Origin of the sequence: Xanthomonas fragariae (assembly GCF_900183975.1) — a bacterium.
In the GTDB taxonomy this organism is placed as follows: Bacteria; Pseudomonadota; Gammaproteobacteria; order Xanthomonadales; family Xanthomonadaceae; genus Xanthomonas; species Xanthomonas fragariae.
Window position 1 is genome coordinate 1,083,143 of the sequence record NZ_LT853882.1, and the last position, 57,671, is coordinate 1,140,813.

The following is a 57,671-nucleotide window of genomic DNA, read 5'->3' on the forward strand; positions in this document are numbered from 1 at the left end:
CTGGCATCAAGCTGGCCGAGCAGGTGCGCTGGCTGGCACCGCTTCCACCCAGCCGATCCGCGCAGGTTGCCGGGATCGGCTGTTTTGTCGTGGCGATGCCGCAAAGCCGCTGTCAATCAAGTGCGTGCGGTTCCGGCTTTCGGCTACGTGCCGCCAGCGCACCGCCGGTGCCAGATCCGATCGACTTCAACTTTGCCGCTGCGGCGGGGCGCAGCGGTTGTGCCAGGCTCGCGCGGACCTGGAAGATCGAAACGGCGCTGGTCAGCTGTCCGGCCTGCTCCTCCATCGAGCGCGCCGCTGCGGTGGCTTCTTCGACCAGGGCCGCGTTCTGCTGTGTCGCTTCGTCCATCTGGATCACGGTCTGGTTGACCTGCTCGATGCCGGTCGACTGCTCTTGCGACGCAGCGGAAATCTCGCCCATGATGTCGGTCACGCGCTGCACCGACGACACGATTTCCTGCATGGTCTGCCCGGCTTGGCGGACCAGGCCGGAGCCCTTGCTAACCTGGGTGACCGAATCGTCGATCAAACTCTTGATCTCCTTGGCCGCGCCGGCCGAGCGCTGGGCGAGAGTGCGCACCTCGCTGGCGACCACGGCAAAACCGCGGCCCTGTTCGCCGGCGCGCGCTGCTTCCACCGCGGCATTCAATGCAAGGATATTGGTCTGGAAAGCGATGCCGTCGATCACCGAAATGATGTCGGCAATCTTCTTCGAGGAAGTCTCGATGCCGCTCATGGTGGTGACCACCTGACCGACCACGTCGCCGCCCTGCGAGGCCACCGTCGCCGCGCCGACGGCCAATTGGTTGGCCTGGCGTGCGTGCTCGGCATTCTGCTTGACTGTCGAAGTCAGCTCTTCCATCGAAGCGGCGGCTTCCTCCAGGCTGGCGGCCTGCTGCTCGGTGCGCCGCGACAGATCGTCGTTGCCGTTGGCGATCTCGCTTGAGGCGCTATTGATGTTGCCTGCTGCCAGCTGGATGCGGCCGACGATATCGGCCAGCTGCTCGGTGGTGGCATTGGCGTGGTCGCGCATCCGCGCGAACACGCCCTGGAAATCGCCCTGCATGCGAACGGTCAGGTCGCCAGCGGCAATGGCCTGCAGCAGCTTGGACAGCGCCTCCAGGTTGCCGTCGGCGGTGGACATCAAGGTGTTGAGGCTTTCGACCATCGTGCGGAAGTCGTACTGGAAGCGCTCGGTGTCGCCGCGCACGCTGAAGTCGCCAGCGGCCGCGGCCGCGGACAGCTGGCCGATCTCGCGATTCATCGCGACCAAATTCTGCTTGACTGTATCCATCGTCGCAGTGAGCACGGCTTTGTCGCCCGGCAGCCGCTCCATGTCTTCGGAAAGATCGCCGATCGCATAGCGGCCCATGATCTGCGCCAGGCGCATCGTTACCGCGATGTGCGAGCCCGCCAGTGCATTGACGCCGCGCACCATGTTCCCGTATTCGCCGGGAAACGCGCTCTCGTCCATGCGGTAACTGCTCTCGCCCGCGTCGTGTCGACGCGCCATGTCCAACTGCGCGTCGATCACTTCTTGTAGACGGTCGCGGATCAGGTACACGGCGCTGGCCAGCTGCATGGTTTCGTCCTTGCCGGTCACCTTGACTTTGACGTCGAGCACCCCGCGCGACAGCTGCTGGACCGCCGCAACCGCTTGTTGAATCGAGCGGGCGATGGCGTTGCCTAGCAATAGTGCAATGCCGATGCCGGCCAGTGCGATCAGCACCAGCGCGATTACCGACATCGTCATGGCCCGCGCGTCGGAAGCCTGCTGCTGCAGATAGCGTGTCTTGGCGGAGTTGCTCAGGTCCTCGCGCAACGCGGCAAGTCCGGCAAACGTGGCGTTGGCGTTGTCCTTGACCTGGGTGCGGTTCACTTCCGCGCCGCCCGCGATATCGCCGGCTTCGATCAACGCAACCTGGCGCTGCATGCCCAGGCGCATCCGACCGTAGCTGGTGGCGATTTTCTGAAGTTGCGTTTTGTGCTCCGGCTCGCTCGTGAGCAAGCGGTTGAGTTGTGCAATGCTGGCTTCGACTTGAATGAATCGCTTGTCGTTCTCCTGCTTCCACTGCGTAATCAGATCAGGCGTGCCGATGGCGATCATGCGCAGGATGTTGATATCGACCCGCGTCAAGTAGCCGTCGACATCGCTGGCCAGCACGGAGCCGGTGAAGTCCCGCTGGTAGAGGGTGCCCACGTTCTCCTTTGAGTTATCCAGGCTGTTCAGCAAGAACAGGCAGAGCAGGATGCAGGGGACCAAGGTGCCCAGCAATGCCAGCAGAAACTTGTTTTTGATGGTGGATAACATTAGGGGACCTTGGTGAGAAAAAGTAGGTGGCGCGAGAAAAGACCCGACCGGACCAGCGAAGCCCGCTGACTGAGCTAGCCGGCGCTTCTCTGGATAACGGCCGTCATCACGCAAGCTTTACGCGCTTAAATGTGATTGGATTCATAAATAGTCGTCCCTGAAAAATCCCCTTCAAGCGCCAAGTGCCGTCGGTGACAGCGGCACGGTACTCAAGGATGACCATCTCATCGCCCGCATCCAGGCACGCAAAAACGCGATCCAGCGCAGCAGCCAGCGCAGGTTGTAGCCAGCGGCGCAGCCGAGCACGTGCAGCGCATCGCCTTGGGCACCTTTCAGCCTGCAGCGACGCAACCGGCAGTCGTCTTTCAGATGTCCGATCACCGGCTCCACCGCCTGCCGTCGCTTGATCCAGCGCCATTGCCGTCGCGTCAGCGTCTTGGCCTTGCCGCGATGCAGGACCTGCACGCCATCGACTTCGCGCCCGCGATAGCCCAGGTCCACGATCGCCACCGTCGGTTCTACGCTCACATCCTGCAGCAACCCGCGTGTCTGCTCCAGCTGCTCGGCCAAGGTATCGCCGTCGTACGGGTTGCCCGGGAAGCTGCGCGCACCCACGACCAATCCCTTGCAGGCGGTGACCGCAATGCCGACCTTGACGCCGAATTCGTACGCTTGACGCGCCTTGCCCTTGCCGATGCATTCCACTTCCGGGGCATGCAATGCGTACAGTTTTTGTTTGTCCTTCGGACGCTGCGTGTACAGCCGTTGCGCACGTTCCAGCCAGACAGCGATGCGCTCGCGCACGCCGGTGTTTACCTGATCGAGTTTGCGTTGGATGTCGCGCACGAGCCGTCCCAGCACTGTGCGTTGACGTCGCAGGACGCGCCGCATCCGCTTGAACTGGCGCGCATGCGCATACCGACCTGCCTTGCGGCTCAGGGCCGGGCCTTGCCGCGCGTAGCTCTGCCGCAATCCGATGCCGTGCCGCTTGGCCAGTAACACCAGCTTCTTGCGTGCCACCTCCAGCAAACGGCTGTCGGTCGGATAGGCAATCGCCTTTTCCTGCACCGTGGTGTCCACGATCACCCGCGACAACTCGCGTGCGTCCACCGCCTGCATGGCATGTGCGGCGTTGATGGTGTGCGCCAACACCTCTTCCATCCCGGCCTCACCCAGGCGCTGCCGCCAGCGCGTCAGCGAGCTGGCATCGCACGGCAAACGCGTCTGGAACACGACCTCACCGGTGAAGAACTGCCAGTACGGATTCTCCAGCCAGCGCTCGCACACCGCTTCATCGGACAGGTCGTAGGCGTGTTTGAGGTAGAGCAAACCGGCAATCAGCCACACCGGCAATGCCGGCCGACCGCCACCGGCCTGGGTGGCCGGCAAGCGCGATGAAAGTGCTTGCTCCAACGCCGTCCACGGCATCCGTTGGCTCAGCCGCGCCAGCGGATGACGCAGATCGATCTGGTTCTCCAGCCGCGAACGAAACAACTCATCGGCAGGCATCTCTTCGGCAGCAGGACGGCGTGTACGCATGGGCGGAAATTGCAAGAAACCAGCCTTCAGCGTAGCGAACACCGGTAGTTCTGGCACGCCGGTGCAGACATCAAGGCCTTGCGGTCGTTGGGTGGTTGGGGTTTTTCAGGGGCGACTGATTATTCCGACCGAGAGGGGCAATCTGCTGGTAATCAGTAATGCCGACGGCGAGCGGATCGTCGCGCAGATCCAACAGCGTCGCGCCAGCTACCTGCGGCGCGAATACGGCGTCATGCTTGCCGAAGAGCATCCCCAACAGCGCCGCAACCGCTTCAAATGGCTGCATCGCGAGGGCGTATCGAGCGACGAGCAACTGGAGCCGCGCCTGCAGCAGGTGGATGCCCGCGATCCGGCGCTGCTGTCGTGCGGACGGTGCCTTGGTGCGCGCAATCACGGGGGGGTGATCATGGTGTCTCACCTCGATATGCAGGGTGTGTATCTCCATACATCCGGCGTCGCCGACGCCCAGGCAAGGCGCGCCTTGCTTGCGCTTACGCAGGGCTGCGAAGCGAAGGACGGGCGCGATGCAGCGGACAGGCGTCCACGTCCACGCTCGAGCGACGACGTGGCCTTCGACGGCTCGCGGTGGGAGAGGGCCGCCGGCTGCCAACTGCAGGGTCGGGTGCTTGGCCATGCGCTCGGTGCTGCTGAACAGATACGGCGGTCGTCCATCGGCAGCAGCACCGGCCAGTGGTCGAAACGACCCGGCACGACCCGCCACGAAGCGTGCGTCGTGCCCAGGCCATTACTGCGCCATCGCTACGCGGTATCGTGTCGCGATTCCTGCCAATCGACCAACCCAATGCCGCACCCGTCCCTGCCTCCCTGTCCCGCCGCTCCGTCCGCCACCCCTGCATTGCGCCACGCGCTGAAACCGCGGCAATTGATGATGATGGGCCTGGGCACGGCAATCGGCGCCGGGCTGTTTCTCGGCTCCGGCGTGGGCATCCACGCGGCCGGGCCGGCGGTGCTGGTGTCGTATCTGATCGCCGGCGCGTTGGTGATCATCGTGATGAACGCGCTGGGCGAGATGGCGGCTGCCAAGCCGGCCAGCGGTGCGTTTTCGGTATACGCGGCCGATGCGATGGGGCCGACCGCCGGTGCGACGGTCGGCTGGTTGTGGTGGCTGCAGATCGTGGTGGTGATCGCGGCCGAAGCGGTCGGCGCGGCAGGCTTGCTCGCCTCGGTCTGGCCGGTGTTGCCGGTGCCGTTGCTGGCGCTGGTGTTCATGGCCATCTTCACTGCGATCAATCTGCTGGGAGTGCGCAACTTCGGCGAGTTCGAATTCTGGTTCGCCATCCTCAAGGTCGTGGCGATCATCGTGTTCCTGCTGATCGGTATGGTCTTGCTGGCCGGCTGGTTGCCCGGCGTGACATCGCCCGGGCTGTCCAACGTCACCCAGAACGGCGGCTTCGCGCCCAACGGCCTGGCCGGCGTCGGCGCGGCCTTACTGGTGGTGGTGTTCGCCTTCGGCGGCACCGAGATCGTGGCGGTGGCCGCGGCGGAAACCGCCGACCCCGGCCGCAGCCTGGCACGTACCATTCGCACCGTGGCCTGGCGCATCCTGGTGTTCTACATCGGCTCGATCAGCGTGATCGTGGCGGTGGTGCCGTGGACCAGCAAAGCGCTCAGCTCGCCGTTCGCCGCCGTGCTGGACGTGGCGCGCATTCCCGGTGCGGCCACCGCCATCACGCTGGTCGCGGTGGTGGCATTGCTGTCTGCGCTCAATGCAAATCTGTATGGCGCGTCGCGGATGATCTTCTCGCTGGCACAGCGTGGCGAAGCGCCGCGGTTGCTGGGCAAGACCAGCGGCGAGCAGGTGCCGCTGGCGGCGGTGATCGCCAGCGTGTTGTTCGGCTTCGCAGCAGCAGCGCTGGAGTTGCTGTATCCCAACAAGGTGCTGCCGATGCTGCTCAACATCGTCGGCGCCACCTGCCTACTGGTATGGACGATCTCGCTGCTGTCGCAGCTGATCCTGCGCGCACGCGCGGACCGCGCCGGCATCACGCTGCCGTTCCGCATGCGTGGTTACCCGTTCCTGACGGTGCTGGCTCTGGTCATCCTGGCAGTGATTTTCGTATTGCTGGCGTCCTCGGCTGATACGCGCGCGCAGTTCCTGTCGATGGTCGGTTTGGCCGCTGCTATTGCCGTGATCAGCGAAGTGGCGCGACGCGTACGTGGCCGAACTTGAATGTGTGGGTCCAAGTGGGGAAGCGGGCGCGTCGGTTGTGGTCACAGACCCGTAAGGCGCTACATGAGCGCGTGCAGCGCCTACAGCGGGTGTGTCGTCGATCGCGCTGCGCGCCGTCGAGGCACGCAGCGCCGTGGCGATCGAGGCGGACGCGTTGTGCAATCTACCGGCACGAGAGCAGCTGCGAACGAACATTCGGGCATCGGCGGGCGAACACCAGGTGGATTGGATCAATCCCATCGCGGCTTGCGGCATCGCGACGGCGTGGGTCGACCGCGTCATCGCCTGAGAGCCGTCAGAGCATGTTGACTGGAGCTAAATGGCAAATGGTCATACAGCAGCGGAAACAGGCTGCAGTGAGCTTCTGCACACCGTCGAAGCGAGAACACGCAAGCAGTCTTGCGGTTTCCTTCCCGTCAGACGGGCGAGCCTCTGGATCTGCTGATTCTGTTCATTTACTATCATTTTGGTAGATTCTGCTCGCCCCATCAGGTAGCTCAGAGATTATCGGCTTAATATCAAATAACGACAAAAGCGCATCGTTTAATTCTATAATTTTTTCAGAATTCATTGCCGGGGTTCGTCCATGAGTGCCGTTTCGCCTGAGAGTTCTGCTGTCTTGCCTGCCGCCCACACGCTGGATGCATTGCATGCGCTGGCTTATCCTATCGACACGCATCTGGACTCCCTTTATCTGTCGCGGTTGGTCGGTTGCGACTTCTGGAAGGGCGATTGGAAGGCGAATCGACGCTCTCTGATAATCTGGCTGATCAACAAGACCTCGCCGAGAGGTCGCAATCAACCGCTGATGTACCATGTGAGCGGTCCAGACTTTCTCGCGGGCGGTTACGGCGGCGCCTGTTTCAGCGCCCACGCGCTATGGGAGAACCTCATTGCCGTGCCTTTTCTCGACCCTTGGAAAAACTGGGTGGATCATCAGCGCTATGTCGAGGCGGTGGTGGCGGCAAGCGAGGGTCGGATGCGGCTGGCACGCAGCGCCGCTGAGGTGCGCGCGATTCGAGCCGAAGGTCTCTGCTGCGCCATTCTGTCGTTGGAAGGCGCGCATATGCTTGGTCCGCGCGGTATCAGCAGCCAGGCGCTGCGGCTGAAACGCCTGGAAATCGCTGCGAAGGCCGGCGCCGCTTATTTGACGCTCAACCATTTCAGCCATACCGACATATCCCAGGCCGGCTATGCGCCGCTCAATCCGTGGCGCAGTATCGAGGGCGGGGGGCTCTCGGAGTTCGGCAAGGAGGTCGTGGAGCGCTGCATCGATGTTGGGCTTCTGTTGGATCTCTCCCATACGTCGGGGCAAGGGATTATCGACGCCTGCGGCATCTGCACGCGGCGCAATGTGCCGGCCTTCGCCTCGCATGGCGCATCGCGCAGCGTCACCCGTGGCGCCGAGACGCGGCCGTCGCGTCATCTCGACCGGGGGCTCGACGACCAGGCGATCCGTGCCATCGTTCAGACCGGTGGCTGCATCAGCGTCATTTTGGCGCCGTACTTTCTGCAACACTCCTATCTAGCTGACGGCAAGCCGAATATGGATGCCGATCTGGCTTTTGTCATTCGCTATTATGAAGCCTTCGCTCGACAGATCACCGACATGGGTATCGTCGCAGATCCGTGGAAATACTTGAGTTTCGGCAGCGATTTCGATGGCGGCATTTCCAGCTTGCCGATGGATATGCGCAGCGGCGCGGATTTGCCCAAGCTCACGCAGGCGATGATTGATGCCGGCTGGCCTGCTCAACGCATTGTCGATGTTTATAGCGGCAATTTCCTGCGGGTCTGGGAGCGGGTGCGGCCGTAGCGTTGTCCAGCAAACCTGCGTCCGAATTGGAGATTGGCGCGTTGGGCCGTCAATCGCGCGCCAGTACGTTCTTGCCAGAGCCGGGCACGTCACTGCTGCAGCCTTGTTCCGACCTCGTTCGCCTCCAAGAAATGCGTGCTGCATTGCACGCTGGGCGTAGCGTCGCGTTGCAGCGCAAGCGCGGCAGTTAGCCGCAGATGCGACGCCATGCCGCATCGGGAACGAGCACGACCGTCCTCAGTCGCCCCTGAAAAACCCCAACCACCCAACGACCGCAAGGCCTTGATGTCTGCACCGGCGTGCCAAAACTACCAGTGTTCGCTACGCTGAAGGCTGGTTTCTTGCAATTTCCGCCCATGCGTACACGCCGTCCTGCTGCCGAAGAGATGCCTGCCGATGAGTTGTTTCGTTCGCGGCTGGAGAACCAGATCGATCTGCGTCATCCGCTGGCGCGGCTGAGCCAACGGATGCCGTGGGCGGCGTTGGAGCAAGCACTTTCATCGCGCTTGCCGGCCACCCAGGCCGGTGGCGGTCGGCCGGCATTGCCGGTGCGGCTGATTGCCGGTTTGCTCTACCTCAAACACGCCTACGACCTGTCCGATGAAACGGTGTGCGAGCGTTGGCTGGAGAATCCGTACTGGCAGTTCTTCACCGGTGAGGTCGTGTTCCAGACGCGCTTGCCGTGCGATGCCAGCTCGCTGACGCGCTGGCGGCAGCGCCTGGGTGAGGCCGGGATGGAAGAGCTGTTGGCGCACACCATCAACGCCGCGCATGCGATGCAGGCGGTGGACGCACGCGGTTGTCGCGGGTGATCGTGGACACCACGGTGCAGGAAAAGGCGATCGCCTATCCGACCGACAGCCGTTTGCTGGAGGTGGCACGCAAGAAGCTGGTGTTACTGGCCAAGCGGCACGGCATCGGATTGCGGCAGAGCTACGCGCGGCAAGGCCCGGCCCTGAGCCGCAAGGCAGGTCGGTATGCGCATGCGCGCCAGTTCAAGCGGATGCGGCGCGTCCTGCGACGTCAACGCACAGTGCTGGGACGGCTCATGCGCGACATCCAACGCAAACTCGATCAGGTAAACACCGGCGTGCGCGAGCGCATCGTTGTCTGGCTGGAACGTGCGCAACGGCTGTACACGCAGCGTCCGAAGGACAAACAAAAACTCTACGCATTGCATGCCCCGGAAGTGGAATGCATCGGCAAGGGCAAGGCGCGTCAAGCGTACGAATTCGGCGTCAAGGTCGGCATTGCGGTCACCGCCTGCAAGGGATTGGTCGTGGGTGCGCGCAGCTTCCCGGGCAACCCGTACGACGGCGATACCTTGGCCGAGCAGTTGGAGCAGACACGCGGGTTGCTGCAGGATGTGAGCGTAGAACCGACGGTGGCGATCGTGGACCTGGGCGATCGCGGGCGCGAAGTCGATGGCGTGCAGGTCCTGCATCGCGGCAAGGCCAAGACGCTGACGCGACGGCAATGGCGCTGGATCAAGCGACGGCAGGCGGTGGAGCCGGTGATCGGACATCTGAAAGACGACTGCCGGTTGCGTCGCTGCAGGCTGAAAGGTGCCCAAGGCGATGCGCTGCACGTGCTCGGCTGCGCCGCCGGCTACAACCTGCGCTGGCTGCTGCGCTGGATCGCGTTTTTGCGTACCTGGATGCGGGCGATGGGATGGTCATCCTTGAGTACCGCGCCGCTGTCACCGACGGCACTTGGCGCTTGAAGGGGATTTTTCAGGGACGACTAAGCAAAGCTGCCACGCTCATGGAGCAGTTCGAGCGCCGATGTACTGAATTGGGACAACAACAGCAGCGTCTTGCGCAGCAGCTGGAGCAGGTAGCGCAGTCGTTGCCTGCGGTGGTGACCCGTTCGGTGGAACAGATACTGCAGCGCGTCCCTGAGACATTCATTCGCAGTATCCAGCAGGGCATTGACCAACCGGTTGCCGATTTCGAGAAGCGTTTGCAGCAGGCTGGTCGCTTGATCGGTGACGGCGCGCAGTCCTTGTCCGATCAGCTCGGACGCATCGAACGCGGGCAGCGCCTGCTGTTGTGGAAAGGTGCGGCGGTCATCTTGGGCAGTCTGCTGCTGTTGCTGGGCGGCGGAGGATGGTTGCTGACCCAGTATCGCCAGGAGATCCGCGACAACCAGCTGCGTGCCGAGCTGTTGCGCGCCTACAACGCTGCCGACGTGACACTGTGCGGCGGTCGGCTGTGCGCCAATGTCGAGATCAAGAGCGCTGGCTTCGGCGATCGCCGGCAGTATCGGTTGGTCAAGCCGCGCAAATGTCGGGCAGCGCCTGGGTATTGCGTGCTGCCTATCCTGGCTTGGCGAACGCGGTGAGCGCGCGGCGGTGACACGCTCCATTGCTGGCGCATGGCGCATGGCGCATGGCGCATGGCGCATGCGCATCAGCTGGCCCGGCGATGGACTGGACGCCGTTGGAATATGCGGCAGGCATCACGACGGTGGCACCTTCAACGCCCGATACGGCGGGGTGGACATCACCATCTCGGCCAGCGAATAGGCCAGTTCGCGTTCGGCCAGCACCGCGCCATCGGCGCCGTGTTCGAGCAGATGCTTGACCTCGGTATCGCTATGCGCGCGCGCCAGCAGCGTCAGCGACGGGTTGATCGCGCGCAGCTTGGTCAACGCTTCACCGGCTTCCAACGGTTGCGGAATGGCCAAAATCGCGATCTTTGCGTGCTCTGGGCGCGCTTCGGCCAACACGCGATCGGCGGCCGCGCTACCACGGATGCCGGGGATGCCGGCGGCATGCGCCTTGGCCACGTGGTCGCCGTTGTCGTCGATCACCAGCACCGGCACGCCACGGCTGCGTAGCAGCTGCGCCAGTGCGCTGCCGACGCGGCCGTAGCCGATTACGATGGCGTGGCCGTCCAGCGGCAGCGCCGGGCCGGGTGGAAGCTCCGGCTGCGCCGCCGTGGGTGCGTGCTGCGCCTGTTTAGCCTGCCAACGGTCCAGCAAGGAGAACAGGAACGGGTTGGCGATGATCGACAACAGCGCGCCGGCCAGGATCAGATCGCGCCCGGTTTCGGGCAGGATCGCCAACTGCACACCCAGCCCGGCCAAAATGAAGGAGAACTCGCCGATCTGCGCCAGGCTGGTGGAAATGGTCAGCGCCGTGCCGGTGGGGTGGTCAAACGCGCGCACGATCACGAACGCAGCCAGCGACTTGCCGAGGGTGACGGTCAGGAACGTGGCCAGCACCTGCCACGGATGTTCGACCAGGATCATCGGGTCGAACAACATGCCCACAGACACGAAGAACAGCACCGCGAACGCATCGCGCAACGGCAGCGAATCGCTGGCGGCCTTGTGGCTGAGTTCGGATTCCTTGAGCAACATGCCGGCGAAGAACGCACCCAGCGCGAACGACACGCCGAACAGCTTCGCCGACACGAACGCCACGCCCAGCGCGATGCCGAGCACGGCCAGGGTGAACAGTTCGCGCGAGCCGGTGGCGGCGACTTTTTCCAGCGACCACGGAATCACCCGGCGCCCGATCACCAACATCACCCCCACGAATGCGACCATCTTCAGCACGGTCAAGCCGAGCGCGGCCAGTAGCGAGGTGGGCCCGCCAGTGTGCGCGGCAGCCGATGCGCCGGTGCCCAGCACCTCGGCCAACGCCGGCAACATCACTAAGGCGATCACCATCGCCAGGTCTTCGACGATCAACCAGCCCACTGCGATGCGGCCACGCTGAGTTTCCAGCAAGCGGCGTTCTTCCAATGCCCGCAGCAAGACCACGGTACTTGCCACCGACAGCGCCAGACCGAACACCAGGCCATGCATCAACGGCCAGCCCATGCTCCAGGCCAGCGCCCAACCGAGCAGCGTGGCCACCACGATCTGCGCCAGCGCACCGGGAACCGCGATCCACTTCACTTCCATCAAATCGTCGAGCGAGAAGTGCAGGCCCACGCCGAACATCAGCAACATCACACCCAGCTCGGACAACTGGGTTGCCATGGTCTGGTCGGCCACGAAGCCGGGCGTGAACGGACCAACGCAGACACCAGCAAGCAGATAGCCAACCAGCGGCGAGAGTTTCACTTTCTGTGCGAGCGTGCCCAGCACAAAAGCGACCGCGAGGCCGACGGCGATAATGTCGATGAGGCTGGTGTCGTGATGCATTCCAATCCGTTGTGGGACTGTCCGAAAGAACGTCGAGGTCGACCCGGCCAACGGCGCTGCGCCGGGCGTGGCCTGCCGGCATTGCGTGGTGATGGCTGGCGTCCTGCGCCGGGAACAGGACCGCACAGCAGGTCCTGTTAGTCTGGATGTCTATAGCACACAGCACATGATTAACGCGATGCGACACGCACCGCTCGTGCGCATGAGAAATGGCGGCGTTGGGCCGCGTTTGGATCGCCCGGTAATGCCGATGTCTTTGCAACATCGATACCGATATCGACACCGTTGCGGCCGCGGCCGCAGTCGTCCAGCATCGCACCGATGCAGCGTGGCTGTCTGTCAAGAAGTGACCGATTTCCCGGTGCGTTGCATGTGCAGGTCGTCCCCACGTCCAGCGCTGCTGCTGCGCCAAATCAATCGCCGCCGTCGGCCGCGATCAACGCAGGTGCAGTGGCGCGTGCGCGATCATCTATCGCGTGGCGCCATTGGCCGGACCGACATGGTGAATTCTCGCCCTCTCCGCACGTAATGCAGATGCATATGGCATCCAATCGAATTTGGCGACAATGCGAGGCGCGCAACGACAAACACCGCCGAGCGATCGGCGGTGTCTGCAATGCGAATGAGCCGATCGGAGGCTCCGATCAGCTCTTTACTGATCAGAACCGGTAGGTGACACGGCCGTACCAGTAACGTCCGTTGAAGCCGAACGGCGATAGCGACGAATATTGCAGACCGCCGGCGCGGTCGTCGTAGGCAGTGTTCAGCTGCACCTTGGTCGGATACTGATTGGTGATGTTGTCGACACCTACGGTGACGGTGAATGCGTTCCAGGTCTGGCTGGCGGCCAGATTCAGCAGCCAACGCGCGTCGTAGGTCTGGTCTTGGCTACGATCGGCCAAGTCGCCGATGCGCTTGATCGAACCGTAGCGGGTGGCGTTGAAGTTCAGCGCGAACTCGCCCAACGTCCAATCCGCCGATGCCATGTACTTGGTCCGTGGAGTGGCATCGGTGAGCAGGCCCTGACTGGAGCGTCCGAAGTTGGGGCTGGACAACTCCAGGATGGCGGTCTTGTTGTAGTTGGCGCTCGCGCTCAGGTTGAGCTTGCCGTACTCGCCCAGATCGGCGAGGTAGCTGTTGATCCAGTCCACGCCACGGGTGCGGCTGGTAGCGCCATTGACGAAGAACTGCACCGCGGCGACCTGGCCGATCGGCTGCGCCAGCTGCAGCTGGTCCGAATACAGAATCTGATCCCAGATGCGGATCTGATAAACGTCCAGGCTGGAGGTGAAATTGGACGTCGGCTGCCATACACCGCCGATACCGTAATTGGTGGATTTTTCCGGGCTCAGCGGACCGGCGCCCAGGGCAACCGCGACCGGGTCGGAGGTGCGATAAGTGCCGACCTGCACCAGCCCGCCGTTCCCGGTCAGGGTCACCACCGACGCATAGTTCTGCTGTGCCAGCGACGGCGCGCGGAAGCCGTTGGAAATGGTGCCGCGCAGCGAGAACGTATCGCTGAATGCGTACCGCGCCGACACCTTGCCCGAGCGCGTTGAGCCGGCATCGCTGTAGTTTTCATAGCGCCCGGCGATGCCGCCGGATAGCTTGTCGGTGATGTCCGCTTCCAGGTTGGCGTAGACCGCGTTGCTGTGGCGCCCGAACTTGCCGGCGACCGACGGCTCCAGGCCCGAGAACACCTGTGCACCGCCCGGGTAGGGCTCGCTGGTGTCGGGATTGATGGTGTTCGGGTCGAAAAAGTACGAGTCCGGCGAGCCGGCGGTGATCTGGTAGCGGTCCTGGCGATGCTCGGCACCGAAGGCGACATTAATCGGATACGCCAAGCCCCAATCGAAGGACCTGTTGACGTCCAGGTTGATCGTGCCTTGCTCGGTTTCGAAGCCACCGGAATTGAAGTTGGTCGGCGAACTGCCGGTGGTCCAATACAGATTGGTGTTGATGGTGTTGAGGATGTTGAAGGTCATGTCGTTCTTGCCGTAAGTGGCCGACAAATCCCAATTCCATTCGCTTGCGGTGCTGCCTTTCAGGCCCAACACGGCCGAGCGGTCGTTGGTGGGGTTATAGATCTGCGGCAGGAACCCGTTCGGATAAATCGCCTGCACGTTGCGGCTGGTGTTGTCAGCGGCGCGGTAGTAACCGTTGGAGGTCACTTCGCGACGACTCATGCTGAGGTGGCCATACAACTCCAGAGTCGGCGAAAACGTGTAACCGAAGGCGGTCAGGCCCTGATAGAAGTTGGACGCCGGGTCGCCATGGCGCTGATACGGAACACCGCCGGGATTGGGCGTGCCCGGAACCGTGGTGGCGCGGTTGGTGTTCTCGCCACGGTTGGTGCTCATGGTGTTTTGGTAGTTCCAGGACAGCCGCACCCAGCCCGGTGCCTTGTCGCCGCCAGTGCCGCCGAATGCCTGGCCGACCGAGCCGTCGATGCCGTTCTGCTCGCCATCGCCCTTGTCCATGATGCCGCCGTTGACCGAGATGCTGTTGCTGCCGACATCGGCGCCATGCTTGAGCACGATGTTGACCACGCCTGCAATCGCATCGGAGCCGTATTGCGCCGAGGCGCCATCACGCAGCACTTCGATGCGCGCGATTGCAGACATCGGCAGCGAGTTCAAATCTGCCGGCGCAGAACCGCGGCCGACATATGGGTTGTAATTGATCAGCGACGAGGTGTGATAGCGCTTTCCGTCGACCAGCACCAGCACCGCATCCGGCGACAGGCCGCGCAATGTTGCCGGGCGCGAGGCGTCGTTACCGTCGGAAATCGCCGGGCGTGGGAAATTCAGCGACGGCAGCAATTTGCCGAGCGCGGTGGCGATGTCGGTCGCACCGGTAGCCTGCAGCGATTGCTCGCTGATGATGTCGATCGGCGATTCGGATTCGGCCACCGTGCGATCGCTCACGCGCGTACCGGTGACGATCAACGTGTCCAGGGTTTTCTGCGGCTGGGTCGGCTGCGACTGCGCATTGGCAGCGAACGAACAGACGGTGAGTGCGACCGAAATCGCAAGCGAGAGTGCGTTGGAGGTGTGCATGGGAATCAAGGCTCAAAGTGGATAATGGACGCAGCGATGAAGCGCGCGTAATGCCGGGGGAGTGCGATTGCGTACGGGTGATCGGTTGTGCCTGCGCGCCGGGTGTTGCCGCAATGCGGCGCGGCTTGCGCAGGAAGGACATCGATCTGCACGCGGTGTCTCGCGGTGCGCATCTTTGCTGAAAGACGCGTTGTTGGATCTCCTGCTCTCTCATCGGCGAGAGAGCAGAAGCATTACCGTGTTGCCTGTGTTGTTTGCAACGCCTCAGCATGGCGTTGCAGTGCGATGCAAGCGCTGGCCACTGCCGACCAGCGCGCGGCGGTTTACCACTTGTAGCTCACGTTGGCGTACACGAGCGCACCGTTGAAACCAAACGGTGAGGCGCTGCTGTAAGGCAGGTAGGTGCGTGTGCCCAGCCCGGCTTCTTGGCGGTCCGGATATTCGTTGAGCACGTTGTCGCCACCGATGGTGAAGTTCCAATTGTTCAACTTGTAGGACGCCGCCAGATCCAGCGTCCACTTGGCCGCGTAGGTCTGGTCGCTGCCAGCGTTGGTGCCGAAGGTGCTGAACTCGCCCCAACGCGTGGCGGTGCCGGTAAACGACCAGTGGCCAGGCGACCAGGTGCCGCCCAGGAAGAACTTGTCGCGCGGCGTGCCTTCGGTGATGCGACCGAGTTCGGCACGGCCGATGCGCACCGCGCCCGGATCGATCGCTTCCAGCGCTGCCGGGTTGTCGGCAATCCGTTTCACTTCGGTCTTGTTGTAGTTGTAACCGGAGGTCAGCTCCACGCTGCCGCTGTCCAGATTCCAGCGATACGTACCGACTGCATCCACGCCCTGGGTCTTGGTGTCCACCGCATTGGTGAAGTAACGCCCGCCACCGATGCCTGGGAAGCCATGGGCCTGCAGATAGTTGCGCGCTGCCGTGGAGGTGAGGTTCTCCGACAGCACGATGCGGTCATCGATATCGATGCGATACGCATCGACGGTGATGTAGAGGTTTTCGACCGGCTGCAGCACTACGCCCAAGCCGTAGTTCTTGGATTCTTCGGCCTTCAACGGCTCGGCGCCGAGTGCGATCGCGGCCGGGTTGTCGGTGCGGAAGGTGCCGATCTCGAACGGGGTCGCGGTGACCGTGCCGTTGGGTTGCGCCACGTTGAGGAACTGGGTGGCGATCGACTGGAAGTTCTGCTGCTGCAATGAGGGCGCGCGGAAACCGGTGGACGCGGTTGCACGCAACGCGACCTTGTCGGTGAACGCGTAGCGCAGCGACAGCTTGCCGGTGGCGGTATCGCCGAAGTCGCTGTACTTCTCGTAACGCCCGGCCAGGCCGGACGACAATTTGTCGGTCAGATCCGCTTCCAGATCCACATATGCCGAGTGGCTGTTGCGGTTGTAGTAACCGGCATCGGACAACTTGAAGCCCGGGAACACCTGTGCGCCGGGAAGCAATGCACCGTTCGCGGACGCAATGCTGCCGTTGGCCGAGGAGGCTGCATCGCCGGGCGACTGATTGAACTTCTCGCCGCGCCATTCCGCACCGAAAGCCAGTGTGACCGGATAGGCCATGCCCCAATCGAGCGTCTTGGTGAAGTCGGCATTGAGCACGTTCTGGGTGACTTCCAGCGTGCCGGCGTGGAAATTGGTGGGGCTGGTCACGCCAAGGCTGTTGTTCAAGCTGTTGCGCACATCGAAGGTGAGATTGTTCTGGCCGTAGTTGTAGCTCAGATCGATGTTCAAGCCCCCTTCGGTGGAGGTCTTCAACCCGCCTACCCACGACACGTCCTTGCTGACGTTGTAGATCTGCGGTAGGAAGCCGTCCGGATAGATTTCCGGGCGATTGCGGTTGTCGCCGGCGAAGCGGAAATAGCCGTTGGACAGCACTTCGCGACGGCTGACCATGCCGAACGAGTAGAAGGTCAGATAATCGGTGGGGCTGTATTGGCCATTGAAGGACATCGCACCCTGGTCGATCTCGGGGTCACCGTAACGCTGCTCCACGCGGCCCTGGAACGGCAGTGCGCGGTTGGTCTGATCCGAGTGCCCGGCCTGCGCGGCCAGATGCACCTTGCCGGTCCCGGCGAAGCTGAAGCCGGCATCGCCGGACAGCTGATACTGCTCGCCGTCGCCAGCGCTGTACTTGCCGTAGCGGCCATTGACGCTGCCGCCTTCACCGCTGCCCTTGAGCACGATGTTGATCACGCCGGCGATAGCGTCCGAGCCGTATTGCGCCGAGGCACCGTCGCGCAGCACTTCGATGCGCTCCACTGCGGCGATCGGAATGGTGTTGAGATCGGCCGGCGACGAGCCGCGGCCCTGGGTATCGTTGAGATTGATCAGCGCAGTGCTGTGATACCGCTTGCCGTTGACCAGCACCAGCACCTGGTCGGGAGACAGGCCGCGCAGCTGCGCGGGGCGCACCGCGTCCGAACCGTCCGAGATTGCCGGGCGCGGGAAATTCAGCGAGGGGATCGCGCGTGACAGCGCGGTAGCCAACTCGGTGGTGCCAGTCGATGCCAGTGCTTGTGGCGAAATGATGTCGATCGGCGATGCAGATTCGGCCACGGTGCGATCGGCCACGCGAGTGCCGGTCACAATCAATGTGTCGAGGGTTTTTTGGGTAGGAGCTTGTGACTGCGCGGATGCGGTTGAAGCGGAAAACGACAAAGCAAGAACAACGGCGACTGCGAGTGGACTGGTCTTGCAATTCATGCGGTGACAACTCCGAGTGGGGAACGGATGCATCGCAGGGACCCTCCCGGGCCGCGTCCGGCGGCAGCTGCGGTGCGTTCTCAACCATTAACCACGCGTAACCACATGTCAAATTTTGGTTACGCTGCGCAAGCGGCTGGCACGCGCAGCGTGCCGATGACATCGTTGTCATAATGCACCAAAGTGATGCATTGCATGCGCCCAGCCTGCTATTGCGGGGTCTGGCTTGCACCATCATGGACATCGATACCAGTTATGAAACTTCTGCATCAAACTGTGATCTGCACCGCATCGGCGTTGCGTTGCGCAGCACGATGGAGCACGGCTTCGATCGTGTTGCCATGCGAATCGATCGCCAACGCGGTGTAAGCGCGGTATAAGTAGTGCCGGTGATACCGCCACCCAACCGGGCGCGCTGTTGTCGCGACCACCATGGACAAGCGCAGCGTGATGAAAATGCACGTCCCCCAACGTGCAGAACACGCTCTCAAGTGTGACGGCCAGTCAGTTCGCTTTGCGCAGCGGTGTCGCGGTCGAAGACGCATAGCTCATCGGCCCGGAAGAAACCATCGCCCTTGTCACCGACCGTGATGCCGAGGACCTTGAGTGCGCCCTGGTAGAAACGTTGGCTGGCCGGCAGGTCCTGCACGAGCCAGATGCGGGTGACCGATCAAGCGGTCCGCGGGACAGCTGCGCTGCTTCCATGGTGCGTGCTCCGGCGGTGACGGGAGTACTGGTGATGGCACCCTAAGAACCTGTTCACGATCTTTCCTGATTGGTGCAGACTCTGCGGATGCGCCAAAAAACCTATCCGAGCGACATGAGCCGGGAGCGTTTCGAACACATCCTCCCGATCCTGGAACAAGCGCGCAAGCGCACCAAGCCACGCCGAGTGGATATGTATGAGGTGTGGTGCGCAGTGTTGTACGTGCTGCGAACCGGTTGCCAATGGCGAGCGCTACCCAGCGACTTTCCGAAGTGGCGGACCGTGCACGCGTACTTTGCCAAGTGGAGCGAGTGCGACGATGAAGGAGTGAGCCTGCTGGAGCGGGCGCTCAAAAAATCAGGTTGGCGTGGCCCGCCAGAAACAGGAGCGCAACATCTTCAGCAGGTTCTTGATCGTGGACGCGCAGAGCGTCAAGAACACGGACACAGCCGGGCAAAAGGGATATGACGCGGGCAAAAAGGTGTCGGGCATCAAGCGGCATATCGCTGTTGATACCCAGGGGTTGCCCCATGCCATCGCGGTGACGACGGCGGAGGTGACCGACCGCAAAGGTGCGCTGCAGGCGCTGGAGCGCTGTCAGTCAAACTTGACGCATGTACAAAGCCTGCTGTGCGACAGTGGTTACACCGGAGTACCGTTTGCCGAAGGCGTGCGAGAGATTCTAGGCGAGCAGCTCACGGTGCAGATTGCCAAGCGCAGCGAACTGCACACCTTCAAGGTCATGCCCAAGCGCTGGATCGTCGAGCGCAGTTTTGCCTGGCTGGAGAAAAACCGAAGGCTGTGGAAGAACTGCGAGCGCAAACTCAACACCAGCTTGCAGTTCATCCATCTGGCCTTCTTGGCGCTTCTACTCAAAAGATCGTGAACAGGCTCTAAAGCCGGTAGCTCTTCACATTGCATCGATGCATGCCGCCGGATGGTTGCATGGACACGCTCAGCCAAAACGCACACGCCCCAGACTGGCCGGGGCGTGCGGTCAAACGTCGACATCTCATCGTGCGGTGCGCCAGATCGACAAACCTCGCAGGGCTTGGCGCAGTTGATTGCAGCGCTTACCAGCGGTAGTTGATGCGGCCGTACACATAAGCACCGTTGAAGCCGAACGGCGACAGGTTGCTATACGGGAACTGGCCGCTGGTGGAGTTGGCGATGTTGTTCTCATCCGGGTACTCGTCGAGCAGGTTGTCCGCACCCAGCGTCAGTGTCCAGCGATCGACCTTGTAGCTGGCCGACGCATCCACCACCCACTTGGCGCCGAAGGTCTGGTCGTTGATGGCCGCGGCCGGGCGAGTGCTGTACTTGCCGTAGCGCGTTGCACCCAGCGCCAGCGTCCAGTGCTCCAGGTTCCAACTGCCATTTATCAGGAACTTGTCGCGCGGAAAGCCTTCTTCGATACGGCCACGCTCGGTGCGATCGATGCGTTCCAGGCTCAATCCATTGGACGATAGGGCAGCCGGGTTATCGGCGACGCGGCGTACTTCGGTTTCCGAGTAGTTGTAACCGGCGGTCAGGTCCACGCTGCTGGCGGCGAGCTGCCAGCGGTAGCTGCCCACCATGTCCACACCACGCGTACGGGTATCTACCGCATTGGTGAAGTAGCGCCCGCCGTTGATGCCGAAGATGCCCTGGGATTCCAGCAGACTACGCACGCCGGTGCCGGTGAGGTTGGACGACAGCACGATGCGGTCGTCCACATCGATCTGGTACGCATCCACGGTGAGGTACAGCGCGTCGGTCGGCTGCAATACCAGGCCCAGGCTGTAGGACAATGAGGTTTCCGCATCCAGCGGCTCTGACCCCAGCGCGCGCGCAACGGTGCTGTCGGCGGGGAAGGTGCGGATTTCGAACGGGTTCGGATTGCCGGCCAGGAAAGTGGTGCTGGTGGACTGGAAATACTGCTGCGCCAGCGACGGCGCGCGGAAGCCCGACGACACCGTGCCGCGCAGCGCGATCTTGTCGGTAAACGCGTAGCGCCCCGACAATTTGCCCGAGGCCAGGCTGCCGAAATCGTTGAAATCTTCGTAACGACCAGCCAGGCCGGCAGAGAACTTGTCAGTGAAATCGGCTTCCAGGCCCGCGTACAGCGCGTAGCTGTCACGCGAATACTGCCCTGACACGCTCGGTGCGAAACCGCCGAAGCCCTGCGCACCACCTGCCAGCGTGCCGCTCTGGAAATACGAGCCCACTTCGCCTGGCGACTGGTTCCACTTTTCGTTGCGGTATTCGGCACCGAAGGCCACTGTCGCCGGATACGCCAGACCCCAATCGAAGCCACGCTTGATGTCGATGTTGACGATGTTCTGCGTGGTTTCCAGCGCACCGTCGTAGAACGCCGTCGGCGAGGTCGGGCCCAGGCTCACATTAAGCGTATTGCGGGTGGAGAAATCGATCTTGTTGTAGCCGTAGTTGTAGCTGGCATCCCAGTCCCAACCGCTGGCGGTGGAACCGCGCACGCCGGCGACCAGCGAGCGGTCCTTGGCGTAGGTCTGGATTTCCGGCAGAAAGCCCTGCGGATAGATCGAAAAGATGTTCTGGCTGGTGCTGCCCGGCGCGCGGAAGAAAGCGAACGAGGTGATGTCGCGGTTGCTGACGGTGGCGAACGCGTAGCCGGTGATGCTGTCGCTGAAGGCGAATTCGGTGTTGGCAGAGACCGCCTGCGCATTGACGTCCGGGTCGCCGATCTTGAACGCCTTCTGGCCCACTGCCGGCTGCGAGGCGCTGGGTGCGCCAGCGTAGGCACGCGCACGGTCGGTCGGGTCCTGCTGGTTGAGCTGGGCGGCCACATGCAGCCAGCCGCGATCGCCGCCGTAGGCCACGCCGGTATCGCCGGACAGCTCGTAATTGCTGCCATCGCCTGCCGAATACTGGCCGAAGCCAGCCTGCAGGCTGCCGCCTTTTTTTGCACCCTTGAGTACGATGTTGATCACGCCGGCGATGGCATCGGAGCCGTATTGCGCCGAGGCGCCGTCACGCAGCACTTCCACGCGGGCAATCGCGGCGACCGGAATGGTGTTCAAGTCCACCGCCACCGCGCCACGGCCGATGGTGCCGTTGAGGTTGAGCAGCGAGGAGGTGTGGCGGCGCTTGCCGTTGACCAGCACCAGCACCTGATCCGGCGACAGACCACGCAGCTGCGCGGGGCGGATTGCGCTGGTGCCGTCGCTCAACGCCGGGCGCGGGAAGTTCAGCGAGGGCAGCGCACGTGCCAAGGCGGTCGCCAACTCCGGGGTGCCGGTGGCCTGCAGCGATTCGGCGCTGATGATGTCGATCGGCGACTGCGATTGCGCCACGCTGCGGTCTGACACGCGGGTGCCGGTAACAATGATCGTATCCAGCGTATTGGCGGGAGCCGTGGCCGGCGCGGCGGTCTGGGCGAGGACGGGAGACGCGAGCAGCGCCGAAACGACGGCGATCGTGAGCGTGGACAACGGATAATTCATGACGGTTCCGAACAAGGGTCCATGCAGGACCAGCGAGGCTAGGCGGGCTATGGTCGTGGTAAGGCGAAGACGAGGGCAGCCAGCCTGAAAGCGCTAATTATTCACTAACGCTAGAATGGCGTCGCAGGAATGCTGCTCATCTGCGCATTCCTTTTCGTTCTATCGGACTGTTCATCAATGATTTCCCTGCGCAATTTCTCCATGCGACGCGGCGAGCGTCTGCTGTTGTCCAACGTCGACTTGACCATGCATGCCGGCTACCGCGTCGGTGTGGTGGGCCGTAATGGCACCGGTAAGTCGAGCCTGTTCGCCGCGGTGAAGGGCGAACTGGAAGCGGACAAGGGCGATGTCGACCTGCCTGGCAAGGTCCGCACCGCCAGCGTTTCGCAGGAGACTCCGTCGCTGCCCGACCCGGCGCTGTCGTTCGTGCTTGGCGGCGATATCGACGTGTCCGCGATCCTGCAGGAAGAGGCCGCGGCCACCGCGCGCGAGGACTGGGAAGCGGTCGCCAACGCGCACCAGAAGATGGCCGAACTTGGCGCCTACGACGCCGAAGCGCGCGCCGGGAAGTTGCTGCACGGCCTGGGCTTCCCGGCCGACACCCATCACCGCGCGGTGTCCTCGTTCTCCGGCGGCTGGCGCGTGCGTCTGAATCTGGCGCGCGCGCTGATGATGCCCAGCGACCTGCTGCTGCTGGACGAACCGACCAACCACCTGGACATGGACGCGGTGCTGTGGCTGGAACAGTGGCTGCTCAAATATCCGGGCACCTTGCTGCTGATCAGCCATGACCGCGAGTTCCTCGACAACGTCGCCACCCACACGCTGCATCTGCATGGCGGCACCGCCAAGCTGTACGTCGGCGGCTATACCGACTTCGAGCGTCAGCGCATCGAGCACCTGCGCCAGCAGCAGATCGCCCACGACAAGGAACAGGCCGAGCGCGCGCATCTGCAGAGCTTCATCGACCGCTTCAAGGCGCAGGCCAGCAAGGCCACTCAAGCGCAGAGCCGCATGAAGCGCCTGGCCAAGATGGCCGGCACCGAGGCAGTGCGTGCCGAGCGCGAATTCCGTATCCAGTTCGCTCAGCCCAACCGGCTGCCGTTTTCGCTGATTCGTTTGAATCATGCGGCGTGCGGGTATGCGGCATCGCCGCGGGAGTCGGGAGTGGGGATTCGGGGTTGGCAAAAGCCTGCCAATGCCGAACCCCACATCTCCAATTCCGTCACCGTGCTGCACGATGTCGGATTTGGATTGGAGGCTGGCGATCGCATTGGTCTGCTGGGTCCGAACGGCGCAGGTAAGACCACGCTAGTCAAGACCTTGGTCGGAGAGTTGGCGCCGTTGGCGGGCGAGCGTAGTGCGCATCCGGATCTGCGCATTGGCTATTTCGCCCAGCACACGGTGGAGTCGTTGCATGAAGGTCAATCGCCGATGGACCACTTCCGCGACCTGTCGCCCGATGGTTCCAATCAGGCGTTCCGCGACTTTCTCGGTAAGTGGAATTTTGCCGGCGACCGCGCATTCGAAGCAGTGGATGGCTTCTCCGGTGGTGAGCGCGCACGTCTGGCGCTGGCACTGATCGCCTGGCAGCAGCCGAACGTGCTGTTGCTTGACGAACCGACCAACCACTTGGATCTGGAAATGCGCGAAGCGCTGGCTGAGGCGCTCAGCGATTTCGAAGGCGCGATCGTGATGGTCTCGCATGACCGCCACCTGATCGGCCTGGTCTGCGATAGTTTCTGGCGTGTGGCCGATGGCGTGGTTGAGCCGTTTGACGGCGATCTGGACCAATACGCGGCCTGGCTGCGCAGCCGCCCGGCCGCGCAAGGCACCAAGCAGAAAATGGCCGAAGTCGCCCCGTCCCCGCCACCGCCGACCAAACCGCTATCGCCGAAAAAAGCCGTCAACCCGCACAAGCTGGCCAGCGCCGAAAAGCACGTGGGCCAGCTGGAAGCCGCGCTGGCGGAACTGGATCGCCAACTCGCCAACCCGGCCAACTATCCCGACAGCGACAAGATGGCCGTGCTCGGCCGCGACCGTGAGGCGACCGCGCAGCAGTTGGCGGCGGCGGAAGCGGCATGGATGGAGTTGATTGAGGGCGCTGTCTGATCGTGCGTCGTGCAGGTGCGGTCGCACACGGGGTTTGCCGGCCAGGTCTTGGTGCGGTCTAAGGATGCCTCGCCAGCGTGCAACGCTTGGCAACTCCGTGCGCGGCCCCTCATTGCATGAGGGGCCGCAAATATCGGCCGGATCGCCGCCAAACGCTACCTGCTTACGTGGTGACCCGATCAGCTCTTGCGCAGCCGTTCCAGCAACGAGGTGCTGGCGTAGCCGTCCTGCGACAACTTCTGGCTTCCCTGGAAAGCACGGATGCCACGACGCGTTTGCGGCCCCAGCGCGCCATCGATGTCGCCAACATCGAACCCTTTATCGGTCAGCAGTTTCTGCAGCTCGGTGATATCGGCCACGGTGTTGAGGGGCGGATCGTCTTTTGGCCATGGCTGGGCGATTCCGGCTCGGCCCGCATAGCCATCCGCCAGCAAGCCCACCGCCAGCGCATAAGCGGTGGAAGCGTTGTAGCGGAGAATGCTGCGGAAATTGTCGAACACCAGGAAGGCCGGCCCGCGGTACCCGGCCGGTAACAAGACAGATGCCTGCTGCTGGGCGAGCTCCTGCGCAATGGGTGTTGCTGCGCCGACCACGCCCTGGCGTTGCCATTCGGCAACGGTTTTCTTGACCGTTATGTCGGCCTGCGCGTAGTCGAACCCGGCTGACAGATGGACTTCCTGTCCCCAGGGAAGGGAGCTGTTCCAATTGTTCTGCTTGAGATAGTTCGCCGCTGAGCCCAAGGCGTCTGCGCTGGAATTCCAGACATCCCGCTTCTGGTCGCCATCGCTGTCGACGGCGTAGTCGCGGTAGGTGCTGGGAATAAACTGCGTCTGTCCCATGGCGCCGGCCCACGAGCCCACCAACTGTGATCGGTCGATGCCTTTTTCCGTCTGGAGGATCTGCAACGCTGCAAGCAGTTGCGTGTTGACATAGTTGGTGCGCCGACCCTCGTGCGCCAGAGTCGCCAGCGAGCGGATCACGTAGCGATCGCCGATCTTTTTGCCGTAGCCGCTTTCCATGCTCCAAATGGCCGTCAGGATGGCCGGATCCACGCCGTACTGCTGCCGCAGCTTCTGAAAAAGAGCGCGCTCACTGGTCAGCAGTTGCTGTCCCTCCTGGATAGCGGAAGGCGTGACACGGTCGCTGAGGTAGTCCCAGATGTAGCTGGAAAATTCAGGTTGCTGCCGATCCAGTGCCTGCACCGAAGGATCGGGTGTGACGCCAGCGAATGCCTTGTCCAGCGTGGCCGCTTCAATGCCGGCAGCGAGCGCACGCTGCCGGAAGTCGACCAGCCATTGTTCGAAGCTTGCGGTCGACGCGGCATCTTGTTGGGCAGCGGCGTTCGTTGCGGAGGGCGGGGCTGTTGCAGGACTCGTGGCTTGCGCCGCAGCGTTGGTTGCGGCCACAGATGCGAAGACGCAGAGCGATAAATGAAGGAGGCGCGAAGGCGTGATCATGGACATGCCCGAGGCTTAGGGACACCGAACGTAATCTTCATTTTCCCGGAATAAAGCTATTGCAGCTATGCGTTTTCGTGACTACTTTCATCTTTAAAGCAAGCGGCGGCAAGCGGCTGTGCAGCCATGCCGATTGCTCTGCACCAATCCAGAAGCATCAGGCTCCGCTCGCTCTCTCATTCACGCGGACATGGTTTGCGCTAGTTAGCGGTGAAAACTGAGGGTTGTGTCGGGCCATGACGATCTAAAGCGACAACCCGGCTGCCAACCTGCTGTTCCCGTTGGTCGGCGATCCTGCGGGCCTGACCGCCTTCCTGCGCCGCATCGGCGATACGCAAACGCGCAGCGACCGCGGCGAGCCGGAGATGAATCGGTTCGCCGAAGGCGACCCGTGCGACACCACCACGCCTGCAGCGATGGCCGCGACCATGCGCACGCTGCTGCTCGGCGATGCATTGCGACCAGCTTCGCGCAAGCAACTGGCCGAGTGGATGATCGACAACCGCACCGGTTCCGGCCGCGTGTACGGTACGTGCAGGCCACTCCCGCCAGGAGCGGCCTGCGCTCGTCGCTCGCTCAACGCGCCTCGAATTGTGCGCGGCAGCCGTCATTGACCCACACCGAGGCGCGGCGTTCGTCGTACCCCCAGCTGCGGCCTTCTTCGCAGCGGGTGTCCGACAACTGGCGGGTCAGCACCGGGCGGCCGTAACGGCCATCCCAGGCGCAGTCGCGCAGGCGGCGGTCGTCGCTGGCGCAGGTGATGGCGTAGTCGTTGCGCGGGCGGTCGTCGCGGCCACGGTAGCCGCCGTCACCACGGTTGCGGCCACCGCCACGTGCCTGCGCAAACTCGCCCCGGCAGCCATCGTCCACCCAGATCCGGCCGCCGTCCTGGCGCCAATTGCGGCCCTCCACGCACGGGCTGTTAGAAAGCTGGCGCACCAGGGTGGCGTGGCGCCAGCCGGTGTCACAGATCTGCTGGTGCTGGTCGTTGCTTTCGCAGCGCACCGTGCCTGCCACCCCGCCGGAACCGCCGCCGAGGCCGTTGTCGCTGCCCCAGTCGGCACCACCACGGCCTTCAGCAAAGCGCCCGCGACAGCCGTTGTCTACCCAAACGCGACCGCGGTCGCTGCCCCAGTTGCTGCCTTCGATGCAGCGCGTACCGGAGATGTTTTCGACCAGCGCGGCGCGGCCGCGGAACGGGGTATCGCATTCGCGGCGACGGTTGTCGTTGCTGGCGCAGGTGATGCTGGGGCCGTTCCAGCCGCGGTCTTGCGCGGCGGCGGGGGCGCTGATGAGAGCGCCGGTCAGTGTGATCAGGCCGAAGCCGGAGAGCAGCAGGGCGGTGCGTAGCATCGTGTCGTCCTTAGTTTGGAGGGGGCGTGGCGCCTATTCAGCCGGGCGCCGACTTAAGCGGCCATGAGCGCCTGCGCATTTGCTCCTGTCGCCCGCCGGCCCCAGAATATCGGGCTCTCCGGCGCTGTCCTGTGTCGGGTTTTCAGCGGAGCTTCCGATGCGTACCCACTTCTGCGGCCTGGTCGATGACACCTTGATCGGCCAAACCGTCACTCTCGCCGGCTGGACCGACGTGGCCCGCAACCTGGGTGGCGTCTGCTTCATCGACCTGCGCGACCACGAGGGCATCGTGCAGGTGACGGTGGAACCGGTTGCCGGCGACAACGACAGCGCGGAGCTCTTCAAGGTGGCCGCCAGCCTCGGCTACGAGGACGTGCTGCAGGTTGAAGGCGTGGTGCGTGCGCGGCATGCGGTCAACGACAAACTCCGCACCGGCAAGGTGGAAGTGATCGCCACGCGCATCAGCATCCTCAACAAGGCTGCGCCGCTGCCGTTCCATGCACACGAAAATCCGGGCGAAGAGACCCGCTTGAAATACCGCTATCTGGACCTGCGGCGTCCGGAAATGCAACGCATGCAGCGCACTCGTATCAAGCTGGTGCAGGCGCTGCGCCGGCATCTGGATGCACGCGGTTTCCAGGACATCGAAACCCCGATCCTGACCAAGGCCACCCCCGAAGGCGCGCGCGACTTCCTGGTGCCGGCGCGTATGCACCCGGGCGAGTTCTACGCATTGCCGCAGAGCCCGCAGCTGTTCAAGCAGATTCTGATGGTGGCCGGCTTCGATCGTTATTACCAGATCGCGCGCTGCTTCCGCGACGAAGCGCTGCGCGCCGACCGCCAGCTGGAATTCACCCAGCTCGATATGGAGTTCGCCTTCGTGCGCGAGCGCGACGTGCAGGATTTCGTCGAAGACATGATCCGCGCCATCTTTAAGGAAGTGATCAATGTCGAACTGGCCGCGCAGCTACCGCGCATGAGCTGGGCCGAGGCGATGCGTCGTTACGGCTCGGACAAGCCGGACCTGCGTATCGATCTGGAATTGATCGACGTGGCCGAGCTGGTCAAATCCAGCGAATTTCCGGTGTTCACCGCCGCTGCCAACGATGCCGAAGGTCGCGTTGCCGCGCTGCGCATTCCCGGCGGCGCCAGGCTGTCGCGCAAGCAGATCGACGAATACGCCGCGCACGCCGCCAAATACGGCGCCAAGGGTCTGGCCTACATTAAATTGTCGGAGACCGGCGAAGTCACCTCGCCGATCGCCAAGTTCTTCTCCGAGGAGATGTTCGCCGCGCTGCTCAAACACGTCGGCGCCGGCAACGGCGACATCGTGTTCTTCGGTGCCGGCGGCTATAACAAAGTGTCCGATTTCATGGGCGCGCTGCGTTTGAAAACCGGCAAGGATTTCAATCTGGTTGCCGATGGTTGGGCGCCGCTGTGGGTCACCGACTTCCCGATGTTCGAATGGGACGAAGATGCGCAGCGCTATGTCGCCCTGCATCACCCTTTCACCGCGCCGGCAGTGGACGACATCGCCGACCTGTGTGCCAACGCCCGCACAGCGGTGTCGCGCGGTTACGACATGGTGCTCAACGGCAATGAAATCGGTGGCGGCTCGATCCGTATCCATCGCCCCGACATGCAGAGCGCGGTGTTCGAGCTGCTCGGCATCGGTGCCGACGAAGCGCGCGCCAAATTTGGCTTCCTGCTGGATGCCTTGAACTACGGTGCGCCGCCGCACGGTGGCATCGCTTTCGGGATTGACCGCATCGCCGCGCTGATGGCCGGCACCGAGTCGATCCGCGATGTGATCCCGTTCCCCAAGACCACCGGCGCGCAGGATCTGATGACCGACGCGCCGTCGCCGATCGCCGCCGAGCAGTTGGCCGAAGTGCACGTGCAGGTGCGGCCGAAGCAGGCCTGATTTGCCACTGCGCATGGCCACGCCTTGCGCATGACCGTGCGCAGTCGATGCGCAGTCGATGCGCTGTGATCGATACGCTGCTGTCGGCACGTCGGGTGAGTACCCAGCTGTCAGCAAGCTGCGGCGGTTCCCGAACTCGGCAGTGCCATCGTTGAATGGTCCGCGTATGCCGGAGCGTTCAACATAGCTTTTTTGTCGCCTTCGAGTGGCAAAAACGTCGCGAACAGTCGTCAGGTGGGTGCGGGCGGCGCACAGCAACTGGAATGTGGAAGTGGTACACGTCGCGTCGATCACCGACGGCAGCTGCCTGGCGGTGAGTGCAGTCGCTTTTTGCTAGCCGCTCTCAGTCACGTACCGAGTGATGGCGAAAGGGCGGCACCATCGCTCCGCTTGCAGCAGCGATGGTGCATCGGAGAAGCTGCCACGTCCACCCGGCACAAGAAGCCCGCATGACTCGCATCCGCCGCGCCACACCGGACGATGCCGAAGCGTTATCGCTGCTGGCCGCACAGACCTTCACCGAAACCTTCAGACATCTGTATCCGGAAGAAGACCTGCGCGGATTTCTGGAAGAGACCTATGCGGTCGAGCGCGCGCGCATCGTGTTGGCGCATCCGGACTACGCGATCTGGCTGCTGGAGATGGATAACCTGCTGGTCGGCCACGCGGCTGCCGGCCCGTGCGGGCTGCCGCACGCCGATGTCCACCCCGGCGATGGAGAGCTCAAGCGACTGTATTTATTGAAGGACTACCAAAACAGCGGCTGGGGCAGTCGTCTATTTGAAACCGCGCTGCAATGGCTGGAGCGCGGCGAACCGCGCACCTTGTGGATCGGCGTGTGGTCGGAGAATTTCGGCGCGCAGCGTTTCTACGCCCGCTACGGGTTCGAAAAAGTGGGCGAGTACGCATTCCCGGTCGGCCGCATCCTCGACCGCGAGTACATTTTGCGGCGGCCAGCTCAGATCGGCTAGCCGCCGCACGCAGTGCTGAAGGCGCGATGTCGAGCGACTCGCCAACCTATCGCGCTCAGCGCCACCGGGCGCCTTAGCTGAAGGCATCAAATCCCTCCAAGGTCCCACTTGACCACCATGCAGACAAGAGCCACGGCAATGGACGATCGCAGCGCCTCCCTGGCAGTCGAGATCGATGTGCTGCTGGTGCACGGCATCTGGAACGCACGCAGCTGGCTCTGGCCTTTGGCATGGCGGCTGCGCGCCACAGGTTGCCGGGTGTCCACCTTCGGCTACGCCAGCGTGCTGGGCGGTCCGCAGGCAGCAGTGCCGCAGCTGGTGGCGCGTCTGCGCAGCAGGCTGGTGACCGCGGTGGTCGCGCATAGCCTGGGCGGATTGATCACGTTGCAGGCTTTGCACCGAACTTTTGATCTGTCAGTGACGCACGTGGTGTGCCTGGGCTCGCCGCTCGGCGGCAGCGCAGTGGCACGCGGGCTGGCGCAACGCGGCGGGGCCTGGGCGCTGGGCCGCAGTGCGGCGTTGCTTCAACAAGGCATTGCACAGTGGGACGGTGAGGCCGAGGTCGGCCAGATCGCCGGCAGCGTCGCGCGCGGGGTCGGTCGCTGGCTTGCCCCGCTGGACGGCGGCTCGGACGGCATCGTGGCACTGGCCGAAACTCGCCTGCCCGGGCTGCGCGATCACTGTGTGGTGCAAGCTAGCCATAGCGGCCTGCTGCGCTCGCCCGAGGCCGCTCAGCAGGCGCTGAGCTTCCTGCGCCAAGGCAGATTTCGCCACTGAACACGGCCGCTCCGGTGCGGGCAAGCAATCAGGTAAAATCCGCGCCCTGTCATCCAAGCCAGTCTGGAACAATCCATGGGTAGAGGCCCCTCCATCGAAGGCCGCAAGAACGCCTCCGACGCCAAACGCGGCAAGATGTTCACCAAGATCATTCGCGAGATCAGCGTCGCCGCGCGCGCTGGTGGTGGCGATCCCGCCAACAACCCGCGCCTGCGGGTGGCAGTGGACAAAGGCCTGTCGTCGAACATGTCCAAGGACGTGATCGAACGCGCCATCAAGAAGGCCAACGGTGAGCTGGAAGGCGTGGAATACGAAGAAGTGCGCTACGAGGGCTACGCCCCCGGCGGCGTGGCGGTGATCGTGGACTGCCTGACCGACAACCGCGTGCGCGCGGTGGCCGACGTGCGGCATGCCTTCAGCAAATGCGGCGGCAACATGGGCACCGACGGCTCTGTCGCCTTCATGTTCAAGCGCCTGGGCGTGCTCAGCTTTCTCGCCGGCACCGATGAAGACACCCTCACCGACGCGGCGATCGAAGCTGGCGCCGACGACGTAGTGGTGTACCCGGAAGACGGCGCCATCGACGTGCTGACTGCCCCTGACGCTTTCGCCCAGGTCAAGCAGGCGCTCGCCGCCGCCGGTCTGGAACCCGCCCACGCCGAAATCACTTTCCGTGCCGGAAACGACGTCGCCGTCGACGGCGACACCGCGCTCCAGGTCCGCAAGCTGCTCGACATGCTCGAAGACCTGGACGACGTCCAGGACGTGTATTCGAATGTCGATCAAGCGGCGCTAGGCGCCTGAATGATGGCGGGGATGACGGGAATCGTAATCAGGGAGTCGCCGCCGCGCCGCCGCCGCGCTGCATGTACGTTCCTAATTCCCGATTCCCAATTCTCGATCCCGGCCCCTCGATGACCCGCATCCTGGGTATCGATCCCGGCTCCCAGCGCACCGGACTCGGCATCATCGACATCGACGAGAGCGGGCGCAGCCTGCACGTGTATCACGCGCCGCTGGTGCTGCTGGGTGAGGGCGATTTCGCGCAGCGACTCAAGCGCCTGCTGCACGGGTTGGGCGAGGTGATCGAAACCTATCAGCCGCAGGAAGTGGCGATCGAGAAGGTGTTCATGGGCAAGAGCGCCGGTTCGGCGCTCAAGCTAGGCCACGCGCGCGGCGCGGCGATCTGCGCGGTGGTGCTACGCGATCTGCCGGTGCACGAGTACGCTGCCACCGAAATCAAACTCGCGCTGGTCGGCAAGGGCGGCGCGGACAAGGTGCAGGTGCAGCACATGGTCGGCATCATGCTCAATCTGAAAGGCAAGCTGCAGCCCGACGCCGCCGACGCACTGGCCGTCGCCATCACCCACGCCCACGTGCGCGCCACCGCGCAGCGCTTGGGCGTCAATACCAAACAGGCCTGGAGCCGGAAAAAATGAGAATCAGGAATCAAGAATCGGGAGTCGGGAGTCGTAGAAGCAGAGTCCAGAGCAGCGCACGCTCTTACGATTGTCCATTCGCGATTCCCCATTGCCGGCATCGCCCAGGCGGTGCCCAGTGATCGGCCGTCTGCGTGGGATCCTGGCATACAAACAGCCGCCGTGGTTGGTGATCGATGTGGGTGGGGTGGGGTATGAGCTGGAGGCGCCGATGAGTACCTTCTACGATCTGCCCGATGTCGGCCGCGACGTGATTCTGTTTACCCATTACGCGCAGAAGGAAGACAGCGTGTCGCTGTACGGGTTCCTGCGCGAAGGCGAGCGCAGGTTGTTCCGCGATGTGCAGAAGGTCACCGGCATCGGTGCCAAGATTGCGCTGGCGGTGTTGTCCGGCGTTACCGTGGACGAGTTCGCCCGCCTGATCACCAGCGGCGACATCACCGCGCTGACCCGCATCCCCGGCATCGGCAAGAAGACCGCCGAGCGCATGCTGGTTGAGCTGCGCGACCGCGCCGCCAGCTTCAGTAGTGGCGCGCCGATCACCGGCCAGCTCGGTCCGGACGCGGTGTCCGAAGCCGCCGTGGCGTTGCAGCAATTGGGTTACAAGCCGGCCGAGGCCGCACGCATGGCACGCGAGGCCGGGGCAGAAGGCGACGAAGTCGCCACGGTCATTCGCAAGGCACTTCAGGCCGCGCTGCGCTAGGAGTCGCCTTCAAAACTACCGCGCAGCGGCAAGCGGGCGCGGTCGGCGCTCGGAATCGGCGTGTACGGCTCGTACACTGCGGTTCCTGACGCGCGGCTTACCCTCTGGCGGCAACTGCTGGCGACGTTCGGTTAGGCAACCATCGCGTCGCGTCTTCTTCCTCTTCCTCACGCTGTTTGGCGGAAACTGCATACCTCATGTCCCACACCCCCGCTCCCGCAGCCGGCCACGCCCCCGCCAACAGCCACATGGCCTTGGTCATCGGCGCAATCGGCGTCGTCTTCGGCGATATCGGCACCAGCCCGCTGTACACCCTCAAGGAGGCATTTTCGCCGCACTACGGTCTGGCCAGCGATCACGACACCGTGCTGGGCGTGCTGTCGCTGGCGTTCTGGGCGCTGATGATCACGGTGACGCTCAAGTACGTCACCATCATCATGCGTGCCGACAACGAGGGCGAGGGCGGCATCATGGCGCTGATGGCGCTGACCCAGCGCACCATGCGCAATGGGTCGCGCTCGGCCTACGTGGTCGGCATTCTCGGCATCTTCGGCGCCTCGCTGTTCTTCGGCGATGGCGTGATCACCCCGGCTATCTCGGTGATGGGCGCGGTGGAGGGCCTGGAAATCGCGGCACCCAGCCTGCACCCCTTTATCGTGCCGATCACCGTGGCGGTGTTGCTGGTGGTGTTCATGGTGCAACGCTTCGGCACCGAAAAGGTCGGCAAGGTGTTCGGCCCGATCACCTGTGTATGGTTCTTGTCGCTGGGCGCGATCGGCGCCTGGAACATCATCGACGCACCCGAGGTTATGAAGGCGTTCAGCCCGTGGTGGGCGATCCGCTTCTTTATGGATCACGGCTGGCACGGGGTCTTCATCCTCGGCGCGGTGGTACTGGCGGTGACCGGCGGTGAAGCGTTGTACGCGGATATGGGCCATTTCGGCGCCAGGCCGATCCGCCACGGCTGGTATTTTTTCGTGTTGCCGATGCTGCTGCTCAATTACCTGGGGCAGGGCGCATTGGTGCTTAACCACCCGTCCGCGCTAAAGAACCCCTTCTTCGAAGCGGCGCCCGGCTGGGCGCTGTATCCGATGATCATTCTGGCCACGCTGGCGGCGGTGATCGCCTCGCAGGCGGTGATTACCGGTGCTTACTCGGTGGCCCGCCAAGCCATGCAGTTGGGCTACATCCCGCGTATGCTGATCAAGCACACCTCGCGCGACACCATCGGCCAGATCTACGTGCCCGGCGTCAACTGGCTGTTGATGGTAATGGTGATCGCGCTGGTGCTGATTTTCGGCAGCTCGACCAATCTGGCGGTCGCCTACGGCATCTCGGTGTCGATGACCATGTCGATCGATACCCTGTTGCTGGCCCTGGTGGCGCGTTCATTATGGCCGCGCTGGCGCAATTGGGTGCTGCCGTTGTGCGTGGTGTTTTTCATCATCGAGCTGGCCTTCGTCATCGCCAATGGCGCCAAGCTGCTCCAGGGCGCCTGGTTCCCGCTGGCGCTGGGTATCGTGGTGTTCACCCTGATGCGCACCTGGCGCCGCGGTCGCGCACTGCTGCGCGATGAGATCCGCAAGGACGGTATCCGTATCGACGGCTTCCTGCCCGGCCTGATGCTGGCCCCACCGGCACGCGTGCCGGGCATGGCGGTGTTTTTGACTGCCGACCCGATGGTCGTGCCGCATGCGCTGATGCACAACCTCAAGCACAACAAGGTGCTGCACGAGCGCAACATCTTCCTCAATGTCGAAACCTTGCCTATCCCGTATGCGCCGATGGACAAGCGCCTGCAGATCGAATCAATCGGTGACGAGTTCTATCGCGTGTACGTGCGTTTCGGCTTCATGGAAACGCCCGACGTACCGCTGGGGCTGATGCGCTCCTGCGACAAGGGCGGCATCCATTTTGACCCGATGGACACCACCTTCTTCGCCAGCCGCGAGACCATCGTGGCCAGCGCCAATCGTGGCATGCCGATCTGGCGCGACAAGTTGTTCGCGCTGATGCACCGCAATGCCGCTCCGGCAACCGGGTTCTTCCGCATTCCCGGCAATCGCCTGGTCGAACTGGGCGCGCAGGTCGAAATATGAAGCCGCTCTGCTGCGGGCGGCGGGGATTGGGGATTCGGAATCGGAAGTAGGGATGAGTAAGAGCGTAGCGCCAAGGGCATCTGGCAGCTCATACTAGTTAGCTGCCAATCCCGAATAACGACTCCCCCCACTCACCGCCCTCAATGGATCGCATTATCGCCAGCAGTTCCACCCGCGAAGACGATGCCGCCGATGCGAGCATCCGTCCCCAGCGCTTGGCCGACTATCTCGGTCAGCAGCCGGTGCGCGAGCAGATGGAGATCTATATCCAGGCGGCCAAGGCGCGCGGCGAGGCGATGGATCATGTGCTGATCTTTGGTCCGCCCGGTCTGGGCAAGACCACGCTCAGCCATGTCATCGCCAATGAGCTCGGGGTTAGCTTGCGGGTGACTTCCGGCCCGGTAATCGAAAAGGCCGGCGATCTGGCTGCGCTGCTGACCAATCTGCAGCCGCACGATGTGCTGTTTATCGACGAGATCCATCGCCTCTCCCCAGTAGTCGAAGAAGTGCTGTATCCGGCGATGGAAGATTTCCAGATCGACATCATGATCGGTGACGGCCCTGCCGCGCGCTCGATCAAAATCGACCTGCCGCCGTTCACGCTGATCGGCGCCACCACGCGTGCCGGCCTGCTGACCGCGCCGTTGCGCGACCGCTTCGGCATCGTGCAGCGTCTGGAATTTTATTCGCCGCAGGAATTGACCCGGATCGTGATCCGCTCGGCTGCGATCCTGGGTATCGACTGCACACCCGATGGTGCTGCCGAGATCGCGCGGCGCGCCCGGGGCACGCCGCGTATTGCCAACCGGCTGTTGCGGCGCGTGCGCGACTACGCCCAGGTCAAGGCGGCCGGGCAGATCGATCTGCCGGTGGCGCAGGCGGCGATGCAGATGCTGAAGGTCGATCCGGAAGGCTTCGACGAGCTCGACCGCCGTATGTTGCGCGTCATCGTCGATCACTTCGATGGCGGGCCGGTGGGTGTGGAGTCGTTGGCTGCCTCGTTGTCGGAAGAACGCGGCACGCTGGAAGACGTGATCGAACCCTACCTGATCCAGCAGGGCTTTTTGATCCGCACTGCGCGCGGGCGCATGGCCACCAATAAGGCTTACCGCCACCTCGGGCTCAAGCCCAAGGCCGCACCGGTACCGGACCTGTTTGCGGAGGACGAAGATGTCGGTTGATCCTCGATTCAGTTGGCCGACACGCGTGTATTGGGAGGATACCGACGCCGGGGGGGTGGTCTACCACGCGCGCTACGTCGCTTTCATGGAACGTGCGCGCACCGAGTGGATGCGTGCACTCGGTTGTGGGCAGGAACGCATGCGCCGGGAGCACGATTTGGTGTTTGCGGTCCGCTCGATGCAACTGGATTTCCTCAAGCCGGCCCGCCTCGACGACGCGCTGTCAGTGTCGGCGGTATTGCTGAAATGCAGACGGGCCAGCCTGGTGTTCGCGCAATCGGTGGGTCGCGAAGGCGAAGTGCTGCTGACTGCCGAGGTGCGCATTGCCGCACTCGGTGCCAGCGACTTCCGCCCGCGTGGCATGGAAGATTCGCTGCATGACGTGTTGAAAGCTTTAGAAACCACAGAATCCGATTACTGAGGAACAAACGGATGTCGATTGCATTGCTCCTGGCCCTGCAGGACACGGTAGTGGAAGCACTACCGCAGGACGTCGCCGCCGCTGCGGCGCAGACCGCCAGCGTGGCGCACAACACCAGCATCAACTATGTGGAATTGATCTTGCGGGCGAGCATTCCCGTCAAGATCATCGTGCTGTTGCTGCTGATCGGCTCGTTCATCAGCTGGGTGATCATTTTCCGCAAGGCGCGTGCCTTCAAGCAGGCCAATCGTGAGGCGGACGAGTTCGAAAACCGCTTCTGGTCGGGTGCGGACTTGGCCAAGCTGTACGCCTCGGCGACCGACCGCAACCGCACCGTCGGCGGCCTGGAATCGATGTTCGAAAGCGGTTTCCGCGAATTCTCGCGGTTGCGCGATCGTCGTCGTCTGGACGCACGCGTGCAGTTGGAAGGCGCGCAGCGCGCCATGCGCACCGCCTTCACCCGCGAAGTCGATCAGCTCGAACGCAATCTCGAACTGCTGGCCAACATCGGTTCCACTGCGCCGTACGTCGGCTTGGTCGGCACCGTGTTCGGCATCATGGTGACGATGCACGACATGGTCAGCAGCGGCGAGCAGGCCGGTATTGCCGCCGTGGCGCCAGGTATCTCCGAAGCTTTGTTCGCTACCGCCATCGGCCTGTTCGTGGCAATCCCGGCGGTGTGGGCCTACAACCGCTTCATCACCCGCGTGGAACGGCTGTCGGTGCGCTACGAAACCTTCGCCGACGAGTTCAGCTCGATCCTGCAGCGCCAGGCTGGCGCGGACGAGTAATGCGCGCGCCACTCGCGACAGCCCGCACATGCATACGCGGGAGATTAATTAGGAACGTTTCGCGATGATCTCCGGTATTTCCCGCCGTAAGAAGCGCAAGCTCAAATCCGACATCAACGTCGTGCCGTACATCGACGTGATGTTGGTGCTGCTGATCATCTTCATGGTGACCGCACCGCTGCTGACCCTTAGCACCGACGTCAACCTGCCCAGCTCGCGCGCCAAGGCGTTGGAGAGTAAGCAGGATCCGATCGTGGTGGTGGTCGCTGCCGATGGCCAACTCGCATTGCAGCTGCCCAAGGGCAAGCCGCAGGCGATGGATGTGGCCGCGCTGCAGGCGCAATTGGCCGCAATCTTGGCGCAGGACAAAGCGGCGCGTGTAGTCGTGGCCGGCGATCGCGCCGCGCCGTATCAAAAGATCATGGACGCCATCGACGTGCTCAAGCAGGCCAAGGTGGAGAAGGTTGGCCTGATTTCCGATTCCGGCGGCACCGCAAGCAGCAATGCACGCTGACCTACTCCCCACGCAGGCGGCACGCGATGACGGCTGGTTTCGACCGGTCCTGCTGGCCTTGGTTGTGCATGTCCTGGTCGCGTTGGTGTTCATTGCTGGCTGGTTGTGGTCGCCCGAGCGTTCGGTCGAGCCTGCAGCGGGTGCTCCCAGCATGGAAGCCTCGCTGGACGTGTCTGCCGCCGAAGCGCGTGTCGCACGTCAGGCGCTGAAGACCACCCCGGTGGAGACGCCACCGCCACCGCCTGCACCGTCGCCCGAGCGAGCACCGGAAGACAGCGTGCCGCCGCCGCAGCCGATTCCCGAGCCGCGTCCGCAGGATGCGCCCACGCCCCAACAGGCGCAGGCACAGGAGCGCGTGGCCCAGCCGGACAAGGTCGATCAGGACCGCGTCGATGCGCTTGCGCTGTCGGCAGAAAAGGCCAAGCAGGAACAAGAAGCCAAGCGTCGTCAGGAGCAGATCGACCTTACCGAGCGCAAGCGCCAGGAGGAGGCCGAGCAGAAGTTGCGCTTGGCCAAGCAGCAGGAAGAGGCCGACGCAAAGAAGAAGCAGGCTGCCGCACAGCAGGCAGCAGATGCCGAGCGCGAAAAGAAGATTGCAGATATTCGCCGTCAGCGCGAACAGGCTACCAAGGAAGCGGCGCTGGCCGAGCAGAAACTGCGTCAGGTCGCTGCCGCGCGTGCGCAACAGGCATCGTCGGCTGCCGCTGCGACGCCACAGCCGACGGCAGGGCAGGGTGGCACCAATACCGATCTGTCTGCCAAGTACGCAGCCGCGATCCAGCAAAAGGTGTTGGCGCAGTGGGTGCGTCCGCCGTCGGTGCCGCCGGGTCAGAAGTGCACCATCAACATTCGCCAGTTGCCGGGCGGGCAGGTGATGGAGGCCAAGGTTGCGCCGGGCTGCCCGTATGACGAGGCCGGCCAGCGTTCGATTGAGGCCGCCGTGCTCAGCGCGCAGCCACTGCCGTATCGTGGTTTCGAATCGGTATTTCGGCGCGATCTGACTTTCGTGTTCACTGCGCTGGATCAGTAATCGCTGGCCATGCTGACTTGGTGCGGCTGCCGCGAGACTCCGCACTCTGACAGCACATAAGAGACCTTGTTATTGGCGCACAGCGCGCGCTGCACTGTTGCTGGTCACATGACCGCCGCGTCGCGAATAGCGCTGCGGGTATTGGACGACGGAGATGTCTTGCTACACCACCACTCGCTTCATTTTCACGTTGCCTCATTCACGATTGCGCGTATGTTCACTCGTTGATTGGTATCCCTTGCACACTTTTCCTGCCCGATCCGAGCCGTCCATGAAAAAACCGCTGCGTTGGTTAGCTGCCTTGACCGCCCTGTTGCTGCCGCTGAGCGCGTTCGCGCAACAGCAGGGACTCACCATCGATATCGTGGGTGGTAGCGCCTCGGCCACGCCGATCGCTGTCATTCCGATGCCTTATCAGGGCTCGAGTACCGCGCCGCAGACCGACGTGTCCGCCGTCGTTGGTGCCGACCTGGATCGCTCAGGCCAGTTCCGCACCTTGCCGACCGCGCAGATCGTCGAAAAGCCGACCCGCGGCACCGAGGTGCAGTTTCAGACCTGGCGCACCCTCAAGCAGAACTACATCGTCGTCGGCCGCGTCATGGACGCCGGCGAAGGTGCTTACCGCGTCGAATACGAGTTGTTCGACGTTGCCAAGGGTGAGCGTCTGCTAGGCCTGGCAATGACTGCACGCGCTAATGCAATGCGCGATGTCTCGCACCAAATGGCCGATGCGATCTACGAAAAAATCACTGGTGTGCGTGGCGCGTTCTGGACCCGCATTGCCTACGTGACTGCCAGCGGCAAGGGCGGCGCCATGCGTTACGCGCTGATGGTGGCTGATTCGGATGGCTACAACCCGCAGACCATCGTGCGTTCGGCCGAGCCGCTGCTGTCGCCGAACTGGAGCCCGGACGGCAAAAAGCTGGCCTATGTGAGCTTCGAGCGCGGCAATTCCTCGATCTACCTGCAGGACATCGCAACCGGTGCACGTGAGCTTGTGTCCAGCTTCCGTGGCATCAATGGTGCGCCGTCGTTCTCGCCGGATGGCCGTCGTCTGGCGCTGGCGCTGTCGCGCAGCGGCAACCCGGAAATCTACGTCATGGATTTGGGCAGCAAGCAGCTGACCCAGCTGACCAACCACTTCGGCATCGACACCGAGCCGACTTGGGCTCCGGACGGCGGCAGCATCTACTTCACCTCCGATCGCGGCGGTCGCCCACAGATCTATCAGGTCTCCGCCAGTGGCGGCAGCGCCAACCGAGTGACGTTCCAGGGTAATTACAACGCCACCGCCAGCGTTTCTTTTGACGGTAAGAAGATCGCCGTGGCGCAGGGCAGCGGCAATAGTTATCGCATCAGCATGATGGATCGCAGCCTGGGTTCGCCTAGTTGGAGCACGCTGTCGCCGGGTTCGCTGGACGAATCGCCGAGCTTCGCGCCCAACGCCAGCATGGTGCTGTACGCCGCTCGTGAAGGTGGCCGAGGCGTGCTGTATGCCGTCTCTTCCGACGCTCGGGTCCGCCAGCGTCTGGTCCTGGCCGATGGGGATGTAAGAGAACCCGCTTGGGGGCCTTACCGAACCGCGCATTAATGTTAATATTTCGCTGCGTTAAACCCCATTGGCCCAGGAGCCACCAAAGGTATCCCATGAACAAGTCCACCCGCGTCTTGCTTGTCTCCCTGCTGTCTGTTGCCGTGCTGGCCGGTTGTTCGAAGAAGGTCAAGGAAACTCCGCCTGCTCCGACTGAAGCCACCGCTGGTTCCTCCGTTCCCACCGGCCCGGTCACCGCTGGCCTGTACGGCCCGGGCGACCTGAATACCGATGCCTGCCTGCGTCAGCGCGTTGTCTACTTCGATCTGGATCAGGACTCCCTGAAGCCGGAATTCCAGGCCATCATGGCTTGCCACGCCAAGTACCTTCGTGACCGTCCTTCTTCGCGCATCACCTTGCAGGGTAATGCCGACGAGCGCGGTTCGCGTGAGTACAACATGGGTCTGGGCGAGCGCCGCGGTAATGCCGTGTCGTCCTCGCTGCAGGCTGCCGGTGGTTCGGCTAGCCAGCTGACCGTCGTCAGCTACGGTGAAGAGCGCCCGGTCTGCACCGAAACCAGCGAAAGCTGCTGGTCGCAGAACCGTCGCGTCGAAATCGTGTACACGGCTCAGTAAAAAGCGATGCGCTTTCGAGTGACATCTCTGTTCGTCGCGGCGGCCCTTGTGGTCGTCGCGCCGGCTTACGCGCAGCGGCAGAGTCTTGCCGATCGTGTTGCCGTGCTCGAGCAGCAGCAGGCCAACAATCAGGCCAACAACGATCTTCTCAATCAGCTGCAGCAGGCGCGTTCGGACCTGCAGGCGTTGCGAGCGACGGTGGAACAGCTGCAGCACGACAATGAGCAACTCAAGCAACAGTCCAAGGACCAGTATCTGGACCTGGACGGACGCATAAATCGGTTGGAAGGTGCAGGTGGCGCAACACCGTCATTGCCATCGGCCACCGGCAGCGTCATCCAAGCCCCGGCTCCAGCCGCGCGGCCTGCAGTGGCGGCGACTTCTGAGAAGCCGCCCAGCGTACATGGCGATCCAGGTACCCTGGTCGTCAGCAATGAAGAACGCACGGCTTATAACGTGGCGTTCGATGCGTTGAAGAACGGCAAGTACGACGATGCGTCGCAGCTGTTTCTGAGTTTTTTGGAGCTTTATCCGAGCGGCGTCTACACCCCCAATGCCTTGTATTGGCTGGGCGAGAGTTATTACGCCACCCGAAATTTTCAGCTGGCCGAGGCGCAGTTCCGTGATCTCGTCAGCCGCTATCCCACACATGACAAGGCCTCTGGCGGCCTGTTGAAGGTCGGCCTATCGCAGTATGGCGAAGGCAAAAACAACGAAGCCCAGCAAACCTTGCAGCAGGTTGCATCACAGTATCCAGGCTCGGACGCCGCGCGCGTGGCCCAGGAGCGCCTGCAGTCTATCCGTCTCGGCCAGTAACTAGTAACTGCGCTGACTATACGCGTGCCCATGAACGCCGCCGCCGTCCCCAGTGAGATCGTCCAATCGCCCCTGCCGCGATTGAAGATCACTGAAATCTTTCTGTCCTTGCAAGGCGAGGCCCGGACGGCTGGCTGGCCGACGGTATTTGTGCGCCTGACCGGCTGCCCGCTGCGCTGTCTGTATTGCGACACCGCGTACGCCTTCCACGGTGGCCAATGGCACGACATCGATGCGATCGTCGCCGAAGTCGCCAGTCACGGCGTGCGCCACGTGTGCGTGACCGGCGGCGAGCCATTGGCGCAGAAACGTTGCGTAGTGCTGTTGCAGAAACTCTGCGATGCCGGCTTTGATGTCTCGTTGGAAACCTCTGGCGCGCTGGACGTGTCCGCCGTCGATTCCCGCGTCTCGCGCGTGGTGGACATCAAGACGCCCGCGTCCGGCGAGGAGCAGCGCAACCGTTGGGAGAATTTGCCGCTGCTCACCGCGCGTGACCAGATCAAGTTCGTGATCTGCAGCCGCGCCGATTACGAATGGTCGCGCGAGATCGTCGCTGCGCACGCGCTCGACCGTCGCTGCACAGTCTGGTTTTCGCCAAGCAAAAGCGACGTGACACCGCGGGAATTGGCCGATTGGATTGTTGCCGACCGCTTGCCGGTGCGCTTCCAGATGCAGCTGCATAAGGTGCTGTGGAATGACGAGCCTGGGCGCTGATTGCTGATCGCGGGCCTTGCTTCACGCGATCAAGTGGTGTGAGTGATCGTTTATTTTACGCCCCGGCGTTACGTCCCAACGTGGGCGGGGCAGTGTACGCGCGAGCGCTGCCTGCGGCCGTAACTTTTCCGAATGAGAGCGGCTTGTGCGTCGCGCACATTGCAACGGATAAGCCGCTACTTTCTCTGCTCTTCGCCTTCAAAGCGGACAAGACAACTCACTGCTGGCCCGCAGATTTTTAGTTGGAAGCACAGCGCCGAAGACGAAGGTCATGCCGAGCACGAAGCCGAAAATATATTCGGCGCGGTAGGCCGGGATCACCAAGCCCGATGTAAGGGTGCTGACGAACAACGTGGACATCGCTGTTTCATTGCCCATCATGAAGGCGATCGACGTACTCAGCGCGCCAATCATTCCAGCCATTGTGCGCCGTACCGCGGACTGCGTGAAAGAAAGCGCTGCGCACGAGAGATCGACCCGCTAAAAAGTCGCCCCTGAAAAACCCTCAACACCCAATCACCGCGTTTTGCGGGCAACCCGTATGACGGGGACACATTAGCCGAGCAATTGGAGCAGACGCGTGGATTGCTGCAGGATTTGAACGTCAAGCCGACGGTGGCGATCGCGGATCTGGGCGATTGCGGGCGCGAAGTCGATGGCGTGCAGTTGTGTTGCATCATGGCAAGGCCAAGACGCTGACGCGACGGCAATGGCGCTGGATCAAGCGACGGCAGGCGGTGGAGCCGGTGATCGGACATCTGAAAGAAGACTGCCGGCTGCGTCGTTGCAGGCTCAAATGCGCCCAAGGCGATGCGCTACACGTGCTAGGCTACAACCTGCGTTGGCTAATGCGTCGTCCCTGAAAAATCCCCTTCAAGCGCCAAGTGCCGTCGGTGACAGCGGCACGGTGCTCAAGGATGACCATCTCATCGCCCGCATCCAGGCACGCAAAAACGCGATCCAGCGCAGCAGCCAGCGCAGGTTGTAGCCGGCGGCGCAGCCGAGCACGTGCAGCGCATCGCCTTGGACACCTTTCAGCCTGCAGCGACGCAACCGGCAGTCGTCTTTCAGATGTCCGATCACCGGCTCCACCGCCTGCCGTCGCTTGATCCAGCGCCATTGCCGTCGCGTCAGCGTCTTGGCCTTGCCGCGATGCAGGACCTGCACGCCATCGACTTCGCGCCCGCGATAGCCCAGGTCCACGATCGCCACCGTCGGTTCTACGCTCACATCCTGCAACAACCCGCGTGTCTGCTCCAGCTGCTCGGCCGAGGTATCGCCGTCGTACGGGTTGCCCGGGAAGCTGCGCGCACCCACGACCAATCCCTTGCAGGCGGTGACCGCAATGCCGACCTTGACGCCGAATTCGTACGCTTGACGCGCCTTGCCCTTGCCGATGCATTCCACTTCCGGGGCATGCAATGCGTACAGTTTTTGTTTGTCCTTCGGACGCTGCGTGTACAGCCGTTGCGCACGTTCCAGCCAGACAGCGATGCGCTCGCGCACACCGGTGTCGACCTGATCGAGTTTGCGTTGGATGTCGCGCATGAGCCGTCCCAGCACTGTGCGTTGAAGTCGCAGGATGCGCCGCATCCGCTTGAACTGGCGCGCATGCGCATACCGACCTGCCTTGCGGCTCAGGGCCGGGCCTTGCCGCGCGTAGCTCTGCCGCAATCCGATGCCGTGCCGCTTGGCCAGTAACACCAGCTTCTTGCGTGCCACCTCCAGCAAACGGCTGTCGGTCGGATAGGCGATCGCCTTTTCCTGCACCGTGGTGTCCACGATCACCCGCGACAACCGCGACAACCGCGTGCGTCCACCGCCTGCATCGCATGCGCGGCGTTGATGGTGTGCGCCAGCAGCTCTTCCATCCCGGCCTCACCCAGGCGCTGCCGCCAGCGCGTCAGCGAGCTGGCATCGCACGGCAAACACGTCTGGAACACGACCTCGCCAGTGAAGAACTGCCAGTACGGATTCTCCAGCCAGCGCTCGCACACCGCTTCATCGGACAGGTCGTAGGCGTGTTTGAGGTAGAGCAAACCGGCAATCAGCCGCACCGGCAATGCCGGCCGACCGCCACCGGCCTGGGTGGCCGGCAAGCGCGATGAAAGTGCTTGCTCCAACGCCGCCCACGGCATCTGTTGGCTCAGCCGCGTCAGCGGATGACGCAGATCGATCTGGTTCTCCAGCCGCGAACGAAACAACTCATCGGCGGGTCTGTCTCGGCAGCAGGACGGCGTGTACGCATGGGCGGAAATTGCAAGAAACCAGCCTTCAGCGTAGCGAACACTGGTAGTTCTGGCACGCCGGAGAAGACATCAAGGCCTTGCGGTCGTTGGGGTTTTTCAGGGGCGACTAATGCGCTGGATCGCGTTTTTGCGCGTCTGCATCCGGGCGTTGGGATGGCCATCCTTGAGCGCCGTGCACCGATCACCGTGGACCGATCATCGGTGGCGATGGCGATTGGTGCTTGAACGAGGTTTTTCAGTGACGACTAAGAGTGGCTAACAAAACGACTACGCTCACCGTCAAACGGGCGGGGCCGGTGCCTGGAATCGGCATGTACCCCTCGTACACTGCGTTTCCTCTGCGCCGTCCGCACCCACCTGGCGACTGCTCGCTACGTTTTGTTAGCCGCTCTAAGTCTTCGGCTGGCCAGCCCAGTTCAGTCCGCCAGCCCGCCCTAACCACCGTGCCCCGGCCAGCAGACAAAGAAAAGCCCGGTCACCCGGGCTTTTGCTCAACCAGTCGAAACAGCCATTACAGCTGCGCCTCTTCGATCTGGATCTTGTACCGCTTGCGAATTTCTTTGACGTAGGCCTGCGCGGCGTTGTTGCCATCGATCTGGCTCAGTTGGTCGCGCAGCATGGTCTGCTGCTCGGCCGGCATCTGCTTCAGATCACCTGGCGTGGCCTTGCTGACGACGAAGACCGCAAAGCGACCACCATCCAGCTCTACCTTGCCCGCCGACTGCCTGCCCCCGGTCGGACGCGGTGCGCTGAAGATCGCACGGTTGGCTGCCGGGGTCGGGATCGGCGCGTTACGCGGCAGCCCCGGGATCGGCCGCACCTGCAACTTCTCGCTCGCCGCTAGCGCCCGCAGGGTTTCGCCCTTCTGCACACGTGCCAGCAATACATCGGCCGCAGCGGCCGTAGCCTTCTGGGTGCGGTCGGTATGGATCGCTGCGATCACCTTGTCGCGCACCTTGTCCAATGGTAAGGTCTGTTCGGAGGTGTGATTGGTCACGCGCAACACCACGCTGTGATTCGGCGCGATGGTGATCGGGTCGCTTACGGTGCCGTCTTGCACCAGCGCTTCGGAGAATGCCGAGCGCAGTACCGCTGGATTGGCCGCGATGCCACTAGCACTGGCGCGCGAGAACGGGCCCAGCGTCTGCACCGGCAGACCGGCCTGCTTTGCCGCCGGCTCGAGCGCGGTAGGATTTTTGTAGACCTGATCCACCAGCTTGCCACTCACATCGGCGAACGCCTTGTCGGTATCCGCCTTGAGCTGCTCGGCGGCAAGCTGGTCGCGCACCTGCTCGAACGACTTGCCCTGACCGCCCTTGACCTCACGCAACTGAATCACGTGGTAGCCGAATTCGCTCTTGATCGGGCCGACCACATTACCGGCCTTCATCGAGAACAGGGCGTCTTCGAAAGGCTTGACCATCGTACCCTTCTCGACCCAACCCAGATCGCCACCAGCATCTTTGGAACCGGGGTCCTGCGAATTGGTCTTCGCCAGCGTAGCGAAATCGGCACCCGGCCGCTTGGCCTCCGCGGCGAGCGTGGCTGCCTTTGCTTCAGCTGCCTTCTGCGCGGCCGCATCGCTGCCAGCGCTGATCAAGATGTGCGATGCCAGGCGCTGATCCGGCTCGACAAAGCGTGCCTTTTCTTCCTCATAGCGCTTGCGCAATGTTGCCTCGTCGGCGGCCGTTGCCGGCGGCATGCTGGCAGCATTGAGCTCGACATACTCGATCGTGACTGTTTCCGGCTGACGGAAGTCCTGCGTATGCCCGTCGTACCACTGCTTGATCTGCGCATCGCTGACCGGCGCGGTGTCGGCGACTGGCGTCGGCAACATCGCCAGCTCCACATCGCGCGTTTCGCCCATAAGTCTGAGCAGACGCTCGAACTCTGCCTTGGTTGCAAAGCCCGACTCGGCCACAGACTGCGGAATCACCGACAGCTGCAAACTGTCGCGCACCAGTGCATCGAACTGCGCTGGCGTACGCGGCGGCGTGCCTTGCGCGAGGGCGGCGCGGTATTGGTCGGGGCTGAACTTGCCATCGACCTGAAACGCCTGAATGCCGGTGATGTAATCGCGAACCGTCGCATCGCCGATAACGATTCCGGCATCTTCCGCACCCAGGCGCACCACTTGCTCATCGACCAATTGGTCGAGTACCTGCAGCTTGTCTTCGCGAGATTCGAACGTGCGCGGGCCGAAATTTTCGCCCTGGCGTTGACGCTCCTGCATCCGTGCCTGCTCGAAGCGCGCGCGGAAATCTTGCGTACTGATTTCATGGTGCTGCCACAGCAGCGAGACCGGCCACCAGGACGGTGCCGACTTCCACCACGTCGGCGGCGCCTGCACCTTGGCCACGTTATTGGCGCCAATGCCGCCGAGGTAGCTGTTGTCGATGACGAACAGAAACGGAATCATCAGCAACCCCAGGATAGCGGTAGCGATCCAGCCTGACGTCTTGTCGCGAATTTTCTGCAGCATTGGCAAATACGGCCTGTGGGCGAGCCGGGCAGTGTAACGCGCTTGACGCCAAGCACCCAGCCCAATGTCCTACACAGCCTAGCCTGCGTACGCTAACCGACTTAAATTGCAAAAAGCTCAAAAAAAAAAGCCCACGGCACAAGGACGAGGGCTTTTGTATAACTGGCGGAGCGGACGGGACTCGAACCCGCGACCTCCGGCGTGACAGGCCAGCATTCTAACCAGCTGAACTACCGCTCCGCTTTAAACTTGGTCATTTACTCCCCCAGTAGCCGCAGAACGAATGCTGTGGAGAAAACGAAGCCCCCAATTGCTCAGGGGCTTCTGGTGTAACTGGCGGAGCGGACGGGACTCGAACCCGCGACCTCCGGCGTGACAGGCCAGCATTCTAACCAGCTGAACTACCGCTCCGTGCTTGAAACGTTGCCTGATGCTTAATGGTGGGTGCTGAGGGTTTCGAACCCCCGACCCTCTCCGTGTAAGGGAGACGCTCTACCGCTGAGCTAAGCACCCTTGCGGGTCGGTCAGTTTACCGCATCCTTGAGGGCTTTGCCAGCCTTGAATGCAGGATTCTTCGAAGCAGCGATCTTAATGCTGTCGCCTGTCTTCGGATTGCGGCCGGTGCGCTCAGCGCGCTCGCGGACTTGGAAGGTGCCAAAGCCAACGAGGGTGACAGCGTCGCCCTTCTTCAGCGCCTTGGTGATTTCGCTCACAACCGCGTCGACAGCACGGCCAGCTTCAGCCTTAGAGATGTCAGCGGCAGCGGCAACGCCATCGATCAATTCGGTTTTATTCATTATTGAAACTCCCTTTGCGGCAGATGCCGCGGAATCGACAATCGGCGCTCTTGCCGTTAGCGAAGAACCCGACACAAGTGGTATCGCCTGACGCATCACATTTTGGCGCGCCTACGAGTCGTGCATTTATACCAGCGCCCCCAACCACACGCAAGCCAAAACCCAATAACGACGCGGGTTTTGGCTTGTTTTGCCATGGCTTAGACAGCGCACGTTAGTGCTTGACGCGGGTGCCCGTAATGGTGCGCGGTTTGCCACGAACCGCCACACGCGATGCGGTCTTGCGTGCTTTTTCCTTGCCCGACTTTTTCGGCGCCAGCGGACGCTCCAGTGCAAGATCCAGCACTTCATCAATCCACTTGACCGGCATGATTTTCAAATCGCGCGTCACGTTAGCCGGGATGTCGGCAAGATCCTTACGGTTCTCATCAGGGATCAACACAGTGCGAATGCCGCCGCGCAACGCAGCCAGCAACTTCTCCTTCAATCCACCAATCGCCGACACACGACCACGCAAGGTAATCTCGCCGGTCATCGCCACATCGGCGCGTATCGGCACCTTGGTCAACACCGATACCAACGAGGTCACCATCGCGATACCCGCGCTTGGGCCGTCCTTCGGTGTTGCGCCATCGGGCACATGCACGTGCACGTCCTGCTTTTGCAGGAAATCCACATCGATACCGAGTCGCTCGGCGCGCGAACGCACCACCGACAATGCAGCCGATGCCGATTCCTTCATGACGTTGCCAAGCTGACCGGTGAGGATCAGATTTCCCTTGCCCGGCACCAGCGTGGCCTCGACCTGCAGCAACTCGCCACCGACTTCGGTCCATGCCAGACCGGTGACCAGACCGATTTCGTTTTCTTCTTCTGCACGGCCGAAATCGAAGCGGCGCACGCCCAGATACTTGTCAAGATTCTTCCCGTTGACCGTGATCAAGGCTTTCGCCTTCGGCTTGCCCTTTTTGGCGACAACCTTCTTTACAACAGGCTGCGGACCGGCAAGCGCTATTTCCTTGACCACCTTGCGGCAGATCTTGGCGATTTCGCGCTCGAGATTACGCACACCCGATTCGCGCGTGTAATACCGCACGATGTCCTGGATCGCATCGCTGCCGATCTCTATCTCTTCCGGTTTCAAGCCGTTGGCTTTGATCTGCTTGGGCAGCAGATAGCGCATCGCGATATTTAGCTTCTCATCCTCGGTATAGCCGGGGATGCGGATCACTTCCATGCGGTCCAGCAGCGGACCCGGGATATTGAGCGAATTGGAGGTGGCGACGAACATCACCTCCGACAGATCCAGATCGACTTCCAGATAGTGGTCGTTGAAGGAGTTGTTCTGCTCCGGATCGAGGACTTCCAGCAACGCCGAGGACGGATCGCCACGAAAGTCCATCGACATCTTGTCGATCTCATCGAGCAGGAACAGCGGGTTCTTGCTGCCGACCTTGTTGAGGTTCTGTACCAGCCGGCCGGGCATCGAACCGACGTAGGTCCGGCGATGGCCACGAATCTCGGCCTCGTCGCGGATACCGCCCAGGCTCATGCGCACGAACTTGCGATTGGTCGCCTTGGCGATCGACTGCCCGAGCGAGGTCTTGCCCACTCCCGGAGGCCCGACCAAGCACAGGATCGGCCCCTTCATCTGCTTCACGCGCGATTGCACCGCCAAGTATTCAAGGATGCGTTCCTTGACCTTGTCCAGGCCGTAGTGATCGGCGTCCAGCGTGTCCTCGGCGACCTTCAGGTCCTTACGGACCTTGGTGCGCTTCTTCCACGGCACGCCCAGCAGCCAATCCAGATAATTACGCACCACCGCCGCCTCGGCAGACATCGGCGACATCTGCTTGAGCTTGTTGAGCTCGGCCTTGGCCTTGGTCTCGACTGGCTTGGGCATGCCCGCCTCGGCGATCTTGCGCGCGAGCTCTTCCAGCTCGCCTGGAACGTCATCCAGGTCGCCCAGCTCCTTCTGAATCGCCTTCATCTGCTCGTTGAGATAGTACTCGCGCTGGCTCTTTTCCATCTGCGACTTCACACGGCCGCGGATGCGCTTTTCCAGCTGCTGCACGTCGATTTCACCGTCCACCAAACCGACCAGCAACTCCAGGCGCTCACCGATTTCAGTGATCTCCAGCAGGCGCTGCTTGTCGGCCAGACGCACGCCGATGTGTGCGGCGATGGTGTCGGCCAGACGGCCCGGCTCGTCGATGCCGGCCAGGGTCTGTAGCAACTCGGGCGGCAGCTTGCGATTGGTCTTGACGTATTGCTCGAACAAGGACATCAGTGAGCGCGCGATCGCTTCGACTTCACGTGGTTCACGTGCGTCGCTGGCGTCGACCTCAACGCCCAGCCCCTGCAGCGCGCCGTCCAGCTCGACGACCTTGTTGACGGTGACCCGTGATAAACCTTCGACCAGGACCTTGATGGTGCCATCGGGGAGCTTGAGCAGCTGCAGCACCTGCGCCAGTGTGCCGACGGTGTAAAGATCGCCGGCTATCGGGTCGTCGGTTTCGGCCGACTTCTGCGCGACCAGCAGGATGCGCTTGTCTGCCTCCATGGCTTTTTCCAGCGCGCGCATCGACTTGTCACGGCCGACGAATAGCGGGATCACCATGTGCGGAAACACCACCACGTCGCGCAGCGGCAACACTGGCAGATCGAGAACTTCTGGTTGGGACTGGGCCATGGGGCGCTCCGCAGGAAGGGGGTTTTCGGCATAAAAAAACCGATGGCTCCGTTATGGGGCCATCGGCGAGGTGTTGCAAGTAACGGTCGGAAACCCTTTATCCGTGAGCGAGGCCGAAGCCTAGCGCTGCGGCTGCAGGACTCAGTCGCCGGACGCAGCTTTGGCCGGAGCCGGTTGCGCCTGGTAGATCAGATACGGCTCGGATTTGTGCTCGATGACCGACTCGTCCAGCACCACCTTGCTGACGTTTTCCTGCGACGGCAGCTCGTACATTGTGTCCAACAGCACCGATTCGACAATGGTGCGCAGGCCCCGGGCGCCAGTCTTGCGCTTGAGCGCTTTCTTGGCGATTGCAGACAGGGCGTCAGGCCGGAATTCCAGCTCAACACCTTCCATGTCGAACAGCTTCTTGAACTGCTTGGTGATGGCGTTCTTCGGCTCGGTCAGGATCTTGATCAGCGCCGGCTCGTCCAGTTCCTCGAGCGTGGCGACCACCGGCAGGCGGCCGACGAACTCGGGGATCAGACCGAACTTGATCAGATCCTCAGGCTCGACTTCGGCCAAGATCTTGCCGACTTCCTGTTTGCGCTCGCTGCTCTTGACCTTGGCGCCGAAACCAATCCCGCCGGCATCGTTGGAACGCTGCTGGATTACCTTGTCCAGCCCTGCGAACGCGCCGCCGCAGATGAACAGGATGTTCTTGGTGTCGACCTGCAGAAATTCCTGCTGCGGATGCTTGCGACCGCCCTGCGGCGGCACCGAGGCGACCGTGCCCTCAATCAGCTTCAACAGAGCCTGCTGCACCCCTTCGCCGGACACGTCACGCGTAATCGACGGGTTCTCGCTCTTACGCGAAATCTTGTCGATCTCATCGATGTAGACGATGCCCTGCTGCGCCTTCTCGACGTCGTAGTCGCACTTTTGCAGCAGCTTTTGAATGATGTTTTCCACGTCCTCACCGACATAGCCAGCTTCGGTTAGCGTGGTCGCATCGGCGATCGTAAACGGCACATTGAGCAGGCGCGCCAGCGTTTCGGCTAGCAGCGTCTTGCCCGAACCGGTCGGACCGACCAGCAGGATGTTGGATTTCGCCAGCTCGACATCGTCGTTCCTGCTGCGGCTCTCGATACGCTTGTAGTGGTTGTACACCGCTACTGCGAGCGTGCGCTTGGCGCGCAACTGCCCGATCACGTACTGATCCAGCACTTCCAGGATCTCGCGCGGCTTGGGCAGACTGGAACGCGCCGACTGCGCTTTCTCTTCGAGTTCCTCGCGGATGATGTCGTTGCACAGCTCAACGCACTCATCGCAGATGAATACGCTAGGACCGGCAATCAGCTTACGAACTTCATGCTGACTCTTACCGCAGAACGAGCAGTAGAGAATCTTGTTACTGTCGCCGGAACGACCTTGGCGGTCTTCGCTCATGCTTCTGTTACCCAGTTACTCCACCCGATGCACGGGGGTTCGATTTCGAGAATAGCACAGGGTCGGGAGGACGTTCGCCCAGCCCGACCCTGCCGGTTTTTCCTGCAATTTCAGCGGTCTGGCGATCAAGATGGTTGGATCGACTCTTCCGGACGACGCTCCAGCACCTGATCGACCAGGCCATAGGCCTGGGCATCGACTGCACTCTTGAAGTTGTCGCGCTCGGTGTCGCGCGCAATGGTCTCCAGCGACTGGCCGGTGTGCTTGGCCAGGATCTCGTTCAAGCGCGAACGCAGGGTCAGGATCTCGCGGGCGTGGATGTCGATGTCGGTCGCCTGGCCCTGGAAGCCACCCAGCGGCTGGTGGATCATCACGCGCGAATTCGGCAGCGCGTAACGCTTGCCCGCCGCACCTGAGGCCAGCAGCAGTGCGCCCATCGAGGCAGCTTGGCCGACGCAGATGGTGCTCACGTCCGGCTTGATGTATTGCATGGTGTCGTAGATCGCCATGCCGGCGGTGACCACGCCACCGGGCGAATTGATGTAGATGCTGATGTCCTTTTCCGGGTTATCCGCTTCCAGAAACAGCAGCTGGGCCACGATCACGTTGGCCATATGGTCGTCGATCGGACCGACCAGGAAGATTAGACGCTCCTTCAGCAGACGCGAGTAGATGTCATACGCACGCTCGCCACGGCTGGTCTGTTCGACCACCATAGGCACCAGGTTCAGGGCTTTGGTCACAATGCTCATCAGTCTTCCCGTTGTGGCAGCGGCCTGTGCCGATGCCCGTGTTCTACGTCCGCACCCCAAAAATTCAGGAAACGGTTCTTCTTCATGCCGTCGCGTCAGACGCGGATCGCGTCCTGAAACGACAGAGACTGCTCGGTGTGCTGGGCGCGCTCGGCAATCCAATCGATCACCTGCTCTTCCATCACACGGCTCTGCAATCCATTCATCAGTTGGGGGTCGTTGCGGTACATCTCAATGACCTGTTCCGGCTCTTCGTAGGTCGAGGCAATCAGACGCAGTGTTTCGCTGACGCGCTTGGATTCCAGGCGCAGTTCGTTACGACGTGCCACCTCGCCGACCAGCAGACCGACCAGCACGCGCTTGGCGGCGGCGTCCATGAAACCCTGGTGCGCATCGGCGGGAACGTCGCCCGGACTGCGGCCGCTGCGACGGATCTGCTCGACCTGCTGGGCCAGCATCGAACGGGCTTCGTTCTCGACCAGACGTGGCGGCATTTCGACGTGTGCGTAAGCGGCGATCAGCTGCTCGCCGACTTCACGACGCAGGCGATTCATCAGCGCACCCTTGAGCTCGCGCTCCAGGTTGGTACGGATGTCGGCGCGAAACTGTTCGGCATCGCCACTCTTCACGCCGAAGCTCTTAATGAACTCCTTGTCCAACGCCGGTAAGACCGGCTCGGACACTTCGACCGCCTTGACGTGCACCTGCACGGTCTTGCCGGCCAGCTGCGGCACGCGCCACTCGGCAGGGAAGTCGACGGTCAGGGTCTTGTCTTCGCCCTTGACCAGACCTTCCAGTCCCTTTTCAATCTGGTCGAACATCACGCCCGAACCGAGCACGCTGCTGCCGGTCTCCACGCCTTCGGCGGGCAGACGCTCGTCGCCGGCCTGCGACCAGGTCTCCAGCGCCACGAGGTCACCGACCTGGGCGCCGCGCTCGACCGGGTTCCAGGTGCGGCGCTGCAGACGCAGGTTTTCGATCATCTGGTCGATGTCGGCGTCGGTCACCTCGGCGGTGTGACGCACCACCGACAGCTTGGCCACGTCGATGTCGCCGAAGTCAGGCACCACTTCAAAGGTGGCGACGAAGTCGAAATCGCTTTCTCCCTTGTCGATGCGCGGGTTACCCGCCAGACGCAACTCATGCTCGCGAACGGCCGAATCGAAGGTCTCGCGCAGCAAGCCATCCATCGCCTCGGCACGCACCTGCTGACCGAAGCGCTGCTCGATGACCTTGGCGGGCACCTTGCCGGGGCGGAAGCCCTTGATGCGTGCAGTCCGCGCGATTTCGCGCAGGCGGCCACCGACATGCGTCTCCAGGCGCTCCTGCGGCAGGGTGAAGGTCAGGCGGCGTTCCAGATTGCCGGTGGATTCGATCGATGCTTGCATGTTGACTCCTGCCACCGACAGCGGACAGCGTCGGCACGAGATGGAAGATGCGGGTTGACGGACGGCCAGAAAACCGCCCAGCCTTGTAGTCTCGCCGATAACGGTAGCCGCTGCCAGCAGAACGCGCACAATTGTGTCGCTGGGCATGGGATGACCGGTTTACGAGCGTTACAGCGGCCGGAACATTCACGGCCGCACTGCACTTGGTGCGAAAGGGGGGACTCGAACCCCCACGCCTTGCGGCGTCAGAACCTAAATCTGGTGCGTCTACCAATTCCGCCACTTTCGCAATGCCGCACGTGCCCCGGCATTGTTGCAGGGATGCCCGGAAAGAAAAAGCGCTGCGATGAGAACCAGCACGGTTCAAGCCGGCATTGGAGTCGATTGCAAGTCATCGAAGCTCAAACGAGCGAACGTGAGGCCAAACGCGGTGAACGGTTAATCCTTTTGCCCTAGTCCGTGGCAAAGCCTCGTACCTTTAGGCATAACTCCGTAATCGCGGGGTTTGCAAAAAATTCCGTTAAATTCAGCGAGACAGGCAGCAGTCGCGATGAGAGACCGATATCGCCAGATCGTGGCACTTTCCCGCGATTGCATCAAAGAAATCGACCTGGACGGGCGCATCACGGCGATCAACGTCAACGGTCTGGCCGAGCTTGGCGCCAGCCGCCCGGACCAGCTCGTCTCCCGCCCGTGGCGCGAGTTCTGGCCACCTGAGGCCATTGGCTTGGTCGATGCGGCGATCGCCGCGTCCGCGGATGGCTCCATTCACGAGTTCGAAGGCTCCCGCGTCAATTTCGCCGGCGTGCGCCAGACCTGGCAGGTGGTCACCAGCCCTCTGTTCGACGCGCTTGGCAACGTCGAGGCGATCGTAGCGGTGAGCAAGAACATCTCCGACCGGCGGGCGCTGGAAGTGGCCTGTCATGACCTGGACACAACCTTGAAGGCGGGGCGCGCGTGTTCCACCGGAGCCTTGATGCTGGCGCGCGCACGCGAAAACTCGCTATCGACGCAGTTGCACAGCTTGCGCGACCTGCAGGAGAGCTTTGAAGGCGATCTGGACATTGCACGCGACGCAAAGGGGGCAGCCGAAAAAATCTCCGAGCAGGCGCAGAAAGGCGAAGCGGTGGGACAGCTGCTGGCCGGCGTGGTGCACGATTTGAACAATGTGCTGCAGGCCGCCACATCCGCGATCAACTTGGTCGTGCAGCGCGCGCAGATCGACGCACACGATGCCAAGCTGCTGAGTGTGGCCGACGCCGCGCTTCAACATGGCTCGGTCATGGCGCAGCGCTTGGTCGGATTTTCGCGCCAATACCCGTACAGCCCCGAATTTGTGGATCTTGCCGAACTGGCAGAGCAGCTCAGCCCTCTAATGGAACAGGTGATCGGTGCAGACCTGCAATTGCAGGTACGCACCACCGACGGCGGATGTTGCGCCATGGTCGACCGCCACACGGTGGAGCGCGCCATTTTGAATCTGGTGATCAACTCCCGCGATGCCTGCGCAAGCGGCGACAGAATCAGCGTGGAGACCGGTGAAACATTCGTCGCCGACGACGACGCGCACTCGACCAAACCTGCCGGGCATTACGTGACCATCGCCGTTGCCGACAACGGGCACGGCATGGATAGCGAGGTGCAATCGCGATTGTTCGAGGCCTACTTCACCACCAAGGACGCCGACAAAGGTGCTGGGCTGGGATTGGCTCAGGTGTATAGCGCGGCACGGCAAGCAGGTGACTTTGTCGAGGTGACCTCAGCGCCAAGCGAAGGTGCGCGCTTCTTGCTGGCGTTTCCGCGCACGCAGCAGGACTAGACGCTCGCGGGCAGCGCAGCGCCGTCCATAAGCGCTTGCTGGAATGGGAAGCTGCGGGCTTCTTTGAGGCGCTGTGGAAGGCGGGCCTGGCCGAGTACGACCAGATGCAGGGCATTGCCTGGCGTTGGCAGAGCGTGGACGGCGCGATGATGAAGGCGTCGCTGGCACAGCAAGCTGTGGGGCCCAACCCAACGGATCGGGGAAAAAAGGCAGCAAGCGCCACCTGCTGGTGGACGGCCGTGGCGCTGGATCAAACGACGTCAGGCAGTGGAACCGGGCGCATTCCAGCCTGCTGCAATCGCGCCAGACGCAGCAGGTGATGACCGGCTACCTTCAAACCCGATCACTACCTTACCTTTGCACGTGCCAGGCCGAGCGTGCGTAGACACTTGCCACCTTGCTGGGTCAACGGTGCGAATGCGTGCTCCACAAATACCCGATTCTTGGCGATGCGATGATTGCGCCGCTGCTGCGCTTGAATCGCCCCGACTTTCCTAGACACCTTGCAGCGATAATGCACAAAGCAGCAATCAAAATGAGGCTTCGGGGTGTCTATAGGAGCCGGGGCGATTCAACCCAACGCTGGTACATGGATCAGATGGGGCTTTTCCGGATACTGCCCTGGATCGCCATTAGGCGGCTCAACGATGAAGTTTCCAGGGAGCCTAAGTTTTTTCTCGGTGGCAATCTCTATTTCAGCCACTTTCCCATTTCCCTATGGAAGGTCTGAACAACGCACCAGACCTCTAAAATTCGAGCCTGCTGCGTGCCAATAGCGCACAGAGTTGATGCGTACGATACGATTTCCACGGTTTCTTGCGGCGTTGGCTGGCGCCAGACAGCATTATCCCCTGGCCGGCAGCAACTGCCGGCGCACCATCCACAGATTGGATAGTGCGAACAGGGTCAGCACATGCGCGGTGTTCTTGGCCAGGCCGCGATAGCGGACCTTGGTGTAGCCAAACTGGCGTTTGATCACGCGGAATGGATGCTCCACCTTCGCACGCACACTTGCTTTGAAGTATTCCCAACGTTCTTCCTGGCGGCGCTCGCGTTTGTTGCCAATGGCTTGAATCGTCGAACGCTTGGCGGCAATGAAAAAACCAGCCTTGCAGGTCTGCAGTTCTTCGCGTTTGTCCGCACCGGTGTAGCCGCTGTCGCCGAACACACTGTCTTCTTTGCCGTGCAGCAATGCGTGGGTCACCGTGACATCGGCCACATTGGCAGCCGTACAACGGACGTGGTGCACCAGCCCGGAAAACTCATCCACGCCGATGGGTGCCTTCATCCCGAAATACCACTGATTGCCTTTCTTGGTCTGATGCATTTCAGGGTCGCGCGCGCGGTCGGTGTTCTTGGTCGAACTGGGCGCAGCGATCAGGGTTGCATCGACGATCGTGCCGGACCGCAGGCTCTGACCCTTGCGCACCAGATGCGCGTTGACGGCCTCCAGCATCCGCGCTGCAAGGCCATGGGTTTCCAGCAAGCGGCGAAAGTTGAGAATCGTGGTCTCGTCGGGAACATTGTCCAAACCGCCGAGCCGGGCAAAACGGCGCAAGGTCGGGATCTGGTGCAACGCTTCTTCCATCGCCGGATCGCTCAACGCATACCACTGCTGCAGCAAATGAATCCGCAACATCGTCG

Annotated in this window: 40 protein-coding genes, 4 tRNA genes, 1 other RNA gene and 6 pseudogenes (1 of these 51 cut by a window edge); 28 read left to right on the forward strand and 23 right to left on the reverse strand. The window is 62.5% G+C overall.

What is annotated here, in order from left to right; translation table 11 throughout:
- Positions 1–112: 112 nt before the first annotated feature.
- The 3 genes from PD885_RS04960 to PD885_RS20490 all read right to left on the reverse strand — a co-directional run bounded on the left by PD885_RS04960 (position 113) and on the right by PD885_RS20490 (position 4,484).
- Complete coding sequence (locus PD885_RS04960) at positions 113–2,311, reverse strand: methyl-accepting chemotaxis protein (protein WP_002807993.1); 2,199 nt, start codon at positions 2,309–2,311, stop codon at positions 113–115.
- A gap of 171 nt (positions 2,312–2,482) precedes the next feature.
- Positions 2,483–3,850 (reverse strand): IS5 family transposase, encoded by a 1,368-nt coding sequence (locus PD885_RS04965; protein ID WP_088056678.1) that lies wholly within the window; start codon positions 3,848–3,850, stop codon positions 2,483–2,485.
- A 70-nt stretch (positions 3,851–3,920) separates the two neighbouring features.
- Positions 3,921–4,484: a hypothetical protein gene (locus PD885_RS20490; RefSeq protein ID WP_108805796.1), complete on the reverse strand. Its 564-nt coding sequence runs from the start codon at positions 4,482–4,484 to the stop codon at positions 3,921–3,923.
- Between the two features lie 168 nt (positions 4,485–4,652).
- Between PD885_RS20490 and PD885_RS04970 the strand changes: the two genes are divergently transcribed.
- The 5 genes and pseudogenes from PD885_RS04970 (at position 4,653) to PD885_RS04995 (ending at position 10,200) form a co-directional block, all read left to right on the forward strand.
- Positions 4,653–6,041: an amino acid permease gene (locus tag PD885_RS04970; protein WP_002807997.1), complete on the forward strand. Its 1,389-nt coding sequence runs from the start codon at positions 4,653–4,655 to the stop codon at positions 6,039–6,041.
- 91 nt (positions 6,042–6,132) lie between these two features.
- Positions 6,133–6,330: a hypothetical protein gene (locus tag PD885_RS04975; protein ID WP_002808001.1), complete on the forward strand. Its 198-nt coding sequence runs from the start codon at positions 6,133–6,135 to the stop codon at positions 6,328–6,330.
- A gap of 297 nt (positions 6,331–6,627) precedes the next feature.
- Positions 6,628–7,857, forward strand: a complete 1,230-nt coding sequence (locus tag PD885_RS04980) for a membrane dipeptidase (protein ID WP_040762606.1) — start codon at positions 6,628–6,630, stop codon at positions 7,855–7,857.
- A gap of 356 nt (positions 7,858–8,213) precedes the next feature.
- Positions 8,214–9,580: pseudogene (locus PD885_RS04990) on the forward strand (IS5 family transposase).
- A 41-nt stretch (positions 9,581–9,621) separates the two neighbouring features.
- Positions 9,622–10,200, forward strand: a complete 579-nt coding sequence (locus tag PD885_RS04995; protein ID WP_002808006.1) for a hypothetical protein — start codon at positions 9,622–9,624, stop codon at positions 10,198–10,200.
- Positions 10,201–10,317: 117 nt separating this feature from the next.
- Here PD885_RS04995 and ybaL read toward each other — a convergent pair whose 3' ends face one another.
- From ybaL to PD885_RS21320, 4 genes and pseudogenes are all read right to left on the reverse strand, one after another.
- Positions 10,318–12,015 carry a YbaL family putative K(+) efflux transporter gene (gene ybaL / locus PD885_RS05000; protein ID WP_002808008.1) on the reverse strand — a complete coding sequence of 566 codons (1,698 nt, stop codon included), beginning with the start codon at positions 12,013–12,015 and terminating at the stop codon, positions 10,318–10,320.
- Positions 12,016–12,674: 659 nt separating this feature from the next.
- Positions 12,675–15,074: a TonB-dependent receptor plug domain-containing protein gene (locus tag PD885_RS05005; RefSeq protein ID WP_002808009.1), complete on the reverse strand. Its 2,400-nt coding sequence runs from the start codon at positions 15,072–15,074 to the stop codon at positions 12,675–12,677.
- A gap of 323 nt (positions 15,075–15,397) precedes the next feature.
- Positions 15,398–17,785: a TonB-dependent receptor plug domain-containing protein gene (locus tag PD885_RS05010; protein WP_002808011.1), complete on the reverse strand. Its 2,388-nt coding sequence runs from the start codon at positions 17,783–17,785 to the stop codon at positions 15,398–15,400.
- Positions 17,786–18,054: 269 nt separating this feature from the next.
- A pseudogene (locus tag PD885_RS21320) lies at positions 18,055–18,490 on the reverse strand (VOC family protein).
- A gap of 88 nt (positions 18,491–18,578) precedes the next feature.
- Between PD885_RS21320 and PD885_RS05020 the strand changes: the two are divergent.
- Positions 18,579–19,377 (forward strand): IS5 family transposase gene (locus PD885_RS05020; protein ID WP_088056611.1). Its coding sequence is split into 2 segments (ribosomal slippage): positions 18,579–18,850 and positions 18,849–19,377, totalling 801 coding nucleotides; the frame shifts between segments, so codons are not numbered across the junction.
- 187 nt (positions 19,378–19,564) lie between these two features.
- Here PD885_RS05020 and PD885_RS05025 read toward each other — a convergent pair.
- A complete protein-coding gene (locus PD885_RS05025; RefSeq protein WP_002808014.1) occupies positions 19,565–21,952 on the reverse strand; it encodes a TonB-dependent receptor plug domain-containing protein in 2,388 nt (795 codons plus the stop codon).
- Between the two features lie 177 nt (positions 21,953–22,129).
- Between PD885_RS05025 and PD885_RS05030 the strand changes: the two genes are divergently transcribed.
- A complete protein-coding gene (locus PD885_RS05030; protein WP_002808015.1) occupies positions 22,130–24,064 on the forward strand; it encodes an ABC-F family ATP-binding cassette domain-containing protein in 1,935 nt (644 codons plus the stop codon).
- A gap of 179 nt (positions 24,065–24,243) precedes the next feature.
- Here the strand turns inward: PD885_RS05030 and PD885_RS05035 are convergent, their stop codons facing one another.
- Entirely contained in the window at positions 24,244–25,521 is a 1,278-nt protein-coding gene (locus tag PD885_RS05035; RefSeq protein WP_002808016.1) for a lytic murein transglycosylase, read from the reverse strand.
- Positions 25,522–25,745: 224 nt separating this feature from the next.
- Here PD885_RS05035 and PD885_RS05040 point away from each other — a divergent pair.
- A pseudogene (locus PD885_RS05040) lies at positions 25,746–26,033 on the forward strand (serine hydrolase); the annotation flags it as partial.
- A 64-nt stretch (positions 26,034–26,097) separates the two neighbouring features.
- Here the strand turns inward: PD885_RS05040 and PD885_RS05045 are convergent.
- Positions 26,098–26,874: a DUF3011 domain-containing protein gene (locus tag PD885_RS05045; RefSeq protein WP_002808018.1), complete on the reverse strand. Its 777-nt coding sequence runs from the start codon at positions 26,872–26,874 to the stop codon at positions 26,098–26,100.
- A gap of 157 nt (positions 26,875–27,031) precedes the next feature.
- On the opposite strand from PD885_RS05045, the gene aspS reads away from it, so the two are divergent.
- The 16 genes from aspS to queE all read left to right on the forward strand — a co-directional run bounded on the left by aspS (position 27,032) and on the right by queE (position 42,420).
- Positions 27,032–28,798 (forward strand): aspartate--tRNA ligase, encoded by a 1,767-nt coding sequence (gene aspS / locus PD885_RS05050; RefSeq protein WP_002808019.1) that lies wholly within the window; start codon positions 27,032–27,034, stop codon positions 28,796–28,798.
- 449 nt (positions 28,799–29,247) lie between these two features.
- Positions 29,248–29,769, forward strand: a complete 522-nt coding sequence (locus PD885_RS05055) for a GNAT family N-acetyltransferase (protein ID WP_002808020.1) — start codon at positions 29,248–29,250, stop codon at positions 29,767–29,769.
- 138 nt (positions 29,770–29,907) lie between these two features.
- A complete protein-coding gene (locus tag PD885_RS05060; protein ID WP_002808021.1) occupies positions 29,908–30,546 on the forward strand; it encodes an esterase/lipase family protein in 639 nt (212 codons plus the stop codon).
- Between the two features lie 75 nt (positions 30,547–30,621).
- Positions 30,622–31,350: a YebC/PmpR family DNA-binding transcriptional regulator gene (locus PD885_RS05065; protein WP_088056679.1), complete on the forward strand. Its 729-nt coding sequence runs from the start codon at positions 30,622–30,624 to the stop codon at positions 31,348–31,350.
- A 110-nt stretch (positions 31,351–31,460) separates the two neighbouring features.
- The gene (gene ruvC / locus PD885_RS05070) at positions 31,461–31,985 is read left to right on the forward strand and encodes a crossover junction endodeoxyribonuclease RuvC (RefSeq protein ID WP_002808023.1); all 525 of its coding nucleotides are present in this window, start codon (positions 31,461–31,463) and stop codon (positions 31,983–31,985) included.
- Between the two features lie 118 nt (positions 31,986–32,103).
- A complete protein-coding gene (gene ruvA / locus PD885_RS05075) occupies positions 32,104–32,688 on the forward strand; it encodes a Holliday junction branch migration protein RuvA (RefSeq protein ID WP_002808024.1) in 585 nt (194 codons plus the stop codon).
- Positions 32,689–32,885: 197 nt separating this feature from the next.
- Positions 32,886–34,787 (forward strand): potassium transporter Kup, encoded by a 1,902-nt coding sequence (locus PD885_RS05080; protein WP_088056680.1) that lies wholly within the window; start codon positions 32,886–32,888, stop codon positions 34,785–34,787.
- A 143-nt stretch (positions 34,788–34,930) separates the two neighbouring features.
- Positions 34,931–35,968, forward strand: coding sequence for a Holliday junction branch migration DNA helicase RuvB (gene ruvB / locus PD885_RS05085; RefSeq protein WP_002808026.1), 1,038 nt, complete (start codon positions 34,931–34,933; stop codon positions 35,966–35,968).
- The gene (gene ybgC / locus PD885_RS05090; RefSeq protein ID WP_040762610.1) at positions 35,958–36,389 is read left to right on the forward strand and encodes a tol-pal system-associated acyl-CoA thioesterase; all 432 of its coding nucleotides are present in this window, start codon (positions 35,958–35,960) and stop codon (positions 36,387–36,389) included. The genes ruvB and ybgC overlap by 11 nt, the downstream gene beginning before the upstream one ends.
- Positions 36,390–36,400: 11 nt before the next feature.
- The gene (gene tolQ, locus PD885_RS05095) at positions 36,401–37,180 is read left to right on the forward strand and encodes a protein TolQ (protein ID WP_088056681.1); all 780 of its coding nucleotides are present in this window, start codon (positions 36,401–36,403) and stop codon (positions 37,178–37,180) included.
- Between the two features lie 64 nt (positions 37,181–37,244).
- Positions 37,245–37,694, forward strand: coding sequence for a protein TolR (gene tolR / locus PD885_RS05100; protein ID WP_002808029.1), 450 nt, complete (start codon positions 37,245–37,247; stop codon positions 37,692–37,694).
- Positions 37,684–38,724, forward strand: coding sequence for a cell envelope integrity protein TolA (gene tolA / locus PD885_RS05105; protein ID WP_002808030.1), 1,041 nt, complete (start codon positions 37,684–37,686; stop codon positions 38,722–38,724). The genes tolR and tolA overlap by 11 nt, the downstream gene beginning before the upstream one ends.
- Positions 38,725–38,995: 271 nt before the next feature.
- Positions 38,996–40,315, forward strand: a complete 1,320-nt coding sequence (tolB, locus tag PD885_RS05110; RefSeq protein WP_002808031.1) for a Tol-Pal system beta propeller repeat protein TolB — start codon at positions 38,996–38,998, stop codon at positions 40,313–40,315.
- 56 nt (positions 40,316–40,371) lie between these two features.
- Positions 40,372–40,890: a peptidoglycan-associated lipoprotein Pal gene (gene pal, locus PD885_RS05115; RefSeq protein ID WP_002808032.1), complete on the forward strand. Its 519-nt coding sequence runs from the start codon at positions 40,372–40,374 to the stop codon at positions 40,888–40,890.
- 6 nt (positions 40,891–40,896) lie between these two features.
- On the forward strand, positions 40,897–41,706 hold the full coding sequence (gene ybgF, locus PD885_RS05120; RefSeq protein WP_002808033.1) for a tol-pal system protein YbgF: 810 nt from the start codon (positions 40,897–40,899) through the stop codon (positions 41,704–41,706).
- A 30-nt stretch (positions 41,707–41,736) separates the two neighbouring features.
- Positions 41,737–42,420: a 7-carboxy-7-deazaguanine synthase QueE gene (queE, locus tag PD885_RS05125; RefSeq protein WP_002808034.1), complete on the forward strand. Its 684-nt coding sequence runs from the start codon at positions 41,737–41,739 to the stop codon at positions 42,418–42,420.
- Positions 42,421–42,618: 198 nt separating this feature from the next.
- Here queE and PD885_RS05130 read toward each other — a convergent pair whose 3' ends face one another.
- On the reverse strand, positions 42,619–42,843 hold the full coding sequence (locus PD885_RS05130) for a hypothetical protein (protein ID WP_002808035.1): 225 nt from the start codon (positions 42,841–42,843) through the stop codon (positions 42,619–42,621).
- A gap of 102 nt (positions 42,844–42,945) precedes the next feature.
- Here PD885_RS05130 and PD885_RS20500 point away from each other — a divergent pair.
- Positions 42,946–43,274: pseudogene (locus PD885_RS20500) on the forward strand (IS5/IS1182 family transposase); the annotation flags it as partial.
- A 19-nt stretch (positions 43,275–43,293) separates the two neighbouring features.
- Here the strand turns inward: PD885_RS20500 and PD885_RS05140 are convergent.
- Positions 43,294–44,668: pseudogene (locus PD885_RS05140) on the reverse strand (IS5 family transposase).
- A 312-nt stretch (positions 44,669–44,980) separates the two neighbouring features.
- Here PD885_RS05140 and PD885_RS05145 point away from each other — a divergent pair.
- A non-coding RNA gene (locus tag PD885_RS05145) (sX9 sRNA) lies at positions 44,981–45,056 on the forward strand.
- Positions 45,057–45,180: 124 nt separating this feature from the next.
- Here the strand turns inward: PD885_RS05145 and PD885_RS05150 are convergent.
- From PD885_RS05150 to PD885_RS05195, 10 genes are all read right to left on the reverse strand, one after another.
- Complete coding sequence (locus PD885_RS05150; protein ID WP_002806051.1) at positions 45,181–47,151, reverse strand: peptidyl-prolyl cis-trans isomerase; 1,971 nt, start codon at positions 47,149–47,151, stop codon at positions 45,181–45,183.
- 163 nt (positions 47,152–47,314) lie between these two features.
- A tRNA-Asp gene (locus PD885_RS05155) sits at positions 47,315–47,391 on the reverse strand.
- Between the two features lie 94 nt (positions 47,392–47,485).
- Positions 47,486–47,562 (reverse strand) — tRNA-Asp (locus PD885_RS05160).
- Between the two features lie 27 nt (positions 47,563–47,589).
- A tRNA-Val gene (locus tag PD885_RS05165) sits at positions 47,590–47,664 on the reverse strand.
- Between the two features lie 11 nt (positions 47,665–47,675).
- The gene (locus PD885_RS05170) at positions 47,676–47,948 is read right to left on the reverse strand and encodes an HU family DNA-binding protein (RefSeq protein WP_002806049.1); all 273 of its coding nucleotides are present in this window, start codon (positions 47,946–47,948) and stop codon (positions 47,676–47,678) included.
- A 214-nt stretch (positions 47,949–48,162) separates the two neighbouring features.
- Positions 48,163–50,640 (reverse strand): endopeptidase La, encoded by a 2,478-nt coding sequence (gene lon / locus PD885_RS05175; protein WP_002806032.1) that lies wholly within the window; start codon positions 50,638–50,640, stop codon positions 48,163–48,165.
- Positions 50,641–50,781: 141 nt separating this feature from the next.
- A complete protein-coding gene (gene clpX, locus PD885_RS05180; RefSeq protein ID WP_002806031.1) occupies positions 50,782–52,068 on the reverse strand; it encodes an ATP-dependent Clp protease ATP-binding subunit ClpX in 1,287 nt (428 codons plus the stop codon).
- 125 nt (positions 52,069–52,193) lie between these two features.
- Positions 52,194–52,820, reverse strand: coding sequence for an ATP-dependent Clp endopeptidase proteolytic subunit ClpP (clpP, locus tag PD885_RS05185; RefSeq protein WP_002806026.1), 627 nt, complete (start codon positions 52,818–52,820; stop codon positions 52,194–52,196).
- A gap of 95 nt (positions 52,821–52,915) precedes the next feature.
- A complete protein-coding gene (gene tig, locus PD885_RS05190; protein WP_002805999.1) occupies positions 52,916–54,208 on the reverse strand; it encodes a trigger factor in 1,293 nt (430 codons plus the stop codon).
- A gap of 204 nt (positions 54,209–54,412) precedes the next feature.
- A tRNA-Leu gene (locus tag PD885_RS05195) sits at positions 54,413–54,497 on the reverse strand.
- A 261-nt stretch (positions 54,498–54,758) separates the two neighbouring features.
- Between PD885_RS05195 and PD885_RS05200 the strand changes: the two genes are divergently transcribed.
- Positions 54,759–56,027, forward strand: a complete 1,269-nt coding sequence (locus tag PD885_RS05200; protein ID WP_088056682.1) for a two-component system sensor histidine kinase NtrB — start codon at positions 54,759–54,761, stop codon at positions 56,025–56,027.
- Between the two features lie 8 nt (positions 56,028–56,035).
- Positions 56,036–56,268 (forward strand): annotated as a pseudogene (locus tag PD885_RS05205) (IS5/IS1182 family transposase); the annotation flags it as partial.
- A gap of 603 nt (positions 56,269–56,871) precedes the next feature.
- On the opposite strand, the gene PD885_RS05215 reads toward PD885_RS05205, so the two are convergent.
- Positions 56,872–57,671 carry the 3' portion of an IS5 family transposase gene (locus tag PD885_RS05215; RefSeq protein ID WP_065975359.1) on the reverse strand. It continues 169 nt past the right edge of the window, so 800 of the gene's 969 nt are visible here — the last part of the coding sequence; its start codon lies off the right edge, out of view — the gene reads right to left on this strand; its stop codon occupies positions 56,872–56,874.

Excerpts from the sequence above, each read along its gene's own strand:
- PD885_RS04960 (WP_002807993.1), bottom strand. The coding sequence starts at position 2,311 with ATGTTATCCACCATCAAAAACAAGTTTCTGCTGGCATTGCTGGGCACC.
- PD885_RS04965 (WP_088056678.1), bottom strand. The coding sequence starts at position 3,850 with ATGCGTACACGCCGTCCTGCTGCCGAAGAGATGCCTGCCGATGAGTTG.
- PD885_RS20490 (WP_108805796.1), bottom strand. The coding sequence starts at position 4,484 with ATGGCCAAGCACCCGACCCTGCAGTTGGCAGCCGGCGGCCCTCTCCCA.
- PD885_RS04970 (WP_002807997.1), top strand. The coding sequence starts at position 4,653 with ATGCCGCACCCGTCCCTGCCTCCCTGTCCCGCCGCTCCGTCCGCCACC.
- PD885_RS04980 (WP_040762606.1), top strand. The coding sequence starts at position 6,628 with ATGAGTGCCGTTTCGCCTGAGAGTTCTGCTGTCTTGCCTGCCGCCCAC.
- PD885_RS04995 (WP_002808006.1), top strand. The coding sequence starts at position 9,622 with ATGGAGCAGTTCGAGCGCCGATGTACTGAATTGGGACAACAACAGCAG.
- ybaL (WP_002808008.1), bottom strand. The coding sequence starts at position 12,015 with ATGCATCACGACACCAGCCTCATCGACATTATCGCCGTCGGCCTCGCG.
- PD885_RS05005 (WP_002808009.1), bottom strand. The coding sequence starts at position 15,074 with ATGCACACCTCCAACGCACTCTCGCTTGCGATTTCGGTCGCACTCACC.
- PD885_RS05010 (WP_002808011.1), bottom strand. The coding sequence starts at position 17,785 with ATGAATTGCAAGACCAGTCCACTCGCAGTCGCCGTTGTTCTTGCTTTG.
- PD885_RS05025 (WP_002808014.1), bottom strand. The coding sequence starts at position 21,952 with ATGAATTATCCGTTGTCCACGCTCACGATCGCCGTCGTTTCGGCGCTG.
- PD885_RS05030 (WP_002808015.1), top strand. The coding sequence starts at position 22,130 with ATGATTTCCCTGCGCAATTTCTCCATGCGACGCGGCGAGCGTCTGCTG.
- PD885_RS05035 (WP_002808016.1), bottom strand. The coding sequence starts at position 25,521 with ATGATCACGCCTTCGCGCCTCCTTCATTTATCGCTCTGCGTCTTCGCA.
- PD885_RS05045 (WP_002808018.1), bottom strand. The coding sequence starts at position 26,874 with ATGCTACGCACCGCCCTGCTGCTCTCCGGCTTCGGCCTGATCACACTG.
- aspS (WP_002808019.1), top strand. The coding sequence starts at position 27,032 with ATGCGTACCCACTTCTGCGGCCTGGTCGATGACACCTTGATCGGCCAA.
- PD885_RS05055 (WP_002808020.1), top strand. The coding sequence starts at position 29,248 with ATGACTCGCATCCGCCGCGCCACACCGGACGATGCCGAAGCGTTATCG.
- PD885_RS05060 (WP_002808021.1), top strand. The coding sequence starts at position 29,908 with ATGGACGATCGCAGCGCCTCCCTGGCAGTCGAGATCGATGTGCTGCTG.
- PD885_RS05065 (WP_088056679.1), top strand. The coding sequence starts at position 30,622 with ATGGGTAGAGGCCCCTCCATCGAAGGCCGCAAGAACGCCTCCGACGCC.
- ruvC (WP_002808023.1), top strand. The coding sequence starts at position 31,461 with ATGACCCGCATCCTGGGTATCGATCCCGGCTCCCAGCGCACCGGACTC.
- PD885_RS05080 (WP_088056680.1), top strand. The coding sequence starts at position 32,886 with ATGTCCCACACCCCCGCTCCCGCAGCCGGCCACGCCCCCGCCAACAGC.
- ruvB (WP_002808026.1), top strand. The coding sequence starts at position 34,931 with ATGGATCGCATTATCGCCAGCAGTTCCACCCGCGAAGACGATGCCGCC.
- ybgC (WP_040762610.1), top strand. The coding sequence starts at position 35,958 with ATGTCGGTTGATCCTCGATTCAGTTGGCCGACACGCGTGTATTGGGAG.
- tolQ (WP_088056681.1), top strand. The coding sequence starts at position 36,401 with ATGTCGATTGCATTGCTCCTGGCCCTGCAGGACACGGTAGTGGAAGCA.
- tolR (WP_002808029.1), top strand. The coding sequence starts at position 37,245 with ATGATCTCCGGTATTTCCCGCCGTAAGAAGCGCAAGCTCAAATCCGAC.
- tolA (WP_002808030.1), top strand. The coding sequence starts at position 37,684 with ATGCACGCTGACCTACTCCCCACGCAGGCGGCACGCGATGACGGCTGG.
- tolB (WP_002808031.1), top strand. The coding sequence starts at position 38,996 with ATGAAAAAACCGCTGCGTTGGTTAGCTGCCTTGACCGCCCTGTTGCTG.
- pal (WP_002808032.1), top strand. The coding sequence starts at position 40,372 with ATGAACAAGTCCACCCGCGTCTTGCTTGTCTCCCTGCTGTCTGTTGCC.
- ybgF (WP_002808033.1), top strand. The coding sequence starts at position 40,897 with ATGCGCTTTCGAGTGACATCTCTGTTCGTCGCGGCGGCCCTTGTGGTC.
- queE (WP_002808034.1), top strand. The coding sequence starts at position 41,737 with ATGAACGCCGCCGCCGTCCCCAGTGAGATCGTCCAATCGCCCCTGCCG.
- PD885_RS05130 (WP_002808035.1), bottom strand. The coding sequence starts at position 42,843 with ATGGCTGGAATGATTGGCGCGCTGAGTACGTCGATCGCCTTCATGATG.
- PD885_RS05150 (WP_002806051.1), bottom strand. The coding sequence starts at position 47,151 with ATGCTGCAGAAAATTCGCGACAAGACGTCAGGCTGGATCGCTACCGCT.
- PD885_RS05170 (WP_002806049.1), bottom strand. The coding sequence starts at position 47,948 with ATGAATAAAACCGAATTGATCGATGGCGTTGCCGCTGCCGCTGACATC.
- lon (WP_002806032.1), bottom strand. The coding sequence starts at position 50,640 with ATGGCCCAGTCCCAACCAGAAGTTCTCGATCTGCCAGTGTTGCCGCTG.
- clpX (WP_002806031.1), bottom strand. The coding sequence starts at position 52,068 with ATGAGCGAAGACCGCCAAGGTCGTTCCGGCGACAGTAACAAGATTCTC.
- clpP (WP_002806026.1), bottom strand. The coding sequence starts at position 52,820 with ATGAGCATTGTGACCAAAGCCCTGAACCTGGTGCCTATGGTGGTCGAA.
- tig (WP_002805999.1), bottom strand. The coding sequence starts at position 54,208 with ATGCAAGCATCGATCGAATCCACCGGCAATCTGGAACGCCGCCTGACC.
- PD885_RS05200 (WP_088056682.1), top strand. The coding sequence starts at position 54,759 with ATGAGAGACCGATATCGCCAGATCGTGGCACTTTCCCGCGATTGCATC.